The sequence below is a fragment of the Comamonas sp. 14P8.1.4 genome (assembly GCF_057799285.1).
On record NZ_JBYOKN010000004.1, the window covers coordinates 1 to 57,066 of the forward strand.

The 57,066-nt window shown below is 60.1% G+C and carries 49 protein-coding genes and 8 tRNA genes (1 of these 57 only partly in view); 36 read left to right on the plus strand and 21 right to left on the minus strand.

The window, feature by feature from the left end; all coding sequences use genetic code 11:
- Positions 1-129: 129 nt before the first annotated feature.
- The 7 genes from AC27VO_RS09250 (at position 130) to AC27VO_RS09280 (ending at position 4,051) form a co-directional block, all read left to right on the plus strand.
- On the plus strand, positions 130-531 hold the full coding sequence (locus AC27VO_RS09250) for a hypothetical protein (protein ID WP_488666430.1): 402 nt from the start codon (positions 130-132) through the stop codon (positions 529-531).
- A 57-nt stretch (positions 532-588) separates the two neighbouring features.
- The gene (locus AC27VO_RS09255) at positions 589-918 is read left to right on the plus strand and encodes a GNAT family N-acetyltransferase (RefSeq protein ID WP_488666431.1); all 330 of its coding nucleotides are present in this window, start codon (positions 589-591) and stop codon (positions 916-918) included.
- Between the two features lie 193 nt (positions 919-1,111).
- Entirely contained in the window at positions 1,112-1,504 is a 393-nt protein-coding gene (locus tag AC27VO_RS09260; RefSeq protein ID WP_488666432.1) for a hypothetical protein, read from the plus strand.
- Positions 1,505-1,750: 246 nt separating this feature from the next.
- Complete coding sequence (locus tag AC27VO_RS09265) at positions 1,751-2,371, plus strand: DUF2238 domain-containing protein (protein WP_488666433.1); 621 nt, start codon at positions 1,751-1,753, stop codon at positions 2,369-2,371.
- Positions 2,372-2,401: 30 nt separating this feature from the next.
- The gene (locus AC27VO_RS09270) at positions 2,402-3,004 is read left to right on the plus strand and encodes a DUF938 domain-containing protein (protein WP_488666434.1); all 603 of its coding nucleotides are present in this window, start codon (positions 2,402-2,404) and stop codon (positions 3,002-3,004) included.
- Between the two features lie 132 nt (positions 3,005-3,136).
- The gene (locus tag AC27VO_RS09275; protein ID WP_488666435.1) at positions 3,137-3,556 is read left to right on the plus strand and encodes a hypothetical protein; all 420 of its coding nucleotides are present in this window, start codon (positions 3,137-3,139) and stop codon (positions 3,554-3,556) included.
- A 42-nt stretch (positions 3,557-3,598) separates the two neighbouring features.
- Positions 3,599-4,051 carry a GNAT family N-acetyltransferase gene (locus AC27VO_RS09280; RefSeq protein ID WP_488666436.1) on the plus strand — a complete coding sequence of 151 codons (453 nt, stop codon included), beginning with the start codon at positions 3,599-3,601 and terminating at the stop codon, positions 4,049-4,051.
- A gap of 6 nt (positions 4,052-4,057) precedes the next feature.
- Here the strand turns inward: AC27VO_RS09280 and AC27VO_RS09285 are convergent, their stop codons facing one another.
- Positions 4,058-4,207: a hypothetical protein gene (locus tag AC27VO_RS09285; RefSeq protein WP_488666437.1), complete on the minus strand. Its 150-nt coding sequence runs from the start codon at positions 4,205-4,207 to the stop codon at positions 4,058-4,060.
- 430 nt (positions 4,208-4,637) lie between these two features.
- Between AC27VO_RS09285 and AC27VO_RS09290 the strand changes: the two genes are divergently transcribed.
- A complete protein-coding gene (locus tag AC27VO_RS09290; RefSeq protein ID WP_488666438.1) occupies positions 4,638-5,279 on the plus strand; it encodes a hypothetical protein in 642 nt (213 codons plus the stop codon).
- A 141-nt stretch (positions 5,280-5,420) separates the two neighbouring features.
- Positions 5,421-6,515, plus strand: a complete 1,095-nt coding sequence (locus AC27VO_RS09295; RefSeq protein ID WP_488666439.1) for a TerB family tellurite resistance protein — start codon at positions 5,421-5,423, stop codon at positions 6,513-6,515.
- A gap of 124 nt (positions 6,516-6,639) precedes the next feature.
- Here the strand turns inward: AC27VO_RS09295 and AC27VO_RS09300 are convergent, their stop codons facing one another.
- Positions 6,640-8,370, minus strand: a complete 1,731-nt coding sequence (locus tag AC27VO_RS09300) for a methyl-accepting chemotaxis protein (protein ID WP_488666440.1) — start codon at positions 8,368-8,370, stop codon at positions 6,640-6,642.
- Positions 8,371-8,635: 265 nt separating this feature from the next.
- Between AC27VO_RS09300 and AC27VO_RS09305 the strand changes: the two genes are divergently transcribed.
- Positions 8,636-9,319 (plus strand): c-type cytochrome, encoded by a 684-nt coding sequence (locus AC27VO_RS09305; RefSeq protein ID WP_488666441.1) that lies wholly within the window; start codon positions 8,636-8,638, stop codon positions 9,317-9,319.
- Between the two features lie 148 nt (positions 9,320-9,467).
- Entirely contained in the window at positions 9,468-10,373 is a 906-nt protein-coding gene (gene murI / locus AC27VO_RS09310) for a glutamate racemase (protein WP_488666442.1), read from the plus strand.
- Positions 10,374-10,530: 157 nt separating this feature from the next.
- Here the strand turns inward: murI and AC27VO_RS09315 are convergent, their stop codons facing one another.
- Entirely contained in the window at positions 10,531-11,283 is a 753-nt protein-coding gene (locus tag AC27VO_RS09315; RefSeq protein WP_488666612.1) for a DNA/RNA non-specific endonuclease, read from the minus strand.
- A 244-nt stretch (positions 11,284-11,527) separates the two neighbouring features.
- Positions 11,528-11,962 (minus strand): RNA-binding S4 domain-containing protein, encoded by a 435-nt coding sequence (locus AC27VO_RS09320; RefSeq protein WP_488666613.1) that lies wholly within the window; start codon positions 11,960-11,962, stop codon positions 11,528-11,530.
- A gap of 210 nt (positions 11,963-12,172) precedes the next feature.
- Here AC27VO_RS09320 and AC27VO_RS09325 point away from each other — a divergent pair, with 210 nt between their 5' ends.
- Both AC27VO_RS09325 and AC27VO_RS09330 read left to right on the plus strand, forming a co-directional pair.
- Positions 12,173-12,739: a tripartite tricarboxylate transporter TctB family protein gene (locus AC27VO_RS09325; RefSeq protein ID WP_488666443.1), complete on the plus strand. Its 567-nt coding sequence runs from the start codon at positions 12,173-12,175 to the stop codon at positions 12,737-12,739.
- On the plus strand, positions 12,730-14,247 hold the full coding sequence (locus tag AC27VO_RS09330) for a tripartite tricarboxylate transporter permease (RefSeq protein ID WP_488666444.1): 1,518 nt from the start codon (positions 12,730-12,732) through the stop codon (positions 14,245-14,247). The genes AC27VO_RS09325 and AC27VO_RS09330 overlap by 10 nt, the downstream gene beginning before the upstream one ends.
- A 71-nt stretch (positions 14,248-14,318) precedes the next feature.
- Here AC27VO_RS09330 and AC27VO_RS09335 read toward each other — a convergent pair whose 3' ends face one another.
- The 6 genes from AC27VO_RS09335 to AC27VO_RS09360 all read right to left on the minus strand — a co-directional run bounded on the left by AC27VO_RS09335 (position 14,319) and on the right by AC27VO_RS09360 (position 21,071).
- Positions 14,319-15,977, minus strand: coding sequence for a methyl-accepting chemotaxis protein (locus tag AC27VO_RS09335; RefSeq protein ID WP_488666445.1), 1,659 nt, complete (start codon positions 15,975-15,977; stop codon positions 14,319-14,321).
- Positions 15,978-16,301: 324 nt separating this feature from the next.
- Complete coding sequence (locus AC27VO_RS09340; RefSeq protein ID WP_488666446.1) at positions 16,302-16,469, minus strand: hypothetical protein; 168 nt, start codon at positions 16,467-16,469, stop codon at positions 16,302-16,304.
- Positions 16,470-16,484: 15 nt separating this feature from the next.
- Positions 16,485-17,582 carry a YeeE/YedE thiosulfate transporter family protein gene (locus tag AC27VO_RS09345; RefSeq protein WP_488666447.1) on the minus strand — a complete coding sequence of 366 codons (1,098 nt, stop codon included), beginning with the start codon at positions 17,580-17,582 and terminating at the stop codon, positions 16,485-16,487.
- A gap of 147 nt (positions 17,583-17,729) precedes the next feature.
- Positions 17,730-18,674 (minus strand): sulfurtransferase, encoded by a 945-nt coding sequence (locus AC27VO_RS09350; RefSeq protein WP_488666448.1) that lies wholly within the window; start codon positions 18,672-18,674, stop codon positions 17,730-17,732.
- Positions 18,675-18,862: 188 nt separating this feature from the next.
- Positions 18,863-19,726: a PoNe immunity protein domain-containing protein gene (locus AC27VO_RS09355; protein ID WP_488666449.1), complete on the minus strand. Its 864-nt coding sequence runs from the start codon at positions 19,724-19,726 to the stop codon at positions 18,863-18,865.
- A gap of 106 nt (positions 19,727-19,832) precedes the next feature.
- Positions 19,833-21,071: an MFS transporter gene (locus AC27VO_RS09360; protein ID WP_488666450.1), complete on the minus strand. Its 1,239-nt coding sequence runs from the start codon at positions 21,069-21,071 to the stop codon at positions 19,833-19,835.
- A gap of 433 nt (positions 21,072-21,504) precedes the next feature.
- On the opposite strand from AC27VO_RS09360, the gene AC27VO_RS09365 reads away from it, so the two are divergent.
- Positions 21,505-21,843: an H-NS histone family protein gene (locus AC27VO_RS09365; protein ID WP_488666451.1), complete on the plus strand. Its 339-nt coding sequence runs from the start codon at positions 21,505-21,507 to the stop codon at positions 21,841-21,843.
- Between the two features lie 73 nt (positions 21,844-21,916).
- Here AC27VO_RS09365 and hemH read toward each other — a convergent pair whose 3' ends face one another.
- On the minus strand, positions 21,917-22,975 hold the full coding sequence (hemH, locus tag AC27VO_RS09370) for a ferrochelatase (protein WP_488666452.1): 1,059 nt from the start codon (positions 22,973-22,975) through the stop codon (positions 21,917-21,919).
- An 81-nt stretch (positions 22,976-23,056) separates the two neighbouring features.
- Between hemH and AC27VO_RS09375 the strand changes: the two genes are divergently transcribed.
- From AC27VO_RS09375 to AC27VO_RS09385, 3 genes are read left to right on the plus strand one after another with little or no spacing between them, the layout of a single operon-like run.
- Positions 23,057-23,755, plus strand: coding sequence for an HAD family hydrolase (locus AC27VO_RS09375; protein WP_488666453.1), 699 nt, complete (start codon positions 23,057-23,059; stop codon positions 23,753-23,755).
- Between the two features lie 37 nt (positions 23,756-23,792).
- A complete protein-coding gene (locus AC27VO_RS09380; protein WP_488666454.1) occupies positions 23,793-24,626 on the plus strand; it encodes a DUF2189 domain-containing protein in 834 nt (277 codons plus the stop codon).
- A 35-nt stretch (positions 24,627-24,661) separates the two neighbouring features.
- The gene (locus tag AC27VO_RS09385; RefSeq protein WP_488666455.1) at positions 24,662-24,874 is read left to right on the plus strand and encodes a DUF2788 domain-containing protein; all 213 of its coding nucleotides are present in this window, start codon (positions 24,662-24,664) and stop codon (positions 24,872-24,874) included.
- Positions 24,875-25,036: 162 nt separating this feature from the next.
- On the opposite strand, the gene hpnE is transcribed toward AC27VO_RS09385, so the two are convergent.
- Positions 25,037-26,389: a hydroxysqualene dehydroxylase HpnE gene (gene hpnE, locus AC27VO_RS09390; RefSeq protein WP_488666456.1), complete on the minus strand. Its 1,353-nt coding sequence runs from the start codon at positions 26,387-26,389 to the stop codon at positions 25,037-25,039.
- A gap of 5 nt (positions 26,390-26,394) precedes the next feature.
- Positions 26,395-27,234, minus strand: a complete 840-nt coding sequence (gene hpnD / locus AC27VO_RS09395) for a presqualene diphosphate synthase HpnD (RefSeq protein WP_488666614.1) — start codon at positions 27,232-27,234, stop codon at positions 26,395-26,397.
- A 194-nt stretch (positions 27,235-27,428) separates the two neighbouring features.
- Here hpnD and AC27VO_RS09400 point away from each other — a divergent pair, with 194 nt between their 5' ends.
- Positions 27,429-29,027: a methyl-accepting chemotaxis protein gene (locus tag AC27VO_RS09400; RefSeq protein ID WP_488666457.1), complete on the plus strand. Its 1,599-nt coding sequence runs from the start codon at positions 27,429-27,431 to the stop codon at positions 29,025-29,027.
- Positions 29,028-29,141: 114 nt separating this feature from the next.
- Here the strand turns inward: AC27VO_RS09400 and hpnC are convergent, their stop codons facing one another.
- Entirely contained in the window at positions 29,142-30,017 is an 876-nt protein-coding gene (hpnC, locus tag AC27VO_RS09405; RefSeq protein WP_488666458.1) for a squalene synthase HpnC, read from the minus strand.
- A gap of 137 nt (positions 30,018-30,154) precedes the next feature.
- On the opposite strand from hpnC, the gene AC27VO_RS09410 reads away from it, so the two are divergent.
- From AC27VO_RS09410 to AC27VO_RS09485, 16 genes are all read left to right on the plus strand, one after another.
- Positions 30,155-31,195 (plus strand): efflux RND transporter periplasmic adaptor subunit, encoded by a 1,041-nt coding sequence (locus AC27VO_RS09410; protein WP_488666459.1) that lies wholly within the window; start codon positions 30,155-30,157, stop codon positions 31,193-31,195.
- A 14-nt stretch (positions 31,196-31,209) separates the two neighbouring features.
- Entirely contained in the window at positions 31,210-34,386 is a 3,177-nt protein-coding gene (locus tag AC27VO_RS09415) for an efflux RND transporter permease subunit (protein WP_488666460.1), read from the plus strand.
- A gap of 93 nt (positions 34,387-34,479) precedes the next feature.
- A tRNA-Leu gene (locus AC27VO_RS09420) sits at positions 34,480-34,566 on the plus strand.
- An 86-nt stretch (positions 34,567-34,652) separates the two neighbouring features.
- Positions 34,653-35,963: a trigger factor gene (gene tig, locus AC27VO_RS09425; RefSeq protein WP_488666461.1), complete on the plus strand. Its 1,311-nt coding sequence runs from the start codon at positions 34,653-34,655 to the stop codon at positions 35,961-35,963.
- Between the two features lie 156 nt (positions 35,964-36,119).
- Positions 36,120-36,728, plus strand: a complete 609-nt coding sequence (gene clpP, locus AC27VO_RS09430) for an ATP-dependent Clp endopeptidase proteolytic subunit ClpP (protein ID WP_488666462.1) — start codon at positions 36,120-36,122, stop codon at positions 36,726-36,728.
- Positions 36,729-36,834: 106 nt separating this feature from the next.
- Positions 36,835-38,097, plus strand: coding sequence for an ATP-dependent Clp protease ATP-binding subunit ClpX (gene clpX / locus AC27VO_RS09435; protein WP_488666463.1), 1,263 nt, complete (start codon positions 36,835-36,837; stop codon positions 38,095-38,097).
- Between the two features lie 109 nt (positions 38,098-38,206).
- Positions 38,207-40,651 (plus strand): endopeptidase La, encoded by a 2,445-nt coding sequence (gene lon, locus AC27VO_RS09440; RefSeq protein ID WP_488666464.1) that lies wholly within the window; start codon positions 38,207-38,209, stop codon positions 40,649-40,651.
- Positions 40,652-40,759: 108 nt separating this feature from the next.
- A tRNA-Gly gene (locus AC27VO_RS09445) sits at positions 40,760-40,835 on the plus strand.
- A 57-nt stretch (positions 40,836-40,892) separates the two neighbouring features.
- Positions 40,893-40,968 (plus strand) — tRNA-Gly (locus AC27VO_RS09450).
- Positions 40,969-41,025: 57 nt separating this feature from the next.
- Positions 41,026-41,101: transfer RNA gene (locus tag AC27VO_RS09455), tRNA-Gly, on the plus strand.
- A 57-nt stretch (positions 41,102-41,158) separates the two neighbouring features.
- Positions 41,159-41,234 (plus strand) — tRNA-Gly (locus AC27VO_RS09460).
- A gap of 31 nt (positions 41,235-41,265) precedes the next feature.
- Positions 41,266-41,339: transfer RNA gene (locus AC27VO_RS09465), tRNA-Cys, on the plus strand.
- Between the two features lie 4 nt (positions 41,340-41,343).
- A tRNA-Gly gene (locus AC27VO_RS09470) sits at positions 41,344-41,419 on the plus strand.
- Between the two features lie 129 nt (positions 41,420-41,548).
- A tRNA-Leu gene (locus tag AC27VO_RS09475) sits at positions 41,549-41,637 on the plus strand.
- Positions 41,638-41,813: 176 nt separating this feature from the next.
- Entirely contained in the window at positions 41,814-42,443 is a 630-nt protein-coding gene (locus AC27VO_RS09480) for a DUF6806 family protein (RefSeq protein WP_488666465.1), read from the plus strand.
- 59 nt (positions 42,444-42,502) lie between these two features.
- Positions 42,503-43,024 carry a YgjP-like metallopeptidase domain-containing protein gene (locus AC27VO_RS09485; protein WP_488666466.1) on the plus strand — a complete coding sequence of 174 codons (522 nt, stop codon included), beginning with the start codon at positions 42,503-42,505 and terminating at the stop codon, positions 43,022-43,024.
- Here the strand turns inward: AC27VO_RS09485 and AC27VO_RS09490 are convergent.
- From AC27VO_RS09490 to AC27VO_RS09515, 6 genes are all read right to left on the minus strand, one after another.
- Positions 43,021-45,291 carry a sensor domain-containing protein gene (locus tag AC27VO_RS09490; protein ID WP_488666467.1) on the minus strand — a complete coding sequence of 757 codons (2,271 nt, stop codon included), beginning with the start codon at positions 45,289-45,291 and terminating at the stop codon, positions 43,021-43,023. The genes AC27VO_RS09485 and AC27VO_RS09490 overlap by 4 nt on opposite strands.
- 150 nt (positions 45,292-45,441) lie before the next feature.
- Positions 45,442-46,134, minus strand: a complete 693-nt coding sequence (locus AC27VO_RS09495) for a DUF3334 family protein (protein ID WP_488666468.1) — start codon at positions 46,132-46,134, stop codon at positions 45,442-45,444.
- A 142-nt stretch (positions 46,135-46,276) separates the two neighbouring features.
- Complete coding sequence (proX, locus tag AC27VO_RS09500) at positions 46,277-47,257, minus strand: glycine betaine/L-proline ABC transporter substrate-binding protein ProX (protein ID WP_488666615.1); 981 nt, start codon at positions 47,255-47,257, stop codon at positions 46,277-46,279.
- Positions 47,258-47,373: 116 nt separating this feature from the next.
- Positions 47,374-48,438: a glycine betaine/L-proline ABC transporter permease ProW gene (gene proW / locus AC27VO_RS09505; protein ID WP_488666469.1), complete on the minus strand. Its 1,065-nt coding sequence runs from the start codon at positions 48,436-48,438 to the stop codon at positions 47,374-47,376.
- Positions 48,435-49,769, minus strand: coding sequence for a glycine betaine/L-proline ABC transporter ATP-binding protein ProV (proV, locus tag AC27VO_RS09510; RefSeq protein WP_488666470.1), 1,335 nt, complete (start codon positions 49,767-49,769; stop codon positions 48,435-48,437). The genes proW and proV overlap by 4 nt, the downstream gene beginning before the upstream one ends.
- A gap of 530 nt (positions 49,770-50,299) precedes the next feature.
- Positions 50,300-50,923: a TIGR00645 family protein gene (locus tag AC27VO_RS09515; RefSeq protein WP_488666471.1), complete on the minus strand. Its 624-nt coding sequence runs from the start codon at positions 50,921-50,923 to the stop codon at positions 50,300-50,302.
- A gap of 202 nt (positions 50,924-51,125) precedes the next feature.
- Between AC27VO_RS09515 and acs the strand changes: the two genes are divergently transcribed.
- A complete protein-coding gene (acs, locus tag AC27VO_RS09520; RefSeq protein WP_488666472.1) occupies positions 51,126-53,126 on the plus strand; it encodes an acetate--CoA ligase in 2,001 nt (666 codons plus the stop codon).
- Positions 53,127-53,307: 181 nt separating this feature from the next.
- Positions 53,308-53,799: a LapA family protein gene (locus tag AC27VO_RS09525; RefSeq protein ID WP_488666473.1), complete on the plus strand. Its 492-nt coding sequence runs from the start codon at positions 53,308-53,310 to the stop codon at positions 53,797-53,799.
- 169 nt (positions 53,800-53,968) lie between these two features.
- On the opposite strand, the gene AC27VO_RS09530 is transcribed toward AC27VO_RS09525, so the two are convergent.
- Positions 53,969-57,066: the 3' portion of a retention module-containing protein gene (locus tag AC27VO_RS09530; RefSeq protein WP_488666474.1), read on the minus strand. 1,681 nt of this gene lie beyond the right edge of the window; only the last 3,098 of its 4,779 coding nucleotides appear in the window; its start codon lies off the right edge, out of view; its stop codon occupies positions 53,969-53,971.

Sequence of the window (57,066 nt, forward strand, 5' to 3'; positions counted from 1 at the left end):
CCCTCCGCGTGTCCTACCGTTCATAGAGATACTCGCTGCACTGGCGGCTTCCACGCGGCAGGCGCCGAATCCTTCCTTCAAGCGGGTGCCTGACGGCCCTGCTAAAGTCAAACGCTAGGAACTCGACTCATGTACGAAGCCGCCAATACAACGATTCGCCGTGGCCTGAGCAAAGGGGCTAGGCTGCTGCTCGGCTCTGTAGCAGGCCTTTTTTCTCTATTGATACTGCTTATGGCGCGTACTTCGTCATCTCCGGCGGGCTTTGTAGCCTTCGGCATCTTCTGCCTCGCCATTGCCATCGCATGTGCAACGTCGGGCCGCGTTCGCCAATTCTTCGGCAGTGTCGTCGGCAGCGCGATGTTCGTCTTGGCCGTTTGTTATCTGTGGTCGCAAGTAGTCGGTGGGCCGGTCACCTCTGGCAGCCGCGCTGAGCCGTCGCTCTTGAACGCAGGTCTATTCATTGTGTTTATCGGTTTGCCGGGTGGCGCCTATGCCATTTCAGCCAAGTTCGGTTTCCGTCGCCATCCCTAAGCCCTCCGTCAAGGAGACCTGCTTGCGGCATGCTCCTTACGTCGAACGTTAGGCCTCATGCCGAATTCCAATCCAACCCTAGGTAACAGTCAGGACGTTATGGAACATTTGATCGAACACGAAGACGAAGCATCAAAGGGCGCATTCTTTGTGCGGAAGGACGGGCAGCGCGTGGCGGAGATGACATACAGCCGCACCAATGCATCGCTGATCATCATTGACCATACAGCGGTTGATGCGTCTCTCAGTGGTCAGGGCGTTGGTCGCAAGTTGCTCGGGGCGCTTGTCGACTGGGCCCGGCGCGCGGGGATCAAGGTCGTACCTTTGTGTCCGTTCGCCAAGGCGCAGTTTGAAAAGGACAGTTCGATCCGAGATGTGCTTGTCTAAGGGAGTGCTCTGCCTGGCAGGTACGCGGCCTAAGCTAGCGCTCAAGCCGACTCGCGCCGGCAGGCCGCCGCTCGCGGTTCGGCTTCAACGCTAGGCGCTCACTTTTTCATACGGCATGCGGCAACTTCCAAAACTACTCTTCATCCTTCTACTGCCCCTCTTCACAGCGGGCTGTACAGATGAGGTCGAGCAGATGAAGCTGACTGCCGAAGCGCGGGAGAGGGTGCTTGCGCTTCAGAACCCGTTTGGCAGCGATCTTGTCCGGATTGGTGTGCCGGGTGGAGGAGAGGTCGTTCTGATCGGTTTGAAGCATTGCAAGGTCTATCGGGCGGAGCCCGAGCAAGGGGTGGTCACTGCGTGGACGCATGTGACTGAAATTGATGGTGCTTACCCGCTCCCATCTGCGTGCAGTCGCGAGCGTGTGCAGTACGACGGCGAGTACGTCACGGTCGAGTTCTGCAAAACACCGATGGGTGCGGGCGGCGGGTGCGCGGGGGGCATCAGCCCGCATCGCAGCAAAAACGGGCGAGACTGGGAGATTGCCATCGGCCAAGGTCAATGGAAGCCCATCGCCAAGGCGCCGTAGCGTCGTCGGTGCGTCACGCTGCCATCAAGGGTGTCCAGCGGGCTGTGCTGCTTCGTTCCTCCTTATGCCAAACATTGGATTGAACTAGCGCTGGCGCTGATTCAGCGAGCGCTGGGTGCTTTTATTTACATAGCTGCTGCGCTGTGCCATCGTTCCATCTGCTTGCACCTGCAGCGCCCCGCTGGCTGCACCCGTCGCGCCTGCGTGTACGCTTGGCAGGTTTGAAACTTTGAAAAATGACGGCCTATGGTACACACCCGCACCCCTTGGTTGATCGCCGCGGCGATCGTGACTTTGCTGCTTTTGGCGGCGTCTGGCATGGCCCCGTACGACCGGGCCACCTGGCTGATGGAGGTGTTGCCGGTGCTGATTGCGTTGCCGGTGCTGTGGGCCACGTATAAAAACTTTCCGCTGACCACGCTGCTGTATGTGTGCATCTTTGTGCACGCGGTGATTTTGATTGGCGGCGGGGCCTACACCTATGCGCGCGTGCCGCTGGGTTTTGTCATGCAAGAGTGGTGGGGCTTGGACCGCAACCTCTACGACAAGATTGGTCACTTTGCGCAGGGCTTTGTACCGGCCATGGTGGCGCGCGAGATTTTGCTGCGCGGGGCCTATGTGCGGGGGCGGCGCATGCTGGCGTTTGTGGTGGTGTGCGTGGTGCTGGCCATCAGCGCGACGTATGAGTTGATCGAGTGGGGCGCAGCAGTGGCGCTGGGCCAGGGCGCCGATGAGTTTTTGGGCACCCAGGGTGACCCTTGGGATACGCAGTCCGATATGTTGTTTGCGCTGATGGGGGCGGTGGCCGCGTTGCTGTGCCTCTCGCGTTGGCACGACAGGCAATTGGCAAAAATCAGTGCCGCATAAGCGCTGCGCCGCACTGGCATCATGTGCGGCATGACTCGTCCATTTGCGCAGTCTTGCGAAAACAACCAAGCCCCCATTTTTGACGTGCTGCAGCACGCGTTTGCCGATCGCCAGCACGTTTTGGAAATCGGCTCTGGCACGGGCCAGCACAGCGTGTACTTGGCACCGCGCTTGCCGCATCTGATCTGGCAAACCAGCGAGTTGCCAGCGTTGCATGCGGGCATTGCCGCCTGGCATGCGCACCTGCCCGCCGCCAATCTGCGTCTGCCTGTGGCCATGGATTTGCGCGACAGCGACTGGCCCCAGAGCGAGGAGGGCGTATTCGATGCGGCGTTCACCAGCAACACCTTGCACATCGTGGCATGGCCGCTGGTGCAGCGCTTGCTGGCTTTGCTGGGTGCGAACCTGCCCGTGGGCGGGCTGTTTGCGGTGTATGGGCCGTTCAACGAGGGCGGCACCTTCACCAGCGAGAGCAACCGCGCTTTTGACGCCTGGCTCAAGGCACGCGATGCGGCCAGTGGCATTCGCGATCTGGAAGCCGTGGTGGCGCTGGCGGCGCAGCATGGCCTGTGGCTGGAGGCTGACCACGCCATGCCCGCCAACAACCGCTGCCTGGTGTTTCGCAAAAAATAAAGCAAAAAAGGCCTCTAGCCCTTATCTGGCAAGTGCTGAAAGCTATGGAAGACGTAGCTGCATCTTGCCTTGGCAAGGCGTGCAGCTTGCGGCAAGCTAGCCGCCATTCACAGACACGCGAGGGAGGTTGCCATGGGAGACATTGTTGTAGACCACCGCTACAGCGGCGCCAGCAGTTGGTGGCAGGGACGCCAGCCGCTGTGGAAAACGTTCTGGCTGCTGTACGTGGGCATGCATGTGCTGCTGGTGGTGGTGCTGGCGCAAACGCTGGTCTGGTTGATGGGGCAGTTGCCCAGTGCCTGGATGCAAAGCGAGAACGCCTGGCCCACGTTGATGGGGGCTGCCGGGGTGGTGGTGCTGCTCTTGCTGGTGTTCTTTGGGGTGTGTGCTACGGCCGTGTGGCGCAGCAGTGCCCACCATGCCCAGCCGGTGTGGCGCTGGGCGGCCCGGGCCGTGTTGCTGCTGCACGCGCTGTGGTGGCTGGTGCAGTTGGGCACGATGGTGGTGCTGTACCTGTATGGCTGGGAGGCCGCGCTGGCGCCTTGGCTCTAGCTGTGCGGTGTGAATGATGAAGCTGGCAAGCAAGGTGCAGACATGGCAGTGACTTACATCTGGTCTCGGTTAGAGACGCTGACTGCACCGCAGTTGCATGCAATTTTGCAGGCGCGCGCTGCGGTGTTTGTGGTGGAGCAGGCGTGTGTCTACCAAGATGTTGATGGGCTGGATGCCCATGCCTGGCACCTGCAGCTGCTGCACGATGGGCAGCTGGCCGCGTATGCGCGCGTGGTGGATGCGGGTTGGAAGTACCCGCAGCCTTCCATTGGCCGGGTGCTGACCGTGGCCGCTTACCGGGGCCAGGGGTTGGGCCGCCTGCTGATGCAGGAGGCGATGCGTGGCACGCAGGCGCACTACCCGCACGCAGGCATTGAGATCAGTGCGCAGGCTTATTTGCAGGACTTTTACGGCGCTCTGGGTTTTGTCGCGGTGGGCGATGTGTACGACGAGGACGGCATTGCGCATATCGGCATGCGTAAACCGCCTGCGTGAGGTTTTTTAAATTAAAAAGGCTGTAGCGCTGATGAATAAAGCGCTGTTAGCTACGTCTTTTGACGTTGGATTGCAGCGGCGCAGATCACCGCATGCCGCCACAGCACCCAGCAGGGGTAAGAAGTCGTGGACTTCAGGGCTGCTTGCCAGCGTCATATCGCCATTGGTAGCAACGGCCTTGTGTCGTGGCGCCAGTGCATGTGCTGCAAACTTTGCGGATAGGCACCCGCAGGCGTTGGGCGCACTTGAGCACGCTTGTTTGGAGCACCATGCGCACAACGCTGGATATATCGTTGCTTGTCCAAGCCTAAAGACCGTACTGTCGGCGGCTGCGCCCTTGGGCGCAATCGCAAACCTGCAGTTTGCAGCGTGGCGTGTGTGCAGTTTTGGGCAGTGCGCACGCAGCGTCTGCCAAATCGCGTGCGTGGCACCTGTCACCGCTATCCGGCGAGTTGATGCATGCCGCCAAAGGTTGGGCTGTGGCCCTAGCTATGTGCTATGCCGGGCAACGCAAGGGCAGTCTGAGAAGGGTGCTGATGGCGTAGGCGCTAAGCTGTGCAGTCGTTGGATTTATAGAAACAAAAAAATGGCAGTCAAACAAGGGCAGGGCTGGCAGCGCTGGTTCTGGCGGGCAGACACGTCCCGCCGCAAAAAATGGCTGATCAGCGTGTTTTTGCTGGTCATGGTGATGGCCATGGTGCCCTTGCTGGGTGTGCGCAGCTTTGTGCCGGCACCGCAGGTGCAGCGCATCGGCCTGTACATCACCGTGGTGTTGATGCTGGTAGGGGCTGTTTGGCTGCGCTGGCTGTACCGCAACGGCGACTGGAAGCCGGAAGGCCCGTGGGAAGACTATGGCCCCGTCAAACGGGTGCTGATGTTGCCCCTGATGGTGGGTTTGCTGGGCTTTGTGCTGTGGGTGGATGTGGCCATGACGCTGCCCTGGGCCTTTAACCAACTGGTGGGCCAGCCGGCCGAGCAGCGGGCCACGGTGCAAACCTACCGCAGCACCGGACGCTACAGCTGCCGCTACCAGTTCCGGGTGCAGGAGCTCAAGCACATGCTGTTCGAGTTCTGCATTGACGAGGACGATTACGCGCACCTGCCTCGTGTGCCCATGGATGCGCTGCTGGAGTTGCAACGCAGCGTCTGGGGTCTGCGCGTGACGGGCGTGCGCCTGGCGCTGCCCGAGGGGTGGGCGGAGCCCGCCATGGACGCCACGGTCGAATAGCTCTGCCAATCTGTATAGCTCCAAACGCAATGCAGAAATGGCTTGCGCGCTATTTATTTTGTCAGTGAACGTCATGTGCGGAACCTGTGCGGGCTGCGGCGCTCCAACGGCGCTGTATCTACCAGTTTGGGGACCTGTTCCATGACACACGATGAAATCCGCGCCACCTTGACCTTGTGCTTGTTGGCTTCGTTTGCCGATGGTGAAAAACACGAGCGCGAGCGTGAACAAATTCGCCAGGTGGCCGAAGGCCTGGCCGGCGAGCAGGCCATCAACCTGCCCGGTCTGTACCAGGATGTGCTGCTGCGCCGCGTGAACCTGGAGTCTGCGGCGGCACGCCTGGGCAGCGCCGAAGCACGGCAACTGGCCTATGAAATGGCCGTGTGCGTATGCGATGCCGATGGCCATACCAGCGCCAAGGAAGACGCCTTTTTGGCGCAGCTGCGTGCCGCCCTGGGCATGGGCGGTGCCACAGCTGCGGCCATGGCAACCGCCACTACACCCGGAGGTATTGCTCCTGCTGCTGTAGCTGTCAGCGCAGGCGTGGCAAGCGCTTACGCCCAGTTTGATGCACAGGCCCATGCTGTGGCCGATGCGCCGCTGCAGACGGCGGCCGTCTCTGAAGCCACCGTGCAACTGCCCGCCAGCCTGAGCGTGCCGCACCCCGCCACGGTAGATGCACTGCCGCAAACGGCGGCCCAGCGCCGCCCCGGTGCACTGTCGGCCGCTGAGATGGACAGCAACATTTTGAAAGCTGCCATCTTGAATGGTGCCATCGAACTGTTGCCTGAAAACCTGTCCACGCTGGCCATCATTCCGCTGCAGATGCGGCTGGTCTACCAGATCGGCAAGAGCTACGGCTATGAGCTGGACAAGGGCCACATCAAAGACCTGCTGGCCGCGCTGGGTGTGGGACTGACCTCGCAGTACCTGGAGGAAGCCGGGCGCAAGCTGCTGGGTGGCCTGCTGGGCAAGGTAGGGGGCGGTTTGCTGGGTGGCTTGGGCAAACAGGCGGTGAGCAGCGGCATGAGCTTTGCCAGCACCTACGCCCTGGGCCATGTGGCCAACCAGTACTACGCCGGTGGCCGCACGCTGAGCACGGACATGCTCAAAGACGCCTACCAGCATGTGATGCAAGACGGTCGCCAGCTGCAGGCGCGCTATATGCCGCAGATGCAGGAAACCGCACGCGGACTGAACACGGCCAAGATTTTGAGCATGGTGCGCGGCGGCTAAGGGCCTGCGGTGGCACTTCCATCAAAAAAGGCTGCATGGTGCATGCCTTTTTTTGTGGGGTGGCACGCAGGGGCAGGTTTCGCCTTAAAAAGGCTTCTTGCCCATATCCAGCCTGCGCTGGCAGCTATGAAATAGTTTTTTCTGCAGGGGCAGGGCGCTGTGAATCGCCCAAGGCCGGGGCCGCACGCGGGCTGCGGGCTGCCTGGTGGTGTGGTGTGCCGGGGGAGTGAATGCTGGCGGGCACCGCAGGCCGTACACGCGCGGTGTGCTGCGCTGGCAGGGGCGGCTGGGGTGTGCTGGCCCAGGCTTGGCTTTCGCTCTCTACCTTGAAGCGCTGTACCAGCGCGCGCAGCTGTTCAGACTGTTCACGCAGGCTGTGGGCAGCGGCGGCGCTTTCTTCCACCAGGGCCGCGTTTTGCTGCGTCATCTGGTCGAGTGAGCCCACGGCTTCATTGACCTGGGCCACACCGTCGCGCTGCTCGGCAGCGTTGGTGTTGATGGTGTGCATGACTTCGGTCACGCGGTGGATGGACTGCACCACCTCGGTCATGGTGCTTCCAGCGGTCTGCACCAGACGTGCGCCGTCGCCAATGCGGTCAACCGAAGCTTGGATCAGTTCCTTGATCTCTTTGGCGGCCTGCGCGCTGCGCTGGGCCAGGGTGCGCACCTCGGCGGCCACGACAGCAAAACCACGGCCTTGCTCACCGGCACGCGCCGCTTCCACGGCGGCGTTCAGCGCCAGAATGTTGGTCTGGAAAGCGATGCCGTCGATCACGCCAATGATGTCGGCAATCTTCTGGCTGCGGCCGTGGATGTCGGTCATGGCTTCGACCACATCGTTGACCACGGCGCCGCCGCGCTGGGCCACGCCGGAAGCTTGCTGCGCCAGACCTGCGGCCTGCTGGGCGCTGCTGGCGGTCTCCTGCAGGGTCTGGGTCAGCTGCATCATGGCGGCGGCGGCCTGCTGCAGATGGCTGGAGGTGATTTCGGTGCGCTGCGACAGGTCTTGGTTGCCGGAGGCAATTTCGCTGCTGGCCAGCGTGATGGCGTCGCCGCTTTGACGCACATCACCAATCATGCTGGACAGCGACTGGCTCATGCGCTGCAGCGATTGCAGCAGCTGGCCAAATTCATCGTGGCGGTCGGTCTGGAAGTGGGTGCGCAGATCGCCCGCAGCAATCTGTTCGGCGATGTGGTTGGCCTCTTGCATGGAGCGGCGGATATTGCCAATCAGCAAATAGGCCCCAACTGCTACGCCAAGCAGCAAAAACACCATGTTGATGGCCGCCGCGCGCACCACGCCCTGGCGCGCTGCGCCCATGTCGGCACGCATCTGGGTGAGGTGTTGGGATTGCTGCTGCACATACTGGGTCAGGGCGCTGGTGTAGGCATCGGCCGCGCGGCGAAAGCTGTTGCGGGCGGCTTCAGGGCTGGTGCCGGGGGCGCTGCCCGCCTTGCTTTGCTGGGCCAGCTCAGCCTGGGTCAGCATGGTCTGGCGCAGCTGTGTCAGCTGCTGGAGTTCTTTTTGATCCTGCGCACTGGTGCTGCTGGCTTGCAGCGCCTGCTGCAGCGTGCCGATGGCCTGCTGGGTGCCCTGGATCTGGGCGGCAAACTCGGCCGCATCCTGCGGGTCGCTGCTGGTGAGCGTTGCCTGTGTGCGCACGATGTTGACCAGAGACAGCGCATTCCACTGCGAGGCCTGGTCCAGCCGCTGCGACAGCAGGCTGTCTTGCTGGTTGGACTTTTTCTGGTGGGCCGCCGAGTTGTAGCCCGCATGGCCCACGATGGCGACGGCACCCAGCACGATGCAGGCGACACCGAGCCATAGCTTTTTAGTCACGCTGATTTGCTTCATGGCGGTCTCTGAAGGTGAGGGAAAGCTGCGGAACAGTCGTAAAAGCACGACCGTGCGAAACCGTAGTTGAAACCAAATGTGTATGGCTTCGTATTGGGGCATACGCGCATTGTTGGGGGTGGTGCAGGTAGCCTGAGAACGCAGTTTGGGCGTTTTGGCAAGTGACTAGATCAAGCTTTGGCGTACCCGTTCGCCGGGTCTGGCAATGCCGGGGGATGTGCAGATAATGAAACGCTTCTGCCTTGCTGCCTGCCCTGGAACCCCCATGCACCTGCGTCGATTTGCTTCTTTGCACGCCTGTTTCACCACTGCGCTCAGCGCTGCATTGCTGTCGGTGGCTCTGTGGCCAGCTGCCCACGCGCAGTCTGGCAAAGCCATCAGCCAGGCCGAGTTGCAAGCCCGTTTGCATGAAGCGCAGGACAGCCCGGAGCTGGCGCAAAAGCTCTATACGCTGGGCAAAAAAGTGGCGGCAGTGTGTGTCAATTGCCACGGTTCACACAACACCAAGGCGATTTTGGAAGTGCCTTATCTGGATGGGCAGAACCCGGCCTATCTGGTCGAGCAGATTCGCCAGTTCTCGCAAGGCGAACGCAAGAACGCCTTCATGGAGGGCATTCTCAAAGCCATGAACCGCGATGAAATGGTGGGCATGGTGCTGTTCTACGAAAAAGAAAAGTTGCCCGCGCGCGCGCCCAAGGACCAGGCCTTGCACGCCAAGGGCAAGGCCTACTACGAGCGCATCTGCATCAACTGCCACGCCGCAGACGGCCATGGCAACGAGCGTTTGCCACGCATTGCGGGCCAGCATTACGGCTATGTGAACTTGACGCTGCAGCGCTACCGCGACGGCAGCAGCGTGCGCTCGGACGCGAACATGGCGTTTGTGACCAAGGGCATGTCGGACCAGGACATCCAGGCCGTGGCCACCTACCTGGAAACCATGCCCTGAGCGGTACGGGTAGGCGGCGCCTGCCTGCGGCGCTGCGCTGTGCACCGCAGGCCCGGTGTGTGCAGGGATTTGTGGCGGCGGTGCTGTCTCCAGCGGGGCGGGCGGGCGCATACTTGGCGCTTTCCTGCATGACCCCTACTTTTGCTCCATGACTTTGGCCACTTCGCCCATTGGCGTTTTTGACAGCGGTATTGGCGGCCTGAGCGTGCTGCAAGCCCTGCGCCGAGAGCTGCCCCACGAACACTTTGTCTATCTGGCCGACAGCGGCCATGCACCGTACGGTGAGCGCGGCGATGCGTTTGTGACGGCGCGCACGCACGCGATCGCACAGCACCTGCGTGCGCAGCACGGGATCAAGGCGCTGGTGATTGCCTGCAACACCGCGACAGCGGCGGCGGTGGAGTCGCTGCGAGCGGCCATGCCGGAGCTGCCGTTGATCGGGGTGGAGCCGGCCATCAAGCCGGCAGCGGCCTCCAGCCAGACCCACCATGTGGGCGTGATTGCCACGCGCGGCACGGTGGAGAGCCGGCGTTTCAAGAAACTGCTGGATGAGCACAGCCAGGGCGTGCAGTTCCATGTGCAGGCCTGTGATGGGCTGGCGCGCGCGATCGAGCGCAGCACGTTGCAGCCCAGTGCTGCGGCGGGTGAGTCATCAGAAATTGAAGCGCTCAGCGCACGCTACATCAGCGCTTTGGGCGCTTTTGGCTTGAAAACGGGCGAAATGGATACGCTGGTGCTGGGCTGCACGCACTACATCTTCATCAAGGATGAGTTGCGCGCTTTGTTGGGGCCTGAGGTGCAGCTCATCGACACCGGCGCCCCCGTCGCCCGCCAGACACGGCGTTTGCTGGAGCGCGCGCAGACGTTGCGCCCTGAACCCGTGGTGGCGCAGCCTGTGGGCACGCCGCCGCTGGAGGCAGGGGCCACGCAGATACGGTTGCTGACCACGGGCGCACTGCCCGCGCTGCAGGCGGCCGCGCAACGCTGGCTGGCACTGCCCGCCGACTGCTGCGATGTGGTGGACATGGCCACCCCAGCACTGGGTACGGTGTAAGTCTTTAAACCATAGCTGCTAGCGCTGATTGCATAAGGGCTAAAGCCTGTTTTTATGGATTTTTTTAAAACGCTGAGCGCACCGCCTGCACCTTGTTTAGTTCCAAAAAAAGCGCTCCGAAGAGCGCTGATGGGGTCGCGGTGAGGCGGCGGTGGGCTTACTGCAGCGGTGCGCCGTGCAGAAAGTCAATGCCTGTGCGCTGCACCAGCTCGGCATAGGTGATGGGCTTGCTCACACGCGCATCGTCGCGGTTGGGCTGCCAGTGGGCCCAGGCGCGGTGGGTGGTGGCGTCGTAGACCAGCTTGTACAGATAGGTAGGAATGGCCACCTGGTTGGCGCCCACGGTGTCCACGCGGCCTTCATACACGGGGCCGGTGATGATGAACACATCGCCCTTGGCGCGGCTGGCGTAGCGGCGGGTGTCTTGCTCAATCTGCGCCCAGGGGCCGCCGTTTTGCTTGATGGACTGGGGCACCATATTGGCCAGCGAGAAGCTTTGTGCCATAGCCTGGGCGTTGGGCATGTCACCTGCCGGGGCCATGTGCCCGCGCGAGTAGCCCGAGCCCTTGTAGTCGCTCAGCTCGGCCCGTTCGGCACGCGGCAGGCGGGCATCGGCGTAGAACTTGTTGGTGCGCTTTTCGTCGGCATCGGCCACCAGCGCCTTGTTCAGGCGCTGGGCCACAAACACGGGGGTGCGGGTGTTGCCGTTGTGCAAGATGGCAAAGGCCTCAAAGCACAGCGCACGCAGCGGTGCCTGCAAGTTGACAGCCGGTGGCTGGCCATCGGCAAAGAACTGGCGGCAGTCCTGAAACTGCGTGGGGTTGGCGGCGACGGCGGTGGCCGCAGGCGCCGCTGCTTGGGGCGCTGCATTGGCGGCCTGGGGGCTGGCATTGCCAAGGCAGGCGCTCAGTACGGCAGCGCCCAGGGTGGACGCGAGGACAGCGCGTGCACTGCGCGCTGAGAACTTCGAAAAAATCACGGAAATCCCTTGCAGCCTTTACGGCTGGTGTTCACAAATCAATAGCAAGGGATTGGAACAGCTTTTGCGCAAAAGTTCCGACAAACGGTGATTTTCGTGGGTGCACCGAGCCCGGCATTGGCTTGGTGTTGGCCCGACGTTGGCCGGGCATGGGGGGGCAACGGGGCGCGGGGGGTTATTGCCCGTCCCAGCTGGCGCTCCAGCGGTCATCCCACTGGTGGCGTGTTCGCTCCAGGTCGCGGCGGTCGCGTTTGGTGGGGCGGCCATCGTGCTGCTGGGCAATGGCGCTGGCCGGCTCTGGGGCCAGGCGGCGCTGCTCGGCCAGGCGTGCACGCTCGGCCATGCTGTCGGCGGTTTCCTGGTAGAGCTGCTGGGCCACCGGGGCCGGGCCGCGCATGGCGCTCAGGCCTTGTACCGTGACGGTTTTGGGGGTGTCGCCCTGGCGCAGGGCAATGCGGTCACCCACACGGATTTCGCGCGAGGCCTTGGCTGCGGCGCCGTTGACGCTCACCCGGTTCTTGCTGATTTGCTCCACGGCCAGGCTGCGGGTTTTGTAGAAACGGGCCGCCCACAGCCATTTATCCAGTCGCATGGAAGAAATTTCACTCATGCGCACATTGTCCCGGATGTGGCCGGCCATGGGGGCGCTGTCTGCAGGCTGGCGTGGCGCAATGCGGGTTTTTACCAGCGGTGTGCCTGCCGATGAACGGGATGATGCGGCAGCCAAGCAAGCTTGATCCTGCGCAGAACAGCAGGGGCGTGCCGGTGGCAGCCTGTGTGCTGACTGATTTGGCCCGGCCATCGAACAGAGGGGTGTGACATGACAGAACAAGACGCAGCAGCGCCTGCGCAGACATCGGCTGCAGAAAGGGGACATGTGCCCGCTTTGCCTTCTACGGCGTGGCAGACCGGCGTGGGGGGGGCCGTGGCCCTGGCGGCCCTGGTGCTGGCCTGGGGCGTGTGGCAGATCCCCGCGCAGCCTGCCCTGGAAGATGGCGGTGCCCGCCTGGTGCCAGGCCTGTGTGCGGCGGTGCTGCTGCTGTGTGGTCTGTGGCTGGTGTGGGAGGCCCGCCACGGCGGCTGGCGCAATCTGGCCGCACTGACGGGGGCGGCGGGCCTGCAGCTCACCCCCTGGGTCTGGGTGAGTGCTGGGCTGCTGCTTAGTGCACTGCTGATTCGCTACAGCGGTTTCATCATTGCAGCAGCGCTGTGCTACGTGCTGGCGCTGCAGGGGCTACGCCTGGCCGCACAGCCGGATTTGCGCCTCAACGGCCCGCGCCTGGCGCAGGATGGGGCTGTGGGCCTGGTGCTGGCCGTGGTGGTGTATGCGCTGTTCACGCGTGTGCTGGGCATTGGCTTGCCTGCGGGGTGGTTGCCATGGATGTGATGCATGCACTGTGGCAGGGGCTGGTGGTGGCCTGCACGCCTGCGCACCTGGCCTGGGCGCTGGCCGGTTGTGTGCTGGGCACGGCGCTGGGCGTGCTGCCCGGGTTTGGCCCTTCCGTGGCCGTGGCGCTGCTGTTGCCCATGACGTTCCATGTGGATATCACTGCGGCGTTCATCTTCTTCATCGCCATTGCCTGCGGCGGCATGTATGGCGGCTCGACCACGTCCATCCTGCTCAATACCCCGGGCGAGAGTGCCAGCATGGTGACCGCCATGGAGGGCCACCGCATGGCGCTCAATGGGCATGCAGGTGTGGCATTGGCCACGGCGGCGGTGGGCTCCTTCATTGCGGGCACGCTCGCGGCGGTGCTGGTGGTGGCGCTGGCGCCGTGGGTGGCCGGCGTGGCCAGCCAGCTCGGGCCGGCAGAAATTTTCATGCTGATGGTACTGGCCCTGGGGGCGGTGAGTGCCGCGATTGGCAAAAGCACGCTGCGAGGCATTACCGCGCTGTTTGTGGGACTGGCGCTGGCGTGTGTGGGCACGGAGTCCGTGAGTGGTGTCGAGCGCCTGACGGGCGGGCAGCCCTTGCTGCGCGACGGGGTGGACATGGTGCTGGTGGCCGTGGGCCTGTTTGTGGTGGCCCAGGTGCTGCACGCGGCCATGTATGAAGGCCATGTGCGCAGCACCTTGAACACGGTGGGGCGCGTGCGGCTGTCGCCGGAGGACTGGAAGCGATCGTGGCGGCCCTGGCTGCGCGGCACGGCGATTGGCATGCCGTTTGGCTGCGTGCCAGTGGGCGGTATTGATATGCCCACGTATGTGAGCTATGCCTCCGAGCGCTACATGGTGCGCGAGCAATACCGTACGGAGTTCGGGCGCGAAGGCGCCATTGAGGGCGTGGCGGGCCCCGAGGCGGCCAACAACGCCACGGTGACGGCCGCACTCATTCCGCTGCTGACCATGGGCATTCCCACCAGCAACACCACCGCCGTGATGCTGGGGGCTTTCCAAAATTACGGGGTGATGCCCGGCCCCCAGTGGTTCACCAGTGGCCACACCCTGGTCTGGGTGCTGCTGGCCTCTTTGTTTATTGGCAACGCCATGCTGTGGGTGCTGAACATGCCGCTGGTGCGCATGTGGACGGTGCTGCTGCGCATTCCACGGCCACAGCTGTATGCCGGCATGCTGGTGCTGGCGGGGGCGGGCGTGTATGGAATGCGCCAGAGCGTGGGGGATTTGCTGCTGCTGTATGGCCTGGGGTTGCTGGGCGTAGCGATGCGGCGCTTTGACTTTCCGTTGACCCCTTTGGTGATCGGCCTGGCACTGGGGCCTTTGGCAGAGGTCCAGCTGCGCCAAGCGGTGGCCGTGGGGCATGGCAGCTGGGCGATTTTTGTGCAGCAACCGCTGGCGCTGACTCTGCTGCTGCTGGCGGTGGCGCTAGTGGTGCTGCCGCGTGTGCTGCAGCGCTGGGCCCAGCGCCGCATGGCACAAACGCGCGAGTTGGATTGATGGCAATCACCCCATAACCCCATAAAAAAGGCCTTGGCAAACGCCAAGGCCTTTTGGGTGTGCGGTGACGCTCAGCTGAGCATCATGGGTTCTTTGGCGCCGGGCACGGCAGCCGCGACCGACTGGGGCGCAGCAGCAGCAGGTGCCAGCTTGGGCGCCAGGGTGGCAAAGCGTGCCGAGCTGCCTGTGCCGGTTTTGAAGGTGGCAACCAGCTCGTTCAGCTCTGCGGCCTGGTGGCTCAGGCTGTTGGCTGCGGCGGCACTTTCTTCAACCAGTGCAGCGTTTTGCTGGGTCACCTGGTCCAGCTGGGCAATGGCATCGCTGACCTGGCCGGTGCCCTGGCTTTGTTCCTGGCTGGCGTTGCTGATTTCCTGAATCAGGGTGGAGACGCTTTGCACCTGGCGCACCACTTCACCAATGGTCTGGCCGGTGGCATCCACCAGCTGTGTGCCCTCGGTGACCTGGTTCACGCTTTGTTGAATCAGCTGCTTGATCTCCTTGGCGGCTTCGGCACTGCGGCCAGCCAGTGCACGCACTTCACCGGCCACCACGGCAAAGCCACGGCCTTGTTCGCCGGCGCGTGCCGCTTCCACGGCGGCGTTCAGCGCCAGGATGTTGGTCTGGAAGGCGATGCCGTCGATCACGCCAATGATGTCGGCAATCTTGCGCGAGCTCGAGGAGATGGTCTCCATGGTGCGGGTGACTTGCTCCATGGCCTGGCCACCTTGGCTGGCTGTTTGCGCGGCATTGCGCGCCAGGGCCGTGGCTTGCTGGGCGTTGTCGGTGTTGTGGCGCACGGTGGAAGCCAGCTCTTCCATGCTGGCAGCGGTTTGCTGCAGGTTGCTGGCTTGCTCTTCGGTGCGCTGCGACAGGTCGTTGTTGCCCGTCGAGATCTGGGTGGAGCCGGTGGCGATCGACTCGCTGCTTTCGCGAATGCGGTTGACGATGCCGATCAGGTTGTCGTTCATGTTCTTGAGGGCTTGCATCAAGCGGCCCAGCTCGTCGCTGGAGGTCACTTCGATGTGCGAGCTCAAGTCACCTTTGGCCACGGTTTCGGCCACGTGCACGGCACGGTCCAGGCTGGCGGTGATGGTGCGGATGAGCAGTGTGGCGCCAATCAGCGCCAGCATCAGCACCACAGCCACGGCGGCGGCGGCCAGGGTGATGGCCTGGGTCAGCGCTGACTGTGCCTGTTCATAGGCTTGCAGCGCCAGTTGTTCTTGCATGCTGGAGAGTAGCTGCAAATTGGCCGCCAGAGGGCTGACGCTGGGGAACAGGCGGTATTCGATGAAGGAGCCCAGGGAGTCATGGTCTTCCTGGTCAAACAGGCGCAGCAAGTCATTGATGCGGGGCGTGATGGCCTCGATCAAGGTGTTGACGCGGTCGGCCAGCTCTTTTTCTTCGGCCGTCATTGCGGTTGCGTTGTACGCTTTCCAGGTGTGCTCGGCATTGGTCTTGAGGGTGCTCAGCTGCTCTTTGCCAGAGTCCGCCAGGATCTGCTGGTTGTAGACCTTGTTGGTGATCTCGACCAGCTTGATGCCGTAGGTGTCCGAGATCATCTTGAGCTGCTGCATGGGGGCCACGCGGTTGTTGTAGATGTCTGCCAGGCGTTCGTTGCTGGTGTTGAGTTGCTGCACCAGTGCGGCGGTGATGCCCACCGTCAGTACCAGCAGTCCTGCGACGAGCAGCCAGAGCTTGGTGCGGATGCTGATTTTTTTTATTGCTTGCATGTCTAAAACCTGTGTTCTTCAGAGGTGCACATCTGTCTGTGCATGGTGAATGAATGACCAGTGCATAAGGTCTGCCACTTATAGCTATGTCGGAAATTGTGGCAGATTGTTAATGCTGAATGGTTTTTGTTACATACACAAGCACGAATTAGGCCTGCAAAGCGGTATGGAAGAGGGCGAAAGCCTTGATATTGATGACTTTTACGCATGCAATCGGTTTGGTGTGCCGCATAGCGATGCCTGCACTCTTGGCCTGCGATGTGGTGGCGGGCAGGCGCAAAAAAGGCCGCAAAAGCGGCCTTGGGAGTGCGGGTGCGGGGGGGCTCAATCCGGCATGGAGCAGTGGCCGCCCTGCACGGCCACGCCCGAGCCTGCGGCGATGAGCGGTGCTTCATAGCGCAGATCGACGGGCTTGGAGTGGTGGAAATCCCAGGCCACAAAGGCCACCAAGATCACCCAGAACGCGGTGCGCAGCACATTGGCTTTTTGCATGGTGTGCTCTCTTTCTTAAAAACCGAAATGGCGACGAATGCGCAGGCCAAAGATGGTGCCCGCAAACGCCAGCGGCACCCAGATCCAGCCGTGGATGGAGCCGGTCGAGATACCGGAGAACATGGCACCCACATTGCAACCAAAGGCCAGGCGCGAGCTGTAGCCCAGCACCAGACCTGCCACCAACGCAACCACCCACTGCTGGGCCGTCAGCGGCTTGGCGTTGGCGGGTTTGTGCGCGCTAACCCACAGGGCGCCCGCCAAAATGCCGATGTTGGTGATGGACGTCACGTCCAGCAGCACCGTCTCGCTCAGGCGCGCGGCGTTGCCCGGTTGGCTCCAGAACCAGTTGGCGGACAGATCCACAGCACCACTGGCGCTGGCAATCTTGGCGGCCCACAGGCCAAAGCCGTAGACCACGCCCCAGGGCTGGCCTGCGATCAGCAAGTTTACCGTGGCCAGCAGGGCCAGCAGCACGGCGCCGATCATCCATTTGCGCACAAACAGGGGCTTGGGGGCCAGGCCCGCTTTCAGGTTGGCGCGCTTGCAGTAAAAGCTCACGCCGGCGGCGACCACAGCCAGGGCTGCCAAGGTGGCGGCCAGGGCCACATCCCAGCCCCATGCGCTGACCAAGCCCACAGGGGCGGTGCGGCCCAGGTCCAGCCACCAGTCCAGGTGCACGCTGCCCAGGAAACTGCCAATCGCAAACACGGGCAGGATGGCCGCGTTCATGGGAATGCCCATGCCCGCCTTGTACAGCGTGCCGCTGCCGCAGCCGTCGGCAATCTGCATGCACAGGCCAAACACAAAAGCGCCGACCAGCAGGCTCACGCTGGGTGGCCCCAGGGCCGCGGTCAGCTCGGGAAAGTGGCCCAGCAGCGGCATGGCCAGGCAGGCAGCCAGGGCCAGCAGCAGCAGCTGACCGAAGACGCCCGAGGGGTCTTTGTCTTCCACCAGCATGCGCCAGCCGGTGGTAAAGCCAAAGCGTTTGCCCGCCAGCACGGCGCCCAGGCCGATACCCACGGCAAACAGTGCCGCCTGGCGCACGGAGACGGACCACAGCAGCCAGCCAAAGAACACGGCCATGAGGATGGCCAAAGGTAATCGCTTCATCAGAAGACAGCCTCTCTTATCGGTATGTATTTAAAACAGGAGCAGCTTGCGCTGGTGTTTGCTGCGTTTTCATTCATTTCTTATCTGAAGTGAAGGAATGGCAAGCGCTGGCCGCTCTCTTTTTATGGTTTGGTGTTTGGGCTGCGCTCAGTTGAGCTTGCGTTCCCACCACTGTTTGGTGGAGCGCAGCAACTGCTCACCGCGCCCCGGGGCGTTTTGCAGCTGCGGAAAGTCGGGTTGCTGCGTCCAGTCCACCATGGAGCCGGCATACAGCTTCACGTTGGGAATGCCGGCGACTTCGCTCAGGCCAAACCAGTCGGTCGCAGCCCAGTGGCCGGTGTTGCAAAACGCCACGGCTTCCTGGCCCTGGGGCACTTGAATGCGTGCGGCAATTTCCTTGGCCTTGGCGGTGTCGACAAACAGGCTGCTTTTGGGCTCAAACCATTGGTTGAAGTCCAGCTGCACGGCGCCGGGCAGGGTGCCTGCCAGCTTGGCCGCGGGTGCCTGGGTCTTGCCCTGGTAGAAGGCGTCGGGGCGCGAATCGACCAGCACGGCGTTGCTCAGCGTGATGTGCTGCTGGATGTCCTGGCGGGTGGACAGCCAGCTGGCGTCGAACGTGGGGGCATAGGTGCTGGGGGCGACCTGGATGGCGACGTTCGAGAACGGCAGCTTGGCGCCTTCCCAGGCCTTGAGGCCACCGTTGAGGATGGACAGCTCACGCAGGCCCAGCGATTTGAGCGTCCAGTACACCCGGGCCATGGCGCCGAAGTCGGTGGCATCCTTGCCGTGCGAAACCACCACGGCGTGCGTATCGGCGTTCAGGCCCAGCGACTGCAGCAGCGCCACCAGCTTGGCGTGGTCGGGCAGCTCGCCCGGGTTGCTGGCGGGGCCGCGCCATTGGCCGTAGGGGGCGTTGACAGCACCGGGAATGTGCTGCCCAGCAAATTCTTTGGGGGTGCGAATGTCGATCACCCGCACTTGTGGGTTCTGCAGCAGGGGAGAGAGTTCGGCAGGTGTCAGCAGCGCAGGCGCAGCCAGCGCCCAGCTGCTGCTCAGGGCCAGCGCCAATGCGAGGAGTTGTCGGTGTTTCATAGGGTGCCGCCGTACTTGGACAGATGCAAAAGGCCACGGCTGTGGCGAAGCCGTAATTGTCCTGCCTTGTAGATATACACGCAAAGAATAATTCTTTGCGTGTATATGGCCGGTGGCTATATGGCGTGGGTTGGTGAGCCCGCTGCAATGGCTGTACGCCAGCCGTGGTCTGCGTTGCGCCGCAGCGCTCAGTCGCGCACGCCCAGTGCGTAATCCACCAGGTCGGCCGGGTAGTGTGGGTTGTCGCGCAGCGCGCTGTCATCCAGGTCATACAGCACCACCAGGGCGCCCACTTCCAGGGCCCACCAGCCCCAGGCTTGCGGGCCTGTCAGGCGCGGGTGCTGTTTTTGCTCGCGGGCGGACAACGCAAAAAATTGGCTGTAGTGCTGTGCCAGGTAGGGTTGCAGCGGGTCAGGCAGCACTTCGCCGTACTGGTCCAGAAAGTCATTCAGACCAGCGAACGGGTTGGGGTGCAAGCACTCGTCCGAGGCCTCTTGCAGCCCGGTGGCGGCGGCGCTGAGGTAGTCCAGCAAACGGTCGCTTTGAAAGTGCAGCAGGTGTTCAACCACGGCGGGGATTTCGCCTTGCTCATCGAGCAGCACACCCAGGGCCAGCAGCTGCAGCGCAAACGGGTATTCGGTCGTGTCCGGGCGGATGGCCTGGCGGGTGTGGGCGCTGCCCGCATCGCGGGTCTGTTCGCGGGTCTGTTGCAGCACGTGGGCGTACTCGCGCCAGACGGAGACCACACTCAGGTACAGCGGGCGCAGGGCATGGGCAGGCACCCCGCGATCCAGCGCCAGGCGCAGCACGGTGGAGGCCGTCTCGGCCGCGTTGTCCCACTGCATGCAGGCGTCTTGCAGTTCAAAGCTGTCCATCTCTGCCGTGGGCAGGCCGTAGGCGCCTTCCTCGACAAAGTTGCTCAGCATGGCCAGGTTGTCTTCCCAATCTTCCTGCCAACTGCCCAGGTGCAGTTTGCGCCGGGGCTCCAGCGTGGACAGGGGCAGGCCTTGGCATTGCGCAATCAGCTGGGGAATGTCTGCGTAAGCGAGCATGGCAGTCCATCAAAGGTGAGGGTGTGATGAGCATAGCGCAAGCCAGTGGCCGCGCACTATGCAAAAAGGCGCCCGAAGGCGCCTTGGCAGCGGGGGAGAGCGGGGTTTAGTCCAGCGCTTTGCCCTTGAGTTCGGGGATCAGCCAGGCCGTGGCAATCATGTCGATGACATAGATGGCCGCCAGCAGCGCAATCGCCATCTGGAAGCCGTAGCCCATGGCCACAGCAGCGACCACCACGGGGCCAAAACCGCCCACGCCGCGGCCGATATTGAACAGCACGTTTTGCGCCGTGGCCCGGGCTTCGGTGGGGTAGGCTTCGCTCATCACCGCACCGTAGCCGCCCATCATGCCGTTGACGAACATGCCCAGCACCGCACCGGCCCAGAGCATGGCGGCAGGGTCAGACAGTTGCGAGTACACCAAGATGGAGATCACCGCGCCCAGCTGGAACAGCAGGAAGCTGGGCTTGCGGCCGATGCGGTCAGCCAGCTGACCAAAGATCCAGATGCCGGCCATCATGCCGACGATGGTGACGGCGGTCCACATCGAAGACTTGGTTAGACTGAAGCCCAGTTGCTTGGACAAGAAGCTGGGCATCCAGATCATGATGCCGTAGTAGCCGAAGTTCTGTACCGAGGTCAGCACGATCACGCCCAGGCTGACTTTGGTGGTGGCCTTGTCTTTGACCAGCAGCTTGAACGCTTCAAAACGCGCGCCTTGCTGCGCCTTGGGTTTGCGCACGAACACTTCGGGTTCGTGGATCTGGTGGCGAATGACCCAGGCAATGACCGCAGGGATCACGCCCACCAGGAACATGCCGCGCCAGCCGATGATGGGCAGCAGCAGCGGTGTCAGCAGAGCAGCCGCCAGCACACCCACTTGCCAGCCCAGCGCCACGTATGACGATACGCGCGCACGGTGGCGTGCAGGCCAGGCTTCGGCCGCCAAGGCCATGCCGATGCCAAACTCGCCGCCCAGACCAATGCCAGCAATGGTGCGGTAGACCAGCAAGTCCCAGTACCCGGTCGCAAAAGCGCACAGGCCGGTGAAGATGGCGAACAGCAAGATGGTCCAGGTTAGCACACGGATGCGGCCGTAGCGGTCAGACAGCGCACCGAACACAATGCCGCCGAACACGGCGCCAATCAGGGTCCAGGTCACCAGCGAACCGGCTTGGCCGGGCGTGAGATTCAGGTCGGCCGAGATGGCGCTGAGCATGAAGCCCAGAATCAGCAGGTCAAAGCCATCCATGGCATAGCCGACGGCGGAGCCTGTCAAGGCTTTCCAGCTGTAGCTGTTGACGGTGGCAGGCTGGCCAGCGGGCGAAGAGGGGGAAGTGTTCATGGCTGTTGTAGTCTTGTTGTCAATGCAGCACCGAGAGGCGCTCACAAAAAGCAAACACCCCAAGGTGCAAAGACCTCGGGGCCAAGAATTCAGCCGAGTGATGGAGCCCGCATCGTGAATACCGGGCATGCCAAAGACCTGCAAGAAACGCAGGCCGTAGGTTCGGAGCGTGATTCTAGGGAGCACTGCGCCCTGCGTGCAGGGGGCCGTGCCAACATCCATGCGCCACGGCGGTCTATGTGCCGCGCTGCAGCACAGTGCCGGGCTTCATGCGATTCGCGTGCGCGAGGTGTGCAAGCACCCCAGAGGCCTGAGCGATTGGTGCGAGCGGGCTGCAAAGTGGGCCAAGCTCACGCACAATGCATGGCATGAGAAGACTCTGTGGTTCACGCGGTGCGTGAGCCACTTTTTTGTGAATTTTGTGAAGTTTGGCATGTCCGATTACCAAGAACTTTTGGCTCGCAAGCGTGAGCTGGATAAAACCATTGCGCAAATGCGCCGCACGGAAAGTGATGCAGCCCTCAAGACCATTCATGAGCTGATTGCCACGTTTGGTTTTACGGCGCAGCAGGTGTTCCCTTTCCAACCCAGCACCAAGAAAAAAGTGCAGGCCAAGTATTACGACCCGGAAAGCGGTCAGTCGTGGACAGGCCGTGGCAAGGCCCCCAAGTGGTTGGAAGGCAAGGATCGTTCGGCCTATGAAATTCCTGCGCCGCGCGCAGCGGTGGCCAGCCAGCCCTTGTACAGCAACAACCCTTTTCCCATCCAGTAAGTGGTTGGCTTGGGCTTGACCGCGCACTGAGTCAGAGCACGCCCCGTGCGCAGGGGCGGTGCTCTGCACCTGATTAAACCTTGGTGGCTGCGGGCTGGGTGGGCCAGCCTTGCATGTGTTGCTGGGCAATGTCACGCAGCGCGGTGATCCAGGTGTTGTGATCGTTCAGGCAGGCAATGAAGCGGTAGTCCTTGCCGCCGGCATGCACAAAGGCTTCGCGGGCTTCCTGGTTGATTTCTTCCAGCGTCTCAATGCAGTCGCTGGTAAAGCCGGGGCACATGATGTCCACGCTCTCCAGGCCCTGGCGGGCCATGGCGACCAAGGTGGGTTCGGTATAAGGCTCCAGCCATTTGGCCTTGCCAAAACGCGACTGAAAGGTGAGCACGTACTGCGCATCGGTCAAGCCCAGGCGCTGGGCCAGCAGGCGGCCAGTGGCCAGGCATTCATCACGGTAGGGGTCGCCCAGCTGGTAGGTGCGCTCAGGCACGCCGTGAAAGCTCAGAAACAGTTTTTGCGCACGGCCATTTTCCCGCCAGTGCTTTTCCACGGTTTGCGCCAGCGCTTCGATGTAGCCCGGGTGGTCGTGGTAGCGCTGCACAAAGCGCAGCTCCGGGATGTGGCGCTGGGTTTTGGCCCAGTCATACACGGCGTCGCACACGCTGGCGGTGGTGGTGCCGGAGTACTGGGGGTACAGCGGCACGATCAGGATGCGTGTGGCGCCCTGCGCCTTCAGCGCATCCAGCTGCGTGGCAATGGAGGGGTTGCCGTAGCGCATGGCGTAGCTCACCAGCACATTGGCGCCGGCCTCACCCAGCCAGCCGCGTAGCAGCGTTGCTTGGCGTTCGGTGAAATACAGCAAGGGCGAGCCGGTGGCGCCGCCTTCGTTCCAGACGGTGGCGTATTTGGCCGCCGATGCTTTGGGGCGGGTGCGCAAGATGATGCCGTGCAAAATCGGCCACCACGCGAGCTTGGGGATCTCCACCACGCGGTCATCGGCCAGAAACTGGGCCAGATAACGGCGCACGGCGGATGGGGTGGCTTCATCGGGCGTACCAAGGTTGCACAGCAAAACGCCTGTGCGCTCGGGTTGTTCGGCGGGAAGCTGGGGTTCAGGGGCAAAGCGAGACAGCATGGCTGCCATTGTGACAAAAGCTGACCCATCTCCGGCGGCTTTGGCTGGCGCCCCTGATGGACTCCAGTATTCTTGCGCCCCATGCTTGACCCAACTCAAATTCGTGCCATCACCCTGGATCTAGACGATACGCTGTGGCCGATCTGGCCCACGATTCACCGTGCAGAAGCTGTGCTTTTGCTCTGGTTAAAAGAGCATGCTGCGAAGACGGCACAACTGTTTTCATCGCCTGAGGCTTTGCGAGCCATTCGCGTGCAGGTGGAGCAGGAACGCCCCGATCTGCGCCATGACTTGAGTGGCTTGCGCCGCGCATCGATTGCCAAGGCCCTGCGCCAGGCGGGCGATGATGAGCATTTGGCTATCCCCGCATTTGAAATATTTTTTGCCGAACGCCAGCGCGTGCAGCTGTATGACGATGCGCTGCAGGCGCTCGCGTTTTTGTCCCAGCGCTGGCCCGTGGTGGCGGTGACCAATGGCAATGCCGATGTGCACCGTGCCGGGGTGGGGCAGTATTTTCAAGACAGTTTCAATGTGGGGCGCACCGGCTTTGCCAAGCCGGATGCGCGCATCTTCCATTGCGCCGCGCAGGCCCTGGAGCTGCCGCTGTCGGCCATCTTGCATGTAGGAGACGATGCCAAACTGGATGCCGTGGCTGCACGGGATGCGGGTATGCACGCTGTCTGGCTCAACCGCAGCGGCTTAGATTGGCCAGTAGAAGATCAGCACCCACCCACCACGGTGGCCAGCTTGTCGGCGCTGTGTGACTTGCTGGCTGCCTGAGTGAACGCCCCCTGCAGATGGGGGAAGGAGCCCGCGCATGCCACAGACTTTGTCGCGTTCATCCCGCATGGATTTGCCCGTGCCTTTGCGCATAGGCTGGATGCAGCCCCTGGCTTGGCTGGCCCTGGCCTGGAAAGACATCTGCCGCACGCCCTGGCTGAGTCTGGCGCACGGCCTGTGCTTGGCGGGGCTGGGCGCTGTGATTTTGCTGCTCGGGCACAATCGCTTTTGGCTGATGGCGGGTGCGCTCTCTGGCTTTTTGGTGATCGGGCCGGTGGTGGCCACCAGCTTGTACGCGATGAGCCGCGCGCTGGAGCGTGGTGAAGCGGTCAACCTGGGGCTGGTGCGGCGTACTTGGTCACATTGGCAGCAGGGCCACAGCAGGCTGGGCAACGATTACTGGTGTCTGGTGCAGTTTGGCTTGCTGCTGGCCATCTCGGCCACGGGCTGGGTGGTGATTTCTGCCTCGCTCATTACCTTGTTGTCGCCGGTGCGCATTGCTTCGCCGATGGACTTCATGTTGCACGTGGTGCTGGCGCCGGACAGCACGCTGTTTTATCTGTGGCTGGCGTTGGGCAGCTTTTTGGCGGCACCAATTTTTGCATCCAGTGTGGTTTCTATGCCTTTGTTGCTCGATCGCAAAGTCACATTGCCGCAAGCCGTGCTCACTAGCTGGCTGGTTATCTTGCAAAACCCCATCGCCATGGCGCTGTGGGCGGCGCTGATTGTGGTGTTTACTTTGTTGGGCTTAGCGTCGTTATTGCTGGGTCTGGTGTTTGTTTTGCCCATGCTGGGTCATGCCAGCTGGCATGCCTACCGTGATTTGGTGGATGCATCAGACTTTGCGCTGCGGGAGGCAGCGCCACAGTGATGGGACGCAGCGCGGTGTTTTCTAGGACGTGAGTCGTGATCTTTGGCTATACAGAAGAACAAATTTCGCATTTCTTTATGACGTACGGCATTGGGGCGTTCATCCTCTTCATGCTGTTCATCATTGGCCATCTGGCGTGGGAGTCCAAGGCGGGCAAGTTCGGCACTTTTGTGCTGTTTCTGGGGCTGGCCGTGGGCTTTACCGGGTTTATCGCCAAGGCCGTTCTGCAGTGGTATCTGGAGAAGTAAGCGCTTTAAAACCATAGCTGCCAGCGCATGTCTTTGAAGTGATTCAGGTGCTTTTTGCTCTGAAACGACCAGAAGAAAAGCGCTAGCAGCTCTGTTTTTTGCTTTTTTTATGGGTGCTGTCTGCATCCTGTCTTGCGATAGGCCGTGCGCCCCACGCTGGGGTTAGGTGTCTTGGTGGCTGCTGCACAGCGCAGCGCTGAGCGCTTGTGCCGTCTGGATGCCGCTGCGCACCGCGCCTTCCAACGTTGCGGGGTAGGGGCCATCGACATAGTCGCCGCAGGCCCACAAGCCCGGTGCAATCTGCGCGCCGGGGCGCTGCGCATCTGGGGTGCAGGCAAAGGTGGCGCGTTTGTCGACCACGGTTTGCAGCGCTTGCAGCTGCGGCAGCCCCAACTGCGCGCGTGCCTGCTGCAGCGCTTGCGCTTGCAGCGTGTCTTTGTCGCCTTCACAGGCGCTGATGACCAGGGCAATCAAACCTGCCGGCCCACCCAGCTGGGCCTTATCAAATGCAAATTGCGCTGGTGCACCGGCATGGCTGTGCAGGGCCACCATGGGGGCGGGCAGCACAGGGGCGTGCTGCGGCGGCCGTGCGGTATGGGCGTACACCGTGGCAATCGCAGTATGCGGCAGGCCCTGGGCCAGAGCCGCCCATTGCTGGGCAGCCGCTTGCGCGGGTGCTGGCAGGGTGGCGCTTTGCACTAGGCGTGCGGCTTCGGCGCAGGGGGTCGCCACCACCACGGCATCGAAGGCATGTTCGCCCATGCGCCACGTGGCTGTGGCGGTCTCCCACTGCAGCTGCGGCGCTCGCGTGCCCAGGTGCAGCTGCGCGCCCTTGGCTTGCAGCCACTGGGCGGCGGTGGCGGGGAACAGGGTGCTGAGGTCGGTGCGCGGAATCAGCAAGTTCGAGCCGCCACGGCCGCTGAACAAGCTGTCTTGCAGCACCCGCAAAAAGATGCGGCCACTGGCGTGCGCAGCGGACAGGTTGAGTGCCGAGATACATAGCGGATCGACGAAATCTGCCATCAAGCGCGCGGGTAAACCCTGGCAAATATCCGCGACAGTGGCGCTGGCGGAGCAGGCAAATTGCTGGCGCTGCCAGCGGCTGGCGGTGCGCAGCAAGGCCAGCTTTTCACGCCAGCTCCAGCCTTGGGTGCGGGCAATACCCAGCGCCGCATCCCAGGGCGGGGGCAGATCGGGCAGGTGCAGCCCCTTGCCATTGGCATAGCGCAAGTCCAGCGGCAGACGCAGCAGGACGCGCTGCGTATCGACCCCGACGGTGTGCATCATGCCCAGACACCCCTGGTAGGCACCAATCAGGATGTGCTGGCCGTTGTCGACCGTCCAGTTTTGGCCCTGCGGGCCTGGCAGGTGCAACGCGCGTGCGCGGCCGCCCCAGGTGCGGCTGGCCTCCCAGATGTGCAGGTGGTGGCCTTGTGCCTGCAGTTGTACGGCAGCGGCCATGCCGGCCCAGCCGCCACCCAGGATGGCAATGCGTTGCGGTGCGTGGGCGGCCACGGCGCTTACATGCGGCCCAGGGCCTGCATCTTCCAGGCCAGCCACAGCTTGCGCAGCGGCGTCAGGCCAATGCGCTGGTGCAGAACCTGGAAGTTTTCGGCCTCAATCTCGCGCAGCAAGGTGCGGTAGATGCTGGCCATCATCAAGCCGGGCTTTTGGGCGCGGCGGTCTGCGTCGGGCAGCAAGGCAAACGCTTCTTCGTAGAGCTGGTGGGCGCGCTGGGTCTGAAAACGCATGAGCGCGGTAAAGCGCTCCGAGTATTCGCGCTTGGTGATCTCGTGGGCCTTCACATCGAACTGTTGCAGATCACTGATGGGCAGGTAGATGCGCCCGCGCATGGCGTCCTCACCCACATCCCGAATGATGTTGGTCAGCTGAAACGCCTGGCCCAGCTTGTGGGCGTAGGCTGTGGTGGCCTCGTCGGTCTGGCCAAAGATGCGCGCAGCCACTTCACCCACCACGCCCGCTACCAAGTGGCAGTACCGCTGCAGCCCGGGGTAGTCCAGGTAGCGGGTCTGGTCCAGGTCCATCTGGCAGCCCTCAATGACGGCCTGCAGATGGCGCAGCTCGATTTGAAAAGCGGCCGTGTGCGGCATCAGCGCCTGCATGACCGGGTGGCTGGGCGTGCCCGCAAAGGCCTGGGCGACCTCTTGCTGCCACCAGGCCATTTTCTGGGCAGCGACACCGGGGTCTTCTACCTCATCGACGACGTCATCCACCTCCCGACAAAACGCGTAGAACGCCGTGATGGCGGCGCGGCGATGGGCGGGCAGGAACAGGAAGGCGTAATAAAAGCTGCTGCCTGAAGCGGCAGCTTTGTCTTGGACGTAGGTTTCCGGGGTCATATAGCGGGGCATTGTCCCATGCCTTGTGGGGTGTTCTGCCATTGCCGTGGATCCGTGTTGTGCTTGATGTGCATCAAGCGTAGAGCGTGTTGGCCGTGCTGATCGCGATGCGCCGACCTAAGATGGTTAAGTTGCAATTAGATACATGGTCAGAGATGCTCAGTTTCAACTCCTTGCGCTTAACGCAGCGCTACATGCTAGTTTTTGTTGGTTATTTTCTGTCGATGGCGGTGGTCATTGGCATGAGTTGGCATGGGTTGATGAGCGCACGCGACAGTCTGGGGGCTTTGCATGACCAGTCCTTGCAGCGCATCTTGCTTGCGGATTCGATCAACGAAAGTGTGTTGCAGGGGCGCATGCAAACGCTGCTGTCTTTTCAGCATGCGCCAGACAACGCCTTGGCGGCCCTGCACGATCATCCGGTGGATGAGCACCTGGGCTTGGTCACGCACAGCTTGCAGCAGGGCATGGCGTGGCAAAAAGAGCTCAATCAGATGATTGAAGCGGGGCCGGACAAGGACATGTTTGCCGAGGCCATTCGTGTGCAAGACGACTGGAATGCCAAGCTGGGTGAGTTGGTGCGCTTGATGAGTGGCGGTGACTTCAGCAACGAGCTGATGTCGCGCTTTCTGGCGCTGGCGAATCAGGAGGGTGACACGCTGGTGGCGCTGGTGGGGGCGTTCAAGGGCTTGCAGGTCACACAGGCCGATGAAGCTTATCAGGCGGCCGATACGCGCTATCAATTAAGTATCTGGGTGTTTGCGCTGTGCGTGCTGCTGGGGGGGCTGCCAGCCACGCTGCTGTCGGTGTCGCTGCTGCAGCGCATGATGGCGGGGTTCAAGCAGGCCCACCACGCTGCGCAAGCGATTGCGGCGGGTGATATTTCGCAACAGGTGACGGTGACGGGCAAGGATGAGATCGCTCAGCTGCTGGGGCAGATGGAAGACATGCGCTGCCATTTGCACGACATCATCTCCCAGGTGCGCAGCGGGGCGGAGGCCATTGCTGGTGCATCGACCCAGGTGGCGGCGGGCACGGGCGACCTGTCGATGCGCACGGAGCAGCAGGCGGCTTCGCTGGAGCAAACAGCGGCGGCGACCGAGGAGCTGTCGAGCACTGTGCAGCAAAACGCCGACAGCGCCATCCGCGCCAGTGATCTGGCACGCGGTGCAACCGAAGTGGCGGCCCGTGGTGGCGAGATGGTGTCGCAGGTGGTGTCCACCATGGAAGACATCAACACATCGGCCCAGAAGATCGAAGCCATCATCGGCGTGATTGATTCCATCGCCTTCCAGACCAACATCCTGGCGCTGAACGCCGCCGTAGAGGCGGCCCGTGCGGGTGAGCAAGGGCGCGGATTTGCGGTGGTGGCCAGTGAGGTGCGTTCGTTGGCAGGGCGTTCTGCCGAGGCCGCCAAAGAAATCAAGGTGCTGATCAACGACTCCGTCGACCGCGTGCGTACGGGCAGCGACCAGGTACATCGCACCGGCACCACAATGCAAGACATTGTGCAGAGCATTGCGCGTGTGTCGGACATCGTGGGTGAGATCGCCGAGGCCAGCCGTGAGCAATCGAAGGGTCTGGCGCAGATCAATGATGCGGTGGCCAATCTGGATGATGTGACGCAGCAGAACGCCGCCCTGGTGGAGGAGACATCGGCCGCGTCCACTTCGCTGCAGGAGCAGGCTAGCCAGATGGCGCAGATGTCGGCCAAGTTCATCCTCTCTGCAAGCGGCGGCGTTGACTACCGCGCTGTGGGCTCCTTGGACGTAGAGATGGCACATCCACGGTGAGTGCATCTCACCACTCGGCACTTTCACCGGCACAACCAGCGGCGGGATGTCGTGGCAAAGGCAAGATGCAAAAACCGGTCTGAGACCGGTTTTTTTTGAGGGTGTGTGGTGTGCTCACATCCACAAGGCGCGCCACAGCATGCGTGGCATGTCGGTCTTGTGCACGGTGCGCCGGGTGTGCAGGCTGTCACCGTTTTGCGCATCCACTTTGTCCAGAATGCATAAACCGCCTTGCACCACCAGGCGTAGCTCCCAGCCCACGCGCCCGGGAAGTTGGTGCACAAGTTGAGCACCTTTTTGCATGGAATCCCTTGCCCAGTCAGCGTTGGAAGCTATGAGATTTTTTATGCCGTCGGTCACTTTCTGTGCCTGAAGCTGCGCGCGTGTGACGCCAAACGCTGCGCAGTCTGCGTCGGTGAGGTAATGGCGGCTGCGAGGAATGTCTTCACTCAGGTCTTGCCAGAAATTGATGAGCTGCAAAGCCGTGCAGATGGCGTCGCTGCGGTGCAGTGCCTGTGTGTCATGGATGCCGTACAGATGCAACAACAGGCGGCCCACGGGGTTGGCAGAGCGGCGGCAGTAGTCCAGCAGCTCGGCGCGGTTGGCATAGGTGGTGCCATCCCGCGTTTTCTCGACGTCCTGGATGAATGCACTGAGCAAGTCATCGAGCAGCGGTACCGGAAGCTGGTGCAGTGCTATCTGGTGTTGCAGCGGCCCAAAGATGGTGGCCCACGGCGCTTGCGGTGCTGCGCCTTGGGCAATGGCATGCAATTGCTGGCGATAGCTGTGCAGCTGTTGCAAGCGCTCCTGCGCGCTGGCGGCGCCTTCGTCGGCGATATCGTCTGCAGCACGGGCGAACGCGTAGATGGCGGCAATCGGCTGGCGCAGATGGGCCGGGCACAGCCACGACGCAACGGGAAAGTTCTCGTAGTGGCTGACAGGCGCAGCTTCAAGCGCAAGCGGCGACGGTGTGGGATCTTGGGTATTCACCGTCGCATTGTCGCTTGACAGCGGGCAAGGCCTTCCCTAGATTGCTAACCAACCAGTCAGTAATGTCTTTCACCATGTTGCCCAACCTCGTTGTCCGGCCCTTTCAGGGCCTTTTTGCATATGTGCTCGCCGCGAGCATGTTGGTGGCTTGTTCGCGCCAGGCACCCGAAGCGGAGCCTGTTCGTGCCGTCAAGCTGTTGGAGGTGGGGGCGCATGCGCGCAACGTGGCCATGGAATACGCCGGTGAGGTGCGCGCGCAGACGGAGTCACGGCTGGGGTTTCAGGTGGCGGGCAAGGTGTTGCAGCGCCCCGTGAATTTGGGGGATGTGGTGCGCAAGGGGCAGTTGCTGGCCCAGCTGGATGGGCGGGACTATGCCTTGGCTGCGCAGGCAGCGCAGGCGCAAGTGGCTGCGGCGACGACCCAGCGGGATCTTGCCAAGGCCGACTGGGTGCGGTTTTCAGCATTGAAGGAGCAGGGCTTCATCAGCGGTGTGGAGTTGGACCGCCGTCGCGCCAATTTGCAATCTGCCCAGGCGCAGCTGGATCAGGCACAGGCCCAAGCGGCCGCGCAAAGCAATCAAAGTGCCTATACACACCTGACAGCCAGTGCAGATGGGGTGGTGACGGCGGTGCTTGCAGAGCCTGGTCAAGTGCTGGCAGCCGGGTCACCAGTGGTGCAGCTGGCCCACGATGGTGCCCGTGATGTGGTGATTGCTGTGCCTGAGGGCGCGCAGGTGCAGGTCGGACAAGTGGTGCAGGTGCGTATGTGGGTGCAAGAGCGTGCGCTGGAAGGCGCTGTGCGGGAAGTGGCGGCCAGCGCTGATCCTGCCACGCGCACCTACACCGTCAAAGTACGGGTTCAGGGGGCGCAGCCGCCGCTGGGCGCCACAGCCTACGTGCGCATGTTGCAAGCAGACAAGGCGGTTAGCGATGTGATCAAACTGCCTTCGACGGCGGTGTATGCGCAGGCCGGCGCGTCGATGGTCTGGGTGTTCGATCCGCACACTTCCACGGTGCATGCGCGCAAGGTGGAAGTGGCCGGGGTGGACGGTAACGATGTGGTCATTGCCGCAGGTGTGCAAGCCGGTCAGCAGTTGGTGGCTGCAGGCACGCATGTGCTGACGGAGGGGCAAAAGGTCAGTATTTACCAGCCCCGTTACCCGCAAGCAGCGCGTTGAGCAGGAAGGTCGATATGTCGAACCCAACGCCGGATAAGGCAGGCTTTAATCTTTCGCGCTGGGCGCTGCAGCATATTCCGCTGACGCGCTATTTGATGCTGGTGATCTTGCTACTGGGTGGGGTGGCCTACTTTCAGCTGGGGCAAGACGAGGATCCGCCGTTCACCTTTCGTGCCATGGTGGTGCGTACCTATTGGCCTGGAGCCTCTGCCCAGCAGGTGGCGGAGCAGGTCACCGACAAAATTGAGCGCACGCTGCAAGAGGTGGCATACGCAGACAAGATCAGCAGCTATTCCAAGCCGGGTGAGTCCCAGGTCATTTTTCAGCTGCGCGACAACTCCAAGCCGCAAGACGTGCCCAATCTTTGGTACACGGTGCGGAAAAAAATTGGTGATATGCGCTACACCCTGCCGCAAGGGGTGCAGGGGCCTTTCTTCAATGATGAGTTTGGTGATGTGTATGGCGTGATCTATGGCCTGTCGGGTGATGGTTACAGCTATGCGGAGCTGAAGACCTTTGCCGACGATGTGCGCCAGCAGCTGTTGCGCGTGAAAGATGTGGCCAAGGTGGAGCTGTTTGGCACCCAGAGTGAACGCATTTTTGTGGAGCTGTCGCAAAAACGGCTGGCGGCCATGGGGCTGGATGTCAATCAAGTGATTGGGCAGCTGAGTCAACAGAATGCGGTCGAGGGCTCAGGCGTCATTCAGACGCCGCAAGAGCAGGTGCAGGTGCGTATTGCCGGGCAGTTTGATGCGATCGAGCAGGTTCGCGCCATGCCGGTGCGGGTGGCTTCAGGCGTGCAGTTTCGCCTGGGGGATATTGCGCACGTCGAGCGTGGCTATGAAGACCCGCCCAGTGTGAAGGTGCGCCACAACGGCCGTGAGGTGATTGCGCTGGGAATCTCCATGAGCAAAGGCGGTGACATCGTGGGCTTGGGTAAGGCCTTGCATGCCGCGATGGCGAAGATTGCACCCACGCTGCCTGTGGGGGTCGAGCTGGTCAATATTCAGGACCAACCCAAGGCCGTGACGGATTCGGTCAATGAGTTCATCAAAGTGCTGGTGGAGGCTGTGGTGGTGGTGTTGGCTGTGAGCTTTGTCAGCCTGGGGTTGCATCGGCGTGAGGGCGCTGTGCAATGGTGGCGCCGCTGGTATATCGATCCCCGCCCGGGTTTGGTGGTGGGGGTGACGATTCCATTGGTGTTGGCGGCGACTTTCTTGACCATGTGGTACTGGGGCATCGGCTTGCACAAGGTGTCGCTGGGATCGCTGATCATTGCGCTGGGCTTGCTGGTGGACGACGCCATCATTGCGGTGGAGATGATGGTGCGCAAGCTGGAGGAGGGGTATGACAAATTGCGCTCTGCCACCTTCGCCTATGACATTACGGCCATGCCCATGCTGACGGGCACGCTGATTACAGCGGCTGGTTTTTTACCCATTGGGATGGCCCAGTCCATGACGGGCGAATACACCTTCGCCATTTTTGCGGTGACCGTGATTGCGTTGATCATCAGCTGGGTGGCCTCGGTGTACTTTGTCCCGTATTTGGGAAGTCTTTTCTTGAAAGAGCCCCAGCCGAAGGCTGCTGCCCAGGGCTTTGCACATGACCCGCATGAGGTGTTTGACAGTCCCTTCTATCAGCGCTTTCGTGCAGCGGTGCACTGGTGTGTGGCGCATCGCTGGCTCACGATTGGTGTGACTGCGGTGGTGTTTGCGGTCGGTCTGTTTGGCATGACGCGCGTGCAGCAGCAATTTTTTCCGGATTCCAATCGGCCAGAAATTTTGGTGGATGCGTGGTTTCCGGAAGGAACTTCATTTGCGGGCAATGAGCAGGCGGTCAAGCGCATGGAGTCGCACCTGAAAGCTTTGGCGGGAGTGGAGGCTGTGACCGTGTGGGTGGGCTCTGGGGTGCCACGTTTTTACTTGCCTTTGGATCAAGTCTTTCCGCAGAGCAATGTCTCGCAGTTCATTGTGATGGCGCAGGACCTGAAGGCGCGCGACCAGTTGATGAAGACCTTACCTACTGAGCTTGCGCAAAAAATCCCGGACGTGCGAGCACGCACCAAGCTGCTGCCCAGTGGGCCTCCTGTGCCTTATCCCGTGCAATTTCGCGTGATGGGTCCTGATGCCCAGCAATTGCGTGAGTCGGCAGATCAAGTCAAAACGCTGATGCGGCAACACGCGGACATGCGCGGCGTGAACGACAACTGGAATGAGTCCGTCAAGGTGATACGCTTGCAGATTGATCAGGAGAAAGCACGCGCATTGGGGGTGAGCAGCCAGTCGATTGCACAGGCGACGCAAACCCTGCTGACGGGCACCACCATTGGCCAGTTTCGGGAGGGGGACAAGCTGATCAATATGGTGTTGCGTCAGCCCGTGGATGAGCGCGATGCCATGAGTGATCTGGCGTCGACTTATCTGCCGACCACTTCAGGGAAATCGGTGCCTTTGGCGCAGATCGCCACCCCCGTACTGGGGTGGGAGCCTGGGGTGTTGTGGCGCTATGGGCGCACCTACGCCATTACGGTGCAAGGAGATGTGCGTGCGGGCTTGCAAGGCGCAACGCTGACGAAGGCACTCAAACCTGACATTGACAAATTGCAGGCGCAATGGCGGGCACAGGGGTTGACGGATTACAGCGTGGTGGCTGCCGGAGCGGTGGAGGAGAGTGCCAAGGGGGCGCTGTCGATTGCTGCAGGTGTCCCGGTTATGCTGTTTCTGGTGTTTACCTTGCTCATGGTGCAACTGCATAGTTTTAGCCGTGCGTTGCTGGTTTTTTTGACGGGACCACTGGGGATTGCCGGTGTGGCGGCCGCGTTGCTGTTGCTCAATCGACCGTTCGGTTTTGTGGCCTTGTTGGGTGTGATTGCGCTGATGGGAATGATTCAGCGCAACTCCGTGATCTTGATTGACCAAATCGAGACAGATCGTGCGCGGGGTGTTGCTGCCTGGGATGCCATCGTGGAGGCCGCTGTGCGGCGGTTGCGGCCTATTGTGCTGACGGCTGCGGCTGCGGTGCTGGCCATGATTCCCTTGTCGCGCAGTGTCTTTTGGGGGCCGATGGCGGTGGCCATCATGGGGGGCTTGATTGTCGCAACGGTGCTGACGTTGTTTGCCTTGCCGGCCATGTATGCCGCTTGTTTCCGAGTGAAACCGCCTAAACCCGAATACGTACAAGAAAAATGATGGGGAGGAAATGTGCGACGGCAGTTTTAGCGGTTAAAATTGTCGATTGACCTATGGCTCGGGCCGAGAATTTGGCTCTGAGTTATCAAGACCGCGCGGGTGGCGAAATTGGTAGACGCACCAGGTTTAGGTCCTGACGGTGGCAACACTGTGCGGGTTCGAGTCCCGCCCCGCGCACCACATTCCAGTGAGACTATGCGGAATACGGTGCAGGCTGTGAACTGCAGTCGGCACAGTCCACTACTTCCCCAGAATTAGGAATCACCATGGCCGTAACAGTTGAAACCCTTGAAAAGCTCGAGCGCAAAATCACGCTGAGCGTGCCTCTTGCTGCAATCCAGACCGAAGTTGAAACTCGTCTGAAGAAGGTTGCGCGCACTGTGAAGATGGACGGTTTCCGTCCCGGTAAGGTGCCCATGAACGTTGTTGCTCAGCGTTATGGCTACTCTGTGCAGTACGAAGTGCTGAATGACAAGGTGGGTGAAGAGTTCGCCAAGTCCGTGCAAGAAGCTGGTCTGCGTGTTGCTGGCCAGCCCCGCATTTCCGAAAAGGAAGGCGCTGCTGAAGGCAATGCCGAGTTCGAAGCCATCTTCGAAGTATTTCCCGAAGTGAAGATTGGTGATCTGACTGCTGCTGAAGTTGAAAAGCTGACGGCTGAAGTCGATGACTCCGCCATCGAAAAGACACTGGACATCCTGCGCAAGCAGCGTCGTACGTTTGCGCAACGCGCTGCCGCTGAAGCAGCGGTGGACGGTGATCGCGTGACCGTTGATTTTGAAGGCAAGATCGACGGCGAAACCTTTGCTGGCGGCAAGGCCGAAGGCTTCCAATTCCTGGTGGGCGAAGGTCAGATGCTCAAGGAATTCGAAGATGCAGTGCGCGGCATGAAGGCTGGCGAATCCAAGACTTTCCCCTTGGCATTCCCTGAGGACTACCACGGCAAAGACGTGGCTGGCAAGACAGCAGACTTCTTGGTGACCTTGAACAAGGTGGAAGCCGCCAATCTGCCTGAAGTGAATGAAGCCCTGGTGAAGTCGCTGGGTATTGCTGATGGCTCCGTAGAAGCTCTGCGTGCAGATATCAAGAAGAATCTGGAGCGCGAAGTGAAGTTCCGTCTGCAGGCGCGCAACAAGCAAGCCGTGATGGATGCACTGGTTTCCGTGGCCGAGCTGGATCTGCCCAAGGCTTCCGTGCAAGCGGAAGTGGCACGTTTGATGGAAAGCGCCCGCGCTGACCTGAAGCAACGTGGCATCAAGGATGCTGACAAGGCTGAAATCCCTGAAGATATTTTCCTGCCTCAAGCAGAGCGCCGTGTGCGTCTGGGCTTGGTGGTGGCTGAGTTGGTTAAGGCCAACAAGCTGGAAGCAACCCCTGAGCAACTGAAGGCTCACGTGGATGAGCTGGCTGCCTCGTACGAGAAGCCTGAAGACGTGGTGCGTTGGTACTTCGGCGATCGCCAGCGTTTGGCTGAAGTAGAGGCCGTGGTGATTGAGAACAATGTGACCGAGTTTGTTTTGGCAAAAGCCAAGGTAAGCGACAAGGCTGTATCGTTCGATGAGCTGATGGGTCAAGCCTAATATCAGGTCACCTTGAACAAGGCGCGCCGCATATCTAGTATTCTGATCTTGCGGTTGCGCTAAAAAGTTCTTGATACGGGGCTTGTGCTTTCCAGCACAAGCCCCATTTCATTTCTTGGTTACAGTATTTGTCCTGTTCCCTCGTTTGGAGAAAACATGAGCGCATTGGATATGCAAGGCTTGGGCATGGTGCCCATGGTGGTTGAGCAGTCGGGCCGCGGGGAGCGGTCATATGACATCTATTCCCGCTTGCTCAAAGAGCGCGTGATTTTTTTGGTGGGTGAAGTGAATGACCAAACCGCTAATTTGGTGGTTGCTCAGTTGCTGTTCCTGGAGAGCGAAAATCCTGAGAAGGATATTTCGTTCTATATCAATTCGCCTGGCGGTAGCGTGACGGCCGGCATGGCGATTTTTGACACCATGAACTTCATCAAGCCAGATGTGTCGACCTTGTGCTGCGGCATGGCGGCCAGCATGGGGGCATTCTTGCTCTCCGCAGGTGCTAAGGGCAAGCGCTTTGCCTTGCCGAACTCGCAGGTCATGATTCACCAGCCCTTGGGCGGTGCACGCGGTCAGGCCACCGAGATTGAAATTCATGCGCGTGAAATTTTGAAAACACGTGAGCGTTTGAATGTCATCTTGGCAGAGCGCACGGGCCAGCCGCTTGAGAAGATTCGCCACGACACTGAGCGTGACTACTTCCTTTCTGCGCAAGAGGCCAAAGACTATGGTCTGGTCGACAGCGTGATTGAAAAACGCGCGTAATATTTAGCGCTGATCAGCAGCAAGCGGCGCTTTCCCCTGCGGGTAGCGCCGTTTTTACATTGCTATCATCCTCTCCTCTTATTGACGTAAACAAGGCGTAGCCCCCATGGCCGAGAAAAAAGGCACAACCAGCGAAAAAAACCTTTATTGCACCTTCTGCGGCAAAAGTCAGCACGAGGTCAAAAAGTTGATTGCTGGTCCGTCCGTCTTCATCTGTGATGAGTGCATTGATTTGTGTAATGAAATCATCCGCGATGAAGTGCCGGATAGCAGCGCGCGCGAGGCACGCGGTGATTTGCCTACGCCTGCTGAAATCAAATCCAATCTTGATAACTATGTGATTGACCAGGAGCAGGCCAAGCGCACCTTGGCTGTGGCGGTGTACAACCACTACAAGCGACTCAATCACAAGGACAAGGCCGGCAAGGAAGAGGTGGAGCTTTCCAAGAGCAATATCTTGCTGATTGGTCCTACCGGTTCGGGTAAAACGCTGCTGGCGCAAACTTTGGCGCGTCAGCTGGATGTGCCCTTTGTCATGGCAGACGCCACCACCTTGACGGAAGCTGGGTATGTGGGCGAGGACGTGGAAAACATCGTTCAAAAGCTGCTGCAAAGCTGCGAGTACAACGTTGAGCGTGCGCAGCGCGGGATTGTCTATATCGATGAAATCGACAAGATCTCCCGCAAGTCGGATAACCCGAGCATCACCCGCGACGTGTCTGGCGAAGGTGTGCAGCAAGCATTGCTGAAGCTGATTGAAGGCACGATGGCCAGTGTGCCGCCACAAGGTGGTCGCAAGCACCCCAATCAAGACTTCCTGCAGGTGGATACCACCAATATCTTGTTTATTTGTGGTGGGGCCTTTCAGGGGCTGGAAAAGGTCGTGGAAAACCGGACGGAGGCTTCGGGTATCGGTTTTGGCGCAGCGGTGCGCAGTAAGGCCAACCGTTCCTTGACGGAGTTGTTCCAAGATATCGAGCCTGAAGACTTGATCAAGTTCGGCATCATCCCTGAATTGGTCGGACGTATGCCTGTCGTGACGGCGCTGACAGAGCTGAATGAAGAGGCTTTGGTGCGCATCTTGACCGAGCCCAAGAATGCATTGGTCAAGCAGTACAACAAACTGTTGGCCATGGAAGGTGTTGAGCTTGAGGTGCGCCCTTCCGCGCTGTCGGCCATTGCGCGCAAAGCCATTGCACGCAAGACAGGTGCCCGGGGTTTGCGCTCGATTCTGGAGCAGTCATTGCTGTCCACAATGTTTGACCTGCCCAATCTTGAAAATGTAGAAAAAGTGGTGCTGGAAGAGTCGACGATTGTTGAGGGTAAAGCGCCTTTGCTGGTTTACCAAGAAGCTGCAAAGAAAGCCTGATTGGCAGTGAGTGCGGCTTGGTTTGACCTAAGTCGCACTTCCTAAGTGCCGAGCGTACGGTGCAAAAAATAAGCCCGGGCACTTGCTGCCTGGGTTGACAAGGAGTTCTATGACAGAACCAACAGATTTGAACCTCAAGGCTGGGGTAGAGCTGCCGCTCTTGCCTTTGCGAGATGTGGTGGTGTTTCCGCATATGGTGATCCCCTTGTTTGTGGGGCGTGCCAAAAGCATCAAAGCGTTAGAGTTGGCGATGGAAGCGGATCGCCGCATCATGCTGGTGGCACAAAAGACAGCATCCAAAGACGAGCCTTCGACCGACGACTTGTTTGGGGTGGGAAGCATTTCCACGATCTTGCAGATGCTGAAGCTGCCTGATGGCACGGTGAAGGTGCTGGTTGAGGGGCAGCAACGTGCCAAGCTGCTGGATGTGGAAGATCAAGAGACGCATTTCGTTGCGCGCTGTGAAGAAATCTCAGCGCCAGTGCCTTCGAGCAAGCTCGCCAGCGAGATTGAAGCGTTGCGCCGAGCGGTTTCGCAGCAGTTTGATCAGTACGTCAAGCTCAACAAAAAAATCCCGTCAGAGATCCTGACCTCGATTGCCGGCATTGATGATGCGGGTCGTTTGGCAGACACCATTGCTGCACACCTTCCTTTGAAGCTGGATCACAAGCAGGTCGTGCTCAATCTGGCGGATGTGAAAGAGCGTCTGGAAAGTTTGTTTGAGCAACTAGAGCGCGAAGTCGACATTTTGAATGTCGACAAAAAAATCCGTGGGCGTGTGAAGCGCCAGATGGAGAAAAGTCAGCGCGACTTTTACTTGAATGAGCAAGTCAAGGCTATCCAGAAGGAGCTGGGCGAAGGCGAAGATGGTGCAGACCTTGAAGAGATTGAGAAAAAAATCAAGGCAGCCAAGATGCCGGCAGAAGCCCGTAAAAAGGCGGAAGCTGAGCTCAAGAAGCTCAAGCTGATGTCCCCGATGTCGGCAGAAGCCACAGTGGTGCGCAATTACATTGATGTGCTGACGGGCCTGCCTTGGAGCAAGAAAACCAAGATCAAGCATGATTTGGCCAACGCGGAAGAGGTGCTCAATGCCGATCACTTTGGCCTGGAGAAGGTCAAGGACCGCATCTTGGAATACCTTGCAGTGCAGCAGCGTGTGGACAAGGTGAAGGCGCCTATCCTGTGTTTGGTTGGACCTCCTGGTGTGGGTAAAACCTCACTGGGGCAGTCCATTGCCAAGGCCACAGGGCGCAAATACGTGCGCATGGCCCTGGGTGGCATGCGTGACGAAGCAGAGATTCGTGGGCACCGCCGCACCTACATTGGTGCTATGCCTGGGAAGGTGCTGCAAAGCTTGGATAAGGTGGGAACACGTAATCCTCTGTTCTTGCTGGATGAAATTGACAAGCTGGGCATGGATTTTCGTGGCGACCCATCCAGCGCTCTGCTGGAGGTGCTGGACCCGGAGCAAAACAGTGCGTTTGGGGATCACTACGTCGAGGTGGACTTCGACCTGAGTGATGTCATGTTTGTGGCGACTTCGAACTCCATGAATATTCCTCCAGCCCTGTTGGATCGTATGGAGGTGATTCGTCTGGCGGGCTATACCGAAGATGAGAAGCTCAACATCGCCAAGCGTTACTTGCTGCCCAAGCAGATCACCAACAATGGTCTGAAAGAGGGAGAGCTGGACGTCAAAGATGACGCGATTCGTGACATCGTCCGCTACTACACACGTGAAGCTGGTGTGCGCTCGCTGGAGCGAGAGCTGTCCAAGATCTGCCGCAAGGTGGTGAAGGGGCTGCAGTTGAAGAAGCTCAAGCCCAAGGTCATTGTCAAAGCCGCTAATTTGGATGATTACCTGGGTGTGCGCAAATACACGTATGGGCGTGCAGAGCAGCAAAACCAGGTGGGGCAAGTGGTCGGTCTGGCGTGGACGGAAGTGGGCGGCGATCTGCTGACGATCGAGGCAGCAACCATGCCTGGCAAGGGCAACATCCTGCGTACGGGCTCGCTGGGTGATGTCATGAAGGAGTCAGTGGAGGCTGCGCGTACGGTGGTACGTAGTCGTGCACGTGCCTTGGGCATTGAAGATACAGCTTTTGAAAAGCGCGATATTCATGTGCATGTCCCTGATGGCGCTACACCGAAAGACGGTCCAAGTGCGGGTGCTGCAATGACAACGGCTTTTGTTTCTGCCTTGACTGGTATTCCTGTTCGCGCCGATGTGGCTATGACTGGGGAGATCACATTGCGTGGCGAAGTCACGGCAATTGGCGGTCTGAAAGAAAAGCTTTTGGCCGCTTTGCGAGGTGGCATCAAGACGGTGCTGATACCTTTGGAGAACGTCAAGGATTTGCAGGACATTCCGGCAAATGTCAAAACAGATCTGGAAATTATTCCGGTGCGCTGGATTGATGATGTGCTGAAAATTGCACTGGAGCGTATGCCAGCTGCACTGGAGGATGGTGCAGTGGCACCAGCGTCCGTGGCAGCTGTGAAGAGCGCAGCGAGCAAAACAGCCGCCAAGAAAACGCGTGCAGTAAAGCATTGATGAAAATTAGTAGCGCACTTTTCTGAGTCGTCAAAAAAGTGCGCTACAATTCATTCCATCGCAGCGTTGCTTGTTTTCTGTTGTAGAATTTAAGGCTTCGCAAGATAAGCGGGAATAGCTCAGTTGGTAGAGCGATACCTTGCCAAGGTATAGGTCGTCGGTTCGAGCCCGATTTCCCGCTCCAGGTTTTCTAGAGCTTGTTTTTATAAGTTCCAAAGTTTCCAAGTGATTGGAAGCACAAGCGGGAATAGCTCAGTTGGTAGAGCGATACCTTGCCAAGGTATAGGTCGTCGGTTCGAACCCGATTTCCCGCTCCAGGTTTTCTGGAGCTTGTTTTTCTAGGTTCCAATGTTTCCAAGTGATTGGAAGCGCAAGCGGGAATAGCTCAGTTGGTAGAGCGATACCTTGCCAAGGTATAGGTCGTCGGTTCGAACCCGATTTCCCGCTCCAGGTTTTCTGGGGCTTGTTTTTATAAGTTCCAATGTTTCCAAGTGATTGGAAGCGTAAGCGGGAATAGCTCAGTTGGTAGAGCGATACCTTGCCAAGGTATAGGTCGTCGGTTCGAACCCGATTTCCCGCTCCAGTTTAGGTGCTACTTTGTAGTTCCTTGGTATGGCGCGATAGCAAAGCGGTTATGCAACGGATTGCAAATCCGTCTAGTCCGGTTCGACTCCGGATCGCGCCTCCAAAATGCGGGAATAGCTCAGTTGGTAGAGCGATACCTTGCCAAGGTATAGGTCGTCGGTTCGAACCCGATTTCCCGCTCCAAATCTAAAGGGAAGCATTTGCTTCCCTTTTTTCATGCATCCACGGTGTCAATCTTGGAACAAGCACGGGTTTCATGCAGCAACATCGGTTATGCTTTAGAGCTTCGCTGCATTGGTAATCAGTGCAGTGGCCTCGGTGGTGAAATTGGTAGACACATCAGACTTAAAATCTGCCGCCTATAACTGGGCGTGCCGGTTCGATTCCGGCCCGAGGCACCAAATGCATTCTGAAAAGCTTCTTCGAGAAGCTTTTTTTATGTCTAGATTATTTATGGCACTCGGAATGAACTTACCCCCCAAAGGGAGAGTTCACAAGTCGCGGTGGCGTGCCAAAATGGGTGTCCATGATTGATGGTATGCGGCAGCTTGATCTGCCGCGTTAACTGAAGAGAACAATGTCTAGCTACAACGCGCCTTTTGAAATTCACGTTCATGGTCAAGTGCAGTTGCGCACTGATGTGACCTTTGAGCAGTTGCAAGATGCGCTCAAGCCTCTGTGGTCATACGCTGGCGCACGTTCTTTGGCTGCAGGCGCTGCCAGTTCCTACGAAGAAGAACCGGGTATTCAGTTCAATGCCAAGGAAAGCATCCTGCAAATGTGCTGGACGGTGTCGGGTGACGAAGATTTTCGCCAGGCACTGGATGACGTTTGCATGGGGCTCAATGAGCTGGCACAAGAAGGTGCAGCCATTGAAGTTACTTTCTATGATGCCGAGTTTGACGAGGAAGACGGGGAGCGCTCTCAGGAAGCGCGTGATGACTTTGTCATGCTCTTTGTCGGCCCTAACCCTGCGGCCATCATGAAAGTGCAGCGTGACATGCTGGTGCAAGACGTCATCCAGATGATGGAGCGGCACTTTGAAGCGTCGGAGCTGGTGGGTGTGGTCTCCGAAATTGACAAGCTGTTCATGCAGCGTTTCGATAGTCTTCTGAGCTCATTGGAAATTGGCAAACTGCCTCCCAGTGGCGGCAACAATGGGCCACGCGGTGGTGGAAATGGCCACAGGCCACGTCATTTGCATTGATCCATGCAAATACTGCGCATGACCCGGCTTGATGCCGGGTTTTTTGCGAGGAGGTGCTGGTGAAGCCAGTCGTATTGCCGTATCTGCAAGCTTACCCCGCCGCTTTGCAGCAGCAGGTCGCAGCGCTGATGCAGGCCCCGCAGGGGGTGGATCAATGGTTGCTCAAGCGCTACCCGCAGGCCCACACCCTGCGCTCAGACAAGGCGCTCTATGCGTATACCGATGCGCTGAAGGCCGAAAATTTGCGCAAAGCAGGTAATTTGCACAGCGTGGCTTATGACAGCAAGATTCACGTGGTGCGCAATGCCCTAGGCACGCACACGCGCAAAGTTGTGGTGCAGGGTAGTCGTTTGAATGTGCGGCATGAGATTCGCATTGCCGCCATATTCAAGTATGTGCCAGAGCCGTTCTTGAAGATGATCGTGGCGCATGAGCTGGCACATCTGCGTGAGCAGGATCACGACAAGGCGTTCTACGCACTGTGTTGTCACATGGAGCCTGACTACCACCAGCTAGAGTTTGAAGTGCGGGTCTACTTGACGCACTTGGATGCAGGTGGCGCCAGACTTTGGAGTGATTAGCAGATGCTGCAAGAGAGCGTGTTTGTGTGCTGCCTGGGTGGAACCCAGGGGCGATAGCTGCCTAGTAGCTGGCTGATTTGATTAGCAGGCACGGGCTTGCTAAACCAGTATCCCTGTGCTTCATCACACCCTTGTTCGCGCAGGAAATCGAGCTGTGTCTGTGTTTCGACACCCTCTGCCGTGGTTTGCATGCCCAGTGCCTGTGCCATGCGCACGATGGCGCTGACGATGGTTCGGTCATTGTGCTCATGGTCCAGGTCTCGAATAAAAGACTGGTCGATTTTGAGCTTGTAAATCTGAAAGCGTTTGAGCTGGCTGAGTGAAGAGTAGCCGGTGCCAAAGTCATCCATGGACAGCCAGATGCCGCTTTTACGCAGTGCGTCCATGGTGAGTGTGGCCGCTTTGGGGTCTTGAATGGCTACGCCTTCGGTCAACTCCAGCTCCAGTGCGTTGGGCGGAATATCCGCCTCTGCCAAGATGCGTGCAATCAGTTCGGGCAGCTGGGGCTGGTGAAACTGAATGGCGGAGAGGTTGACGGCCACTTTGAGCTGTCCAAAGCCTTCTTGGTGCCAAGTCTGAAGCTGGGTGATGGCTTTGCGCAGCACCCATTCACCAATTTGCAAGATCTGCCCGCTGTCTTCTGCAGCGGGAATGAACTCTGCCGGAGATACGTTGCCCAGCTCTGGCTGATTCCAGCGCAGCAATGCTTCTACGCTGCGAATTTCTCCGGAGTGCAAGCAAATTTGGGGTTGGTAGTGCAGGGTGAATTCATTGCGCTCCAGCGCGCGGCGCATCGCATTTTCCAGCTGCAGCGCGCGCACCGATTTGGCATGCATTTGCGGCGTGAAAAAGCGGTAGGTGTTGCGACCCTCCAGCTTGGCGTGGTACATGGCCACATCCGCAGATTGGGTGAGGCTGTCAATGTTTTCCCCATCATGGGGAAACAGTGCAATACCCATGGACGGGGCCATGCTCAGTTCATGGTGTTCAATTTGGTAAGGCTGCAAAGAGGCTTCTTGCAGCTTGCCGGCCACGCGCGCAGCGCCTTGGGCGTTGGCGCCAGGCAGTAGCAGCACAAACTCATCGCCACCCAGGCGAGCGACCGTATCTTTTTCACGGACGACGGCACGCAGGCGTTTGGCGATTTCTTGCAGCAGTGCATCGCCCACCTTGTGCCCCAGTGAGTCGTTGACGTGCTTGAAACGGTCGAGGTCGAGAAAAATGACGGCCAGCGGTGTGTTGTGGGCACGCGCCTGCGCAATGGCCTCCTTGCTGCGCTCGGCAAGAAATGCCCGGTTGGGCAGTCCCGTCAGGGGGTCGTAGTGCGCCATCCAATGGATGCGCTCTTGTACCCGTTTGCGGTCTTCGACTTCCTGGTGCAGTGTCTGGATGGTGGCACTGAGTTCATTGGTGCGTTCGTGCACCTGACGCTCCAGCTCAGCCTGTGCGGTGGTCAGCATGGCCTGAATGTGCTTGCGCTCGGTAATGTCTACCAGAATCCAGACCTCGCCCTGGCTGCGGTCAAAAGGGTCGACCCAGCGGCTGCGGGCTTCGCATTCAATGCTGCGGCCGTGCTTGTGGCGCAGGGTGATCTCCCCTTCAAAGTTGCCAGCACTCCCCGTGCTGATTTGTGCCAGCAGGTGCAAGGGTGAAGCACTTGCGGCCACGCTGACTGGCACATTGGTGAGTTGCAGCAAAGCTTCTGGTGCAAATCCCAGCATGTTGCCGAGATGGGGGTTGCAGCGGGTTAACGCACCCTGTTTGAAGTAGGCGATACCTACTGCGGCAGTTTCAAACAGCAGCTGTTTCTCGCGCAGCGCAGACGACAGCAAGGCCTTGCGGCGGCGTTGCTCGTCAATGTCGTCAATGATCCAGATGGCGCCTTCATGGGGGGCTTCGGGATTGATCAGGTGCCCACTCAGGCTGGCCCAGAACAGATGCCCGCTGTGCCTGCGCATGCGGCGCTCTGTCTTGAAGGTTTTTCCCAGCACCATGCTGGGGTAGGCGGCGCGTCCCAATGCCTTGAATTCTTCGCGTGATGGATGCAGGGAAGTGCTTTGGGTGCCCGTGATTTCTTCGTGCGAAGCAAATCCAAAAATCTTGGCAAAGTGCGGATTGCAGCGCACGACGGAGCGATTCTTGATGAAGGCAATCCCTACGCCAGCACTGTTGAGCAACGCCTGCTGTTCGCGGGACAACCTCTCCAGATCCACGTGCGCTGCGGTGAGGGATGCGTCTTGCTCCAGTGTCCCAAGGGTCAGTGACATGTCGGGTGCAATGTGTGAAATAAAGGGCGAATGGCAGACAACTGCGGCATCAGAGGCTGGTGGCCAGTACAGCGCTGGGACAGCGCGTGGTGCTGAAGCCGGCACGCGGCTCAGCATGTGCCTGATGTACCGGCTCGGGGGGCAGGGCGCTTACATGCCCAGTGATTTCAGCAAGGCTTCTGTTTCCACGTCGGCGCTGGCGGCAGGCGCCGCAGCCTGTGTCTGGGCGGACGGGGCAGCTTGCGCAATGATGGCATCGGGGTCCACCACTTCGTTGGCATCAAAGTCGTGCAGCTTGATGAATTCGGTGCTGTCTACGGCCAGCTCCAGATAGAAGATGTTGTTGCTGGCGGTATAGAACGTAACGCGCCGTGCTTCTGGGTTGTCCAGGTTGGCATCCACGCTCAGTTGCACCTGCTTGTTCAGCACCAGCATTTTGGGCTGGTTCTGCGTGATGTGGGTCTGCAGTTCACGACGGACCTTGCCAGTGAAGTCGCCCACCACCTGGTTCATCAACTCGCCCATCACGTTACTCACCTCGTCCGAGGTGTGGGAGCTGGCCAGGTCCGACTCAGACATGCCCATGTTCAGCAGGTAGCTGCGGTACAGCTCCATGGCCGCAGCTGCCGAGAAGTTGATGATGACGAGGCCTGAAAAACCGCCATCAAACAGAACGAAGCAGCCGATATCAGGCTTGAGGTAGGTCTTGCGAATGCGTTGCACCATGCCCGAATACTGGATCTGGCAGGTCGTGGCCACGTTGAGTACACGGGTGACAGAGTTGCAAAGGCTGACCAGCAGTTCGTCAGTACCTTGGACAGTGGAGGAGGCAGCGTCACGCATGAGATGGTAAGAAAAAGAAACAGAGTGGGGCGATTATGGGCGCTTTCGTGCAGCGTGAACACCGCTGTTGTGGGGCGATCGCGAAAGCCGCAGACCGTGGCGCAGTGCACCGCCCAATAAAAAAGAGGCCGAAGCCTCTTTTTTATTTCGCCGCAGCGCGGGCCTGGTCCAGCCAGCCATCAAAGGTTTTCTGGTGGGCCTTGATCCAGCCATCCGTGTGGCGTTCGATGTCAGCAGGCTTGCCCTGGCCTTGGCTCATCATGTGGTTTTGCGCATTGATGTCGCTCACGGGGACTTGCATCACTTCAAACAGTTTGGCGGCAGCAGGGTTCTTGTCGGTCCAGGCTTTGTTGGCCAGGATGTGCTGCTTGTTCACCACAAAGCCGTAGTTCTTGCCGTTGGGCAGTTTGGTGTCGGTGCCTTTTTGCTCGCCAGGGGCGGAGGAAAAAGGAACTTCCAACCAAACCACATCTTTGCCGGGCTTGAGCTCGTTGCTCACCCAATAGGGGGTCCAGGTGTAGTACAGGACGGGTTTGCCGGATTTGTAGCGGGCGATGGTGTCCGCAATCAGTGCCGAGTAAGTGCCTTGCTTGTGGGTGACGGTGGCGCGCAGCTTGTAGGCGTCGAGATGGTTTTCAATCATCGCCTCACAGCCCCAACCAGGGTTGCAACCGGTCATGTCGGCCTTGCCGTCGCCATCGGTATCAAACAGCTGGGCAATCTTGGGATCCTTGAGCTGCTCAATATTGGTGATTTTGTGGGCGTCGGCGGTTTTCTTGTCGATCAGATAGCCTTGCGCAGCATTGTCCGAGTACACGCCCTTGCGATAGAGCTTGGCGTCGCCCCCGGAGTTCTTGTAATAGTCGGCATGCAGCGGGTTCCAGTGCGAGGCCAGGAAGGTGGCGTCACCATTGCCGATGGCCAAGTGGGCGGTGGGGTACTCCACCTCTTTGATGGGCTGCACGTCATAGCCCAGCTGGGTCAGTGCCTTCATGACCAGCAGCGTCTGGAAGGTTTCTTCGGCAATCGAGCTTTTGAGGGGGAACACCTTCACGCCTTTGCCCGGCTGCTCGTTGGCAGCGTGGGCGCTCAGGCAGGCCAGCGCCAGGGTGCCGGCGGCCATGGCGGTCAGGGTGCGGGTGGTACGGTTCATGGATGTCATCGTCTCGTCCTCCTGTGATAAATTAGTATCAAATTGGCCTCTAACGCTTATTTATCAAGCGCTATAAGCTATGAAAATTAAGTGGATTGCTTGCGTGGCTTGAGCAGCAAGCCCAAGGGGCCACGGTGCCACCAGCGTTCACCGCTGCGGTGGGGCTGCCCCATGGCCTGGGTGACGCGGTCCAGCACAATCGCCAGCAGCACAATGCCCAGCCCGCCCACGGTGGCCAGCCCCATGTCCAGGCGTCCAATGCCGCGCAGCACCATCTGGCCCAGACCACCCACGGCGATCATCGAAGCAATCACTACCATGGACAGCGACAGCATCAGCGCCTGGTTGATACCCGCCATGATGTTGGGCATGGCCAAAGGCAATTGCACCTTCCACAGCAGTTGCCAGGGGGATGCGCCGTAAGCGCGGCTGGCCTCGATCAGGTCTGGACGCACTTGGCGGATGCCCAGATTGGTCAGGCGCACTAGCGGCGGCAAGGCAAAGATGATGGTCACAATCACACCGGGCACGTTGCCAATGCCAAACAGCATGACCACGGGTACCAGGTACACAAAGGCTGGGGTGGTTTGCATGGCATCCAGCACCGGGCGGGTCCAGCGCTGAGCGCGGTCACTGGAGGCAATCAAAATGCCCAGCGGCAGGCCAATCACGATACAAAAGACCAGCGATGTCAGCACCAGCGACAGTGTCACCATGGCTTCCGGCCAGATGCCCAGCACGGCAATCGTGACCAGCGACACGGCCGCGCCAATGGCCAGACCCCGGCCGGCAAATTGCCAGGCCAGCAGCACCATCAGCAGCGTGAGCAGGGGCCAGGGCAGGGCCAGCAGGCTTTGCTCGACCCCCGCCAAGGTGGCATCAATCGGGGCGCGCACCGTCTGAAAGAAGGGGCGGAAGTGCTCGACCACCCAGCTCAGTCCCTGGTTGATCCAGGTTTCGACGGGCAAGCCATCGGCGCGCAGCTGCTCCCACCAGCTCAAAGGGGCATCAGCGGCAGAGCTGCTGGCTGCCAGCCAGTCCGAGCCTGTTGCTGCGCTGGGGTCGGCCGCAGCAGGTGCGGCCCAAGGGTCTGCACTGGCCGGGGTAGAAGCCGCTGCCCATGGATCGTTGGCATTGTTCACATCACTCATGCGGCTCCTCCTGGTTGTTGTGTGGGTGCGGTGTCCGAATGCTCTTGCAGCATGGTGGGGGAGTCATCCTCGCCCGAGGGAAATAGCGGGTTGAGGGTGATCGGTGGGCGCACAGGTTGTGGTGGTGGCACCGGAGGGGTGTCGCGATCCAAAAAGCGCAGCATGGTGGTGCGGCTGATCACGCCCAGGAATTTGCGGTCCTCGCCCAGCACCGGCAGGGGGCAGGGGGCGGTGGCCATGGGGCCAAACAGGTCTGCCACGGGGGTGGACGCCTCCAGCGGCACCACGTTGTCAATGAAGGCGTGTTTGAGGCCTAGCATGCCTTCGTGGCCGTGCAAGGCATCACGCAGCGACTGGGCGGAGACCACACCAATCAGGCGCTGGCGGGCATTGAGCACGTAGGCGTGGTCGCGGTCAGAGTCTTCAATCAGGCGCAAGGCAGCGCGGCAGCCGCGGTCGCTGTGCTCAGAGATGATGGTCAGTGCCTGGCGGGCAATGTCCGAGGCCTTGAACACGGCGGCCGCGTCCACGCCCTTGATGAAGCTGCGTACATAGTCATTGGCGGGGCTGCGCAAAATCTCATCGGGCGTGCCCACTTGAATGACCTGGCCGTCCTTCATGATGGCGATGCGGTCACCGATGCGCATGGCTTCGTCCAGATCGTGCGAGATGAACACAATGGTGCGGCGCTTGGTCTCTTGCAAACGCAGCAGCTCAGATTGCATTTCGGTGCGGATGATGGGGTCAAGCGCTGAGAACGCCTCATCCATCAGCAAGATTGCCGGGTCGGAAGCCAATGCCCGTGCCAGGCCCACACGCTGCTGCATGCCGCCAGACAGCGCATCGGGGTAGCTGGAGCCCCATGCGCCCAAGCCTACTTGTTCCAGCGCTTGCTGCGCAGCTTGATCGCGGGTGGCTTTGTCCACGCCCGCCATTTCCAGACCAAAGCCGGTGTTCTCCAGCACAGTCATGTGCGGCATCAGCGCAAAGGACTGGAACACCATGGAGATGTCTTTGCGGCGCAGTGCGCGCAGTGCTTTGTCACCCAGCGTATTGATGGCCTGACCGTCGACCAGGATGCGTCCGCTGGTGGGCTCGATCAGGCGATTGAGCAGGCGAACCAGGGTGGATTTGCCGGAGCCAGACAGCCCCATGACGACGAAGATTTCGCCGGCTTCAATGGTGAAGTTGGCGTCGAATACGCCGATCGACTGACCGGTGCGTTCGAGGATTTGTTGCTTGGAAAGCCCTTGGCGCACCAGATCCAAGGCTTGCTTTGGGTGATCGCCAAAGACCTTGAAGACGTTTTCGATGCGAATTTGTTTGGCCACTGGTTTGTCCTCCCTTGAGTTGTTCTTGGGGGTTACACACAGTGCAGCCGCGTCACAAGCGGGGCTTGGACGGCCTACACGCGAAGCCGAATGTCGTGCCAGCCGATGCACTTGTTGCTTCTGACAATCTCGGAAGCAGCAATGAAAGGGGAAGACCGGGCCCGAATGGCAGCGTGAGGGTGCGCAAGGGCCGCGAAGAAAGGGCAGAGGCAGCGCACCCGGCAGGGTGCGACACATGATCCAAACATGTCGTGCATCAGTGCCAGGAATCCGGCGCTGTGGCGACAGGGGACTGCATGTACAGCCCTGTCACCGGGTTAATCCATGGCTTTGGCACATGGATTACCTGCATGGCAGGTTGTTAATAAAGCGTTTATTCTAATTATTCGCTATATAGCTGTCAACAATAATTTTTGCCGGTAAAAATGCATCTTGTTGCATTCGTGAGTATCTTGGTGGCAGCGGTTGTTAAAAGCTGGCAAAAATAAAAAACCCGGCGCACTGGCCGGGTGGAAGGTGGTATCTGCTGCTTAGTGGGCGGGATGGTGGTGGCTGTGGATCAGTTTGTCGGTATAGGCAATGGCCAGCGCACTCAGCAGGAACACCACATGAATGATGGTTTGCCACATCAAGACTTTGACGTCGTAGTTGCCGGCATTGATGAAGGTCTTGAGCAGGTGGATGGAGCTGATGCCGATGATGGACAGTGCCAGCTTCACTTTCAGTACCGATGCATTCACGTGATCCAGCCATTCAGGCTGGTCGGGGTGGCTGTCCAGCCCCAGGCGGCTGACAAAGGTTTCATAGCCGCCCACGATCACCATGATCAGCAGGTTCGAGATCATGACCACATCAATCAACGCCAGCACCACCAGCATGATGATGGTTTCGTTCAGGCCAGTGACTGGGGCATCGGGCTTGTAGCCAATGTTGGTCACCAGGGCTTGCAAGGCAGCCTGGCTGCCGAACGCAGCTTCAATCAGGTGCCACAGTTCGACCAGGAAGTGCCAGACATAAACGCCTTGTGCAGCAATCAGACCCAGGTACAGGGGCAATTGCAGCCATCGGCTGGCAAAAATCAGACTCGGCAGGGTGCCGACAGGGGGGCGGGGTGAAGGTGTGGGTGACTCGGTATGCGGGTCCAGGGAAGCCATAGATGCAATCAGAAAACAGGGAAAGGGCATGTGCTGCGCAGGAGTTGCGCAGGGCAGGCATTGTAGAGGCGGTACTCATGGTTAACCCTTGGTAAGTCGTTACGTTTCCTGAGGTTTTAGTCGGACAGAGTCAGTGGTATGTAAGTGCTGCCGCCGACATTTGCTCGCAAACTACTACCCTTAAGAGCAAGGAGACAAAGCCATGAATGCACCTGGTTCCGCAATTGAATCCGTGTTGGTGGAAAACCGCGTGTTTCCGCCATCTGAGGCGACCCAAAAGGCTGCCCGCATTTCGGGTATGGCCGCTTACGAGGCGTTGTGCGCAGAGGCGGACCAAGACTATGAGGGTTACTGGGCGCGCCTGGCCCGTGAGAACGTCGTTTGGAGCAAGCCTTTCACGCAGGTGCTCGATGAAAGCCAAGCGCCTTTTTACCGCTGGTTTGCTGACGGTGAACTCAACGCCAGCGCCAACTGCCTGGACAAGCACATGGGCACGGCGGTCGAGCACAAAACCGCCATCATTTTTGAGTCCGATGACGGCCAGGTCACCAAGATCAGCTATCGCGAGTTGCTCGAGCGTGTGTCGCAGTTTGCGAATGGCTTGAAGGCGCAGGGCGTGAAAAAGGGCGACCGGGTCTTGATCTACATGCCCATGACCGTGGAGGGCGTGGTGGCCATGCAAGCCTGTGCCCGCATTGGTGCGACCCACTCGGTCGTGTTTGGCGGCTTTTCCGCCAAGGCCGTGCAAGAGCGCATTGTGGACGTCGGTGCCTGCGCCGTGGTGACGGCCAACTACCAGATGCGTGGCGGCAAGGAGCTGCCCCTGAAAGCCATTGTGGATGAGGCGCTGGAGATGGGCGGCTGCGAGGCCGTGCAGCGCGTGCTGGTGTTTGAACGCACGGCCACGGCCTGCAAGATGGTGGCCGGGCGTGACCTGACGTTCACCGAGCTGCTGGCGGGCCAAAGCACACAATGCCCACCGGTGGCGGTCGAGGCGGAGCACCCGCTGTTCATCCTCTACACCAGTGGCTCAACCGGCAAGCCCAAGGGCGTGCAACATGCGACGGGCGGCTACATGCTGTGGGCCAAGCAAACGGTGGACTGGACATTCGACATGCAGCCCAGCGATGTGTTCTGGTGCACGGCCGATATTGGCTGGATCACCGGTCACACCTATGTGGCCTATGGCCCCTTGGCCGCAGGTGCCACGCAAATCGTTTTTGAAGGTGTGCCCACCTTTCCGCATGCCGGGCGCTTCTGGGAAATGATTGCCCGCCATGGCTGCACCATTTTCTACACCGCTCCCACGGCCATCCGCTCTTTGATCAAGGCCGCGGAAACGGATGAGAAGGTGCACCCCAAGAACTGGGATTTGCGCAGCCTGCGCATTCTGGGCAGCGTGGGTGAGCCCATCAACCCCGAAGCTTGGATGTGGTATTACCGCCATGTGGGCGGCGAGCGCTGCCCGATTGTGGACACCTTCTGGCAAACCGAAAACGGTGGTCACATGATCACCCCGCTGCCGGGCGCGACACCGCTGGTGCCTGGCTCGTGCACTTTGCCGTTGCCGGGTATTACAGCGGCCATCGTGGATGAAACAGGCAACGACATGCCCAATGGCGCAGGCGGGATGCTGGTGGTCAAGCGCCCATGGCCCAGCATGATCCGCAATATTTGGGGTGACCCCGAGCGTTTCAAAAAGAGCTATTTCCCCGAAGAGCTGGGCGGCAAGACCTATCTGGCGGGCGATGGCGCTGTGCGCAGTGCAGACCGTGGTTATTTCCGCATCACAGGGCGTATTGACGATGTGCTCAACGTCTCAGGTCACCGCATGGGGACGATGGAGATTGAGTCTGCTTTGGTGGCCAAGACCGATCTGGTGGCCGAGGCAGCGGTGGTGGGCCGCCCTGATGACCTGACGGGCGAAGCGATCTGCGCCTTTGTGGTGCTCAAGCGCCCCCTGCCCAGCAATCCGGACGAAGCCAAGGCGCTGGCCAACGAGCTGCGCAACTGGGTGGCCAAGGAAATTGGCCCCATTGCCAAGCCCAAGGACATTCGCTTTGGCGAGAACCTGCCAAAGACCCGCAGCGGCAAGATCATGCGCCGTCTGCTGCGCTCTATCGCCAAGGGCGAAGCCATCACCCAGGACACATCCACCCTGGAGAACCCCGCCATCCTGGATCAATTGGCCAAAACCAACTGACCCCAGCCTGGCTTGTCGATCGGTGCCGCCGATGTAACGCGGCCAGCGGCACCCACAGCCACCTTCGGGTGGCTTTTTATTGCTTGTAGGAAATATGGCAGATACAAACGCGCCGCACGCTGGCTGAAACCGGGGGCATCTTGGGGTACAAAGCAGCCCATAGAGCGTAAAGGAACACGGTATGAAGTCACGTATTGCATTGCTGGTGCTGATCATTGTGGTGATTGGGGCACTGGGTTTTTTCAACTTTCCCTATCTGGCGCAAACCGTGCCCATGTCGCTGGGCTTCACCACGGTCGATGCCCCCTTGGGCTTGATCCTGATGGCGCTGACGGCATTGATGGCCGTGGTTTTCATCGCTTATGTGATTGCCATGCAGGGCGCCTGGCTGCTGGAGGCGCGTGCCCATGCCAAGGAAATGACGGCACAGCGTGAGCTGGCAGACAAGGCCGAAGCCTCGCGGTTTACCGAGTTGCGCATTGCGATTGAGAACCTGCACAAGGAAGAGGAGCGCCGTTTGCTGGAGCGCATGGACGTGCTGGAGTCGCACCTGCATGCCCGCGCGCAGGAAAGCGATAACTCCACCGCCGCCTATGTGGGCCAGCTGGAGCAGCAGTTGCGCACCCCCGCGGGTTCGGTGCGTGAGAGCACCCCTACCGAGCCGCGCTTGTAAGCATGCTTAATAAAGTGAGCGCCTAGCGTTTGTACTTGCTGGTTTTTATGCATGAAGTGCATGGAAAGCCATATACATAGCGCGCAAGCAGCTATCAAAAAAAGCCACCGCATGCGGTGGCTTTTTTGTGAGGCTGGTCGCTGAGGGCCTTGCGCCCCCCGTGCCCGTATTAGAACGTGCCGTCGATGGACAGCTTGCCTTGCTGCACCAGGTTCTTGATCAGCTGGTTTTGATCCGCGCCATTGCCCGTCACCAGATCCACACCTTCCAGCGTGATCACCTGGTTGAAGTTGCTGCCATCGCTTTTCAGTGCCCCATCGCTGGAGATTTTTACCACCGTGTTGGAGTCGACCTTGCTGATGTTCAGGTAAGCAGACAGATCGCTGGCGTGCTCTTCACCCTGCAGCAAATCGCCCAGCACCAGCGTGTCTTTGCCGGTGGCGCTTTTGCCGCCCATGCCGAAATCCTTGACCACATCGCGTGCAGGCTGGTTCACCGAACCCGCATCGCCTTTGCCCCAGATGAACAAGTCATCGCCGGCGCCGCCAATCAAGGTGTCGTTGCCCTGACCACCAATGAGGCGGTCATTGCCTTGCATACCGTTCAGGGTGTCGTTGCCTGACAGGCCATACAGCGTGTCGCTGTCCTCGGTGCCCAGCAGCGTATCTGCACGGTTGCTTTGCGCAGTCTCTGGCGTGAGCGTGAGGGCATCACCCAGCACCACGTTTTCAAAATTGCCGTGCACCGCGATGACTTCTGCACGCAGATCTTCCGTGCCCGCTGTCTTCACGGCCAGTGTGCCGCGGCCATTCGTGTCGAGTTGCACCTCATACACCACGCCTGCCACCTGCACCAGTGCAACCGGGAAGGTCTTCTCGAAGTCGTACTTGCTGGCATCGGGTGGGTTGGAGGTTTGCACTTCGAACAGCACATCGCTTTCACCGGCAATGCTGGTGGCAGAGCCGTTGATGACTTCCTTGTACTTGATCGAGTGGATCAGGTAGTCGTCATTGACACCGACCGCCGTGAATTCGGCTTTGCTGAAGGTCAGGCCGCTGCCTGGCTCAAAGGTATAGGCCAGATCCACCTGGTCGCTGCCGCCTGGTGCACGCACCGTCTTGGTGATTGCACCCTTGGCGTCGTAATACGTGACGTAGGCGAGGTCGGCATTGCCTCTGCCGCCAGAAACGATGGCCGATCCCACCACCGCGCCCTTGCTGTCAAAGAAGGTGACCTTGGCATTTTCAGACGTGGCACGCCAGGCAAACTGCACATCAAAAGACTTCACCTCGTGATTGAAGCTGATGGCAATTTTTTCGCTTTTCTTGCTGGCCGCATCAAAGCCCAGTTCTGCATCATCACCACTGGCTTTGCCCTGTACCCCGAAGCCATCGTGGTTGGTGCCCAGGGTTTTGGAAATCTGTGCGGCAGATCCGTTAGGTGCAAAGGCCTTGACGGTGAAAGCGGTGCTCTTGTCCACATTGGCCACGGTAATTTCCGAGGTCTTTGTGACGTAGGCCTTGATGGAGACTGTGGTGTCGTCAATAGTGTCTGGCACCTGCACTGAGGCGGCAGGGCCGTAGCTGGGGTTCTCCAGCAGCGAGCCATCAGCGGCCTTGGCCCCTTGAATCTCTACGCTCAAGGGCGAAGCGTCGTTGTACACATCCTCGCCTTGGGCGGCGGCGGTGTAGACCACGCTGGTGCTGTTGGCGGGGATGGTGACAGTTGCGCCCGTGCTGAGCGTGACCACCAGATCCTTGGGCAGGGGCCGGTCGATGGACACCGTAAATTGCGGCTGCTGTGCCTCGGTGTAGGAGGGTTGCACAGGGGCAATCGACACGAGCACCGCATTGGCAGCGCTGGCGGGGTCGTCGCTGACGCTCACGCTGGTGTTGCCCGTGGTTTGCAGCAGCTCGAACTCGTTGTCCGAGTCGTTGAGCACTTCGGTGATCTGGTTGGTGATCGTGGGCTGGCCGCCGGTGAACAAGTCGTTGGCCACGGGCACGGTGACCGAGCCGCTGGTCTGGCCAGCGGGGATGTCGATGGTGCTGCCATCGGCCAGCTTGAACTGCACGCCATCGTGCTGGCTCAGATCGGCGCCCGCAGGGCCGCTGAGGGTGATGGTGTAGGTGATCTGGCCACCTTCAGCGACGCTGGCGGTGTTGGCTGTCAGCGTAGCGGTCACGGGGCTGATCGTATCGGTGACCTGCACCGAGGCGGCAGGGCCGTAGCTGGGGTTCTCCAGCAGCGAGCCATCAGCGGCCTTGGCCCCTTGAATCTCTACGCTCAAGGGCGAAGCGTCGTTGTACACATCCTCGCCTTGGGCGGCGGCGGTGTAGACCACGCTGGTGCTGTTGGCGGGGATGGTGACAGTTGCGCCCGTGCTGAGCGTGACCACCAGATCCTTGGGCAGGGGCCGGTCGATGGACACCGTAAATTGCGGCTGCTGTGCCTCGGTGTAGGAGGGTTGCACAGGGGCAATCGACACGAGCACCGCATTGGCAGCGCTGGCGGGGTCGTCGCTGACGCTCACGCTGGTGTTGCCCGTGGTTTGCAGCAGCTCGAACTCGTTGTCCGAGTCGTTGAGCACTTCGGTGATCTGGTTGGTGATCGTGGGCTGGCCGCCGGTGAACAAGTCGTTGGCCACGGGCACGGTGACCGAGCCGCTGGTCTGGCCAGCGGGGATGTCGATGGTGCTGCCATCGGCCAGCTTGAACTGCACGCCATCGTGCTGGCTCAGATCGGCGCCCGCAGGGCCGCTGAGGGTGATGGTGTAGGTGATCTGGCCACCTTCAGCGACGCTGGCGGTGTTGGCTGTCAGCGTAGCGGTCACGGGGCTGATCGTATCGGTGACCTGCACCGAGGCGGCAGGGCCGTAGCTGGGGTTCTCCAGCAGCGAGCCATCAGCGGCCTTGGCCCCTTGAATCTCTACGCTCAAGGGCGAAGCGTCGTTGTACACATCCTCGCCTTGGGCGGCGGCGGTGTAGACCACGCTGGTGCTGTTGGCGGGGATGGTGACAGTTGCGCCCGTGCTGAGCGTGACCACCAGATCCTTGGGCAGGGGCCGGTCGATGGACACCGTAAATTGCGGCTGCTGTGCCTCGGTGTAGGAGGGTTGCACAGGGGCAATCGACACGAGCACCGCATTGGCAGCGCTGGCGGGGTCGTCGCTGACGCTCACGCTGGTGTTGCCCGTGGTTTGCAGCAGCTCGAACTCGTTGTCCGAGTCGTTGAGCACTTCGGTGATCTGGTTGGTGATCGTGGGCT

Coding starts and splice junctions, on each gene's coding strand:
- AC27VO_RS09490 (WP_488666467.1), bottom strand. CDS start 45,291: ATGTCACTGACCCTTGGGACACTGGAGCAAGACGCATCCCTCACCGCA.
- AC27VO_RS09525 (WP_488666473.1), top strand. CDS start 53,308: ATGAAGTCACGTATTGCATTGCTGGTGCTGATCATTGTGGTGATTGGG.
- tig (WP_488666461.1), top strand. CDS start 34,653: ATGGCCGTAACAGTTGAAACCCTTGAAAAGCTCGAGCGCAAAATCACG.
- AC27VO_RS09265 (WP_488666433.1), top strand. CDS start 1,751: ATGGTACACACCCGCACCCCTTGGTTGATCGCCGCGGCGATCGTGACT.
- AC27VO_RS09410 (WP_488666459.1), top strand. CDS start 30,155: ATGTTGGTGGCTTGTTCGCGCCAGGCACCCGAAGCGGAGCCTGTTCGT.
- hpnD (WP_488666614.1), bottom strand. CDS start 27,234: ATGACCCCGGAAACCTACGTCCAAGACAAAGCTGCCGCTTCAGGCAGC.
- AC27VO_RS09360 (WP_488666450.1), bottom strand. CDS start 21,071: ATGAACACTTCCCCCTCTTCGCCCGCTGGCCAGCCTGCCACCGTCAAC.
- AC27VO_RS09280 (WP_488666436.1), top strand. CDS start 3,599: ATGGCAGTGACTTACATCTGGTCTCGGTTAGAGACGCTGACTGCACCG.
- AC27VO_RS09515 (WP_488666471.1), bottom strand. CDS start 50,923: ATGGCTTCCCTGGACCCGCATACCGAGTCACCCACACCTTCACCCCGC.
- proW (WP_488666469.1), bottom strand. CDS start 48,438: ATGAGTGATGTGAACAATGCCAACGATCCATGGGCAGCGGCTTCTACC.
- AC27VO_RS09335 (WP_488666445.1), bottom strand. CDS start 15,977: ATGCAAGCAATAAAAAAAATCAGCATCCGCACCAAGCTCTGGCTGCTC.
- acs (WP_488666472.1), top strand. CDS start 51,126: ATGAATGCACCTGGTTCCGCAATTGAATCCGTGTTGGTGGAAAACCGC.
- AC27VO_RS09330 (WP_488666444.1), top strand. CDS start 12,730: ATGGATGTGATGCATGCACTGTGGCAGGGGCTGGTGGTGGCCTGCACG.
- AC27VO_RS09380 (WP_488666454.1), top strand. CDS start 23,793: ATGCCACAGACTTTGTCGCGTTCATCCCGCATGGATTTGCCCGTGCCT.
- AC27VO_RS09365 (WP_488666451.1), top strand. CDS start 21,505: ATGTCCGATTACCAAGAACTTTTGGCTCGCAAGCGTGAGCTGGATAAA.
- AC27VO_RS09290 (WP_488666438.1), top strand. CDS start 4,638: ATGGCAGTCAAACAAGGGCAGGGCTGGCAGCGCTGGTTCTGGCGGGCA.
- clpX (WP_488666463.1), top strand. CDS start 36,835: ATGGCCGAGAAAAAAGGCACAACCAGCGAAAAAAACCTTTATTGCACC.
- clpP (WP_488666462.1), top strand. CDS start 36,120: ATGAGCGCATTGGATATGCAAGGCTTGGGCATGGTGCCCATGGTGGTT.
- proX (WP_488666615.1), bottom strand. CDS start 47,257: ATGGCCGCCGGCACCCTGGCGCTGGCCTGCCTGAGCGCCCACGCTGCC.
- AC27VO_RS09340 (WP_488666446.1), bottom strand. CDS start 16,469: ATGCAAAAAGCCAATGTGCTGCGCACCGCGTTCTGGGTGATCTTGGTG.
- AC27VO_RS09275 (WP_488666435.1), top strand. CDS start 3,137: ATGGGAGACATTGTTGTAGACCACCGCTACAGCGGCGCCAGCAGTTGG.
- lon (WP_488666464.1), top strand. CDS start 38,207: ATGACAGAACCAACAGATTTGAACCTCAAGGCTGGGGTAGAGCTGCCG.
- AC27VO_RS09305 (WP_488666441.1), top strand. CDS start 8,636: ATGCACCTGCGTCGATTTGCTTCTTTGCACGCCTGTTTCACCACTGCG.
- AC27VO_RS09285 (WP_488666437.1), bottom strand. CDS start 4,207: ATGACGCTGGCAAGCAGCCCTGAAGTCCACGACTTCTTACCCCTGCTG.
- AC27VO_RS09320 (WP_488666613.1), bottom strand. CDS start 11,962: ATGAGTGAAATTTCTTCCATGCGACTGGATAAATGGCTGTGGGCGGCC.
- AC27VO_RS09480 (WP_488666465.1), top strand. CDS start 41,814: ATGTCTAGCTACAACGCGCCTTTTGAAATTCACGTTCATGGTCAAGTG.
- AC27VO_RS09295 (WP_488666439.1), top strand. CDS start 5,421: ATGACACACGATGAAATCCGCGCCACCTTGACCTTGTGCTTGTTGGCT.
- AC27VO_RS09325 (WP_488666443.1), top strand. CDS start 12,173: ATGACAGAACAAGACGCAGCAGCGCCTGCGCAGACATCGGCTGCAGAA.
- AC27VO_RS09350 (WP_488666448.1), bottom strand. CDS start 18,674: ATGAAACACCGACAACTCCTCGCATTGGCGCTGGCCCTGAGCAGCAGC.
- AC27VO_RS09255 (WP_488666431.1), top strand. CDS start 589: ATGCCGAATTCCAATCCAACCCTAGGTAACAGTCAGGACGTTATGGAA.
- AC27VO_RS09270 (WP_488666434.1), top strand. CDS start 2,402: ATGACTCGTCCATTTGCGCAGTCTTGCGAAAACAACCAAGCCCCCATT.
- hemH (WP_488666452.1), bottom strand. CDS start 22,975: ATGCTGTCTCGCTTTGCCCCTGAACCCCAGCTTCCCGCCGAACAACCC.
- AC27VO_RS09355 (WP_488666449.1), bottom strand. CDS start 19,726: ATGCTCGCTTACGCAGACATTCCCCAGCTGATTGCGCAATGCCAAGGC.
- AC27VO_RS09495 (WP_488666468.1), bottom strand. CDS start 46,134: ATGCGTGACGCTGCCTCCTCCACTGTCCAAGGTACTGACGAACTGCTG.
- AC27VO_RS09300 (WP_488666440.1), bottom strand. CDS start 8,370: ATGAAGCAAATCAGCGTGACTAAAAAGCTATGGCTCGGTGTCGCCTGC.
- AC27VO_RS09345 (WP_488666447.1), bottom strand. CDS start 17,582: ATGAAGCGATTACCTTTGGCCATCCTCATGGCCGTGTTCTTTGGCTGG.
- AC27VO_RS09400 (WP_488666457.1), top strand. CDS start 27,429: ATGCTAGTTTTTGTTGGTTATTTTCTGTCGATGGCGGTGGTCATTGGC.
- AC27VO_RS09375 (WP_488666453.1), top strand. CDS start 23,057: ATGCTTGACCCAACTCAAATTCGTGCCATCACCCTGGATCTAGACGAT.
- AC27VO_RS09250 (WP_488666430.1), top strand. CDS start 130: ATGTACGAAGCCGCCAATACAACGATTCGCCGTGGCCTGAGCAAAGGG.
- AC27VO_RS09415 (WP_488666460.1), top strand. CDS start 31,210: ATGTCGAACCCAACGCCGGATAAGGCAGGCTTTAATCTTTCGCGCTGG.
- AC27VO_RS09260 (WP_488666432.1), top strand. CDS start 1,112: ATGAAGCTGACTGCCGAAGCGCGGGAGAGGGTGCTTGCGCTTCAGAAC.
- murI (WP_488666442.1), top strand. CDS start 9,468: ATGACTTTGGCCACTTCGCCCATTGGCGTTTTTGACAGCGGTATTGGC.